We start from the raw sequence: 56,077 nt of genomic DNA, 5'->3' as shown, positions 1-56,077 counted from the left end.
GCGATACTTCGAATCCGACAGGCCGTCATGCAGCACCTGCATGATCGACAGGCAGGTGTCGAGGCCGATGAAATCGGCCAGCTGCAGCGGTCCCATCGGATGGTTGGCGCCAAGCCGCATGGCGGTGTCGATGGCGTCGACCGAGCCGACACCCTCATAGAGCGTGTAGATCGCCTCGTTGATCATCGGCAGCAGGATGCGGTTGACGATGAAGGCCGGGAAATCCTCCGAGACCGTGATCGTCTTGTCGAGCTGCTTCACATAGGTCTTGGCCGCCTCGAAGGTCTGGTCCTCGGTGGCGATGCCGCGCACCAGCTCGACCAGCTTCATCAGCGGCACCGGGTTCATGAAATGTATGCCGATGAAGCGCTCGGGCCGGTCGGTCTGTGCGGCGAGCCGCGTGATCGAGATTGACGAGGTGTTGGTCGCCAGTATGGCTTCGGGATTGAGCTGCGGGCAGAGCTGCGCGTAGATCTTGCGCTTGACCGTCTCGTCCTCTGTCGCCGCCTCGATCACCAGATCGGCGCCGGCGAGATCGGCCATCGTCGGCGCGGAGGCAATGCGCGCCATCGCCTGGTTGCGCAGCTTCTCGTCGAGCTTGCCCGAGCCTACCTGGCGGGCCATGTTGCCGCTGATGGTGGCGATGCCCTTTTCAATGCGGTCGGGCGAAATATCGTAGATCAGCACCTTGTAGCCCGATAGCGCGGAGACATGGGCGATACCCCCACCCATCTGGCCTGCGCCGATGATGCCGATCGTCTCGATCTTGCTCATTACACCGATCCCGTCCAAAGGCTTTTGCAGCCTGCTTTTTGTGCGGTGCAAACTAAAAGGGCGGGGCGACTTCGTCTACCCCACCCCAAGCATTTAATACGCTTTGCCAGAGAGCGTCAAAGCGCCTTCTGCAACTCCGGCAGAATGACGAAGAGATCGCCGACGAGGCCGTAGTCGGCAACCTGGAAGATCGGGGCCTCCTCGTCCTTGTTGATGGCGACGATGACCTTGGAATCCTTCATGCCGGCGAGATGCTGGATGGCGCCGGAAATGCCGACGGCGATGTAGAGGTCCGGAGCGACCACCTTGCCGGTCTGGCCGACCTGCCAGTCGTTCGGCGCATAGCCGGCATCGACCGCGGCGCGCGAAGCGCCGACCGCCGCACCGAGCTTGTCGGCGACCGGCAGGATGACTTCCTGGAACTTCTCCGAGGAGCCGAGCGCGCGGCCGCCGGAGATGATGATCTTGGCCGAGGTCAGTTCCGGACGGTCGGTCTCCGACAGCTTGTTCTCGACGAAGGTGGACAGGCCGGGATTGGCCGCTGCCTTGACAGTCTCAACCGCGGCCGAGCCACCCTCGGGCGCCGCCTGGAAGGAGGCGGTGCGCACGGTGATGACCTTCTTGGCGTCGGTCGACTGCACGGTCTGGATGGCGTTGCCGGCATAGATCGGCCGCTTGAACGTATCCGGTGAGACCACTTCGATGATCTCTGACACCTGCGCGACATCGAGCAGGGCGGCGACGCGCGGCGCGACGTTCTTGCCCGACGAGGTCGCTGGCGCGATGATGGTGTCGTAACCGCCGGCGAGCGACACGACGAGGGCTGCCGTCGGTTCGGCGAGACGCTCGGCGAGTTCGTCGGCTTCGGCGAGCAGCACTTTGCTGACGCCCTTGAGCTTGGCCGCGGCGTCCGCAGCACCCTTGGCGCCCTTGCCGGCCACCAGCACATGCACGTCCGAGCCGATCTGCAGGGCCGCCGAAAGCGCCTTGGCGGTCTGGTCGGAGAGGCTGGCGTTGTCGTGTTCGGCGATGAGGAGAATTGCCATTTATCTGTTCCTTTCCCGATCGCTTACAAAACGCCGGCTTCGTTCTTGAGCTTGTCGACCAGTTCGGCGACGCTCTTGACCTTGACGCCCGCCTTGCGGCCGCCCGGCTCCTCGGTCTTGATGACCTTGAGGCGCGGCTTGACGTCGGCGCCGTAGTCGGCCGGGGTCCTTTCGTCGAGCTGCTTCTTCTTGGCCTTCATGATGTTGGGCAGCGAGGCATAGCGCGGCTGGTTGAGACGAAGGTCCGCGGTGACGATCGCCGGCATCTTCAGTTCCACCGTCTGCAGGCCGCCGTCGACTTCGCGCGTCACCTTGGCCTTGTCGCCGTCGAGCACCACCTTGGAAGCGAAGGTGCCTTGCGCCCAGCCGAGCAGGGCCGCCAGCATCTGGCCGGTCTGGTTCGAATCGTCGTCGATCGCCTGCTTGCCGAGGATGACGAGGCCGGGCTGTTCGGCATCGACCACACCCTTCAGCACCTTGGCGACGCCGAGCGGCTCGGTCTGCTCGTCGGTCTTGACCAGGATGGCGCGGTCGGCGCCCATGGCAAGCGCGGTGCGCAAGGTTTCCTGCGCCTGCTGCGGGCCGATAGAGACGACGATGATTTCTTCGGCCTTGCCGGCTTCCTTGAGCCGGATCGCCTCTTCCACCGCGATCTCGTCGAACGGGTTCATCGCCATCTTGACGTTGGCCAGTTCCACCGCCGAACCGTCGGCCTTCACGCGAACTTTGACGTTCGCATCCACAACCCGCTTCACGGGCACAAGGATCTTCATTGCCTGTCACCTCTTCACGCTAGTTGGGCGCGCTATAACAGCTTGCGCCCCTTCTGAGTTGTCGAAAGCCGACATTCCTGACTGAATTCCGGCCAGACGGAATTCTGGCCGGATGGAAATTCTGGTCTTTGCCCGTCCTGGACTGCTCCTTAACAGCCCTGGCGCTCGGACGGAGACGTTTCCGTAGTTGGGGCAACCCCTGCCGTCAATACGCTGAAAGCGGCTCAAATCGGTTCAGTTTGGGCCAGACGGGTTTCCCCGGCCCCAGCGCGTCGTGGTGGCCTGCGGTTCAGGCGCCGCTGGTTCGGCGGCAACCGGAGGCTGGTCTGATGTGGGAACCACGGCATCCTCATCTGCGCCGGCAAAAAGCGGCACGCCGCGGCTGCGCAGGACCAGAACAAGCACCGCGCCTGCAATGATGCCGCCGATATGACAGGCCCAGGAAATCTGGTCCTCGCCGCCGGTGGCGAACATGAAGACCTGGAACAGCACCCACAGGATAAGCGGGATGAAGGCCGGAATGCGCAGCGGGATGCGGGCAAAGGCCAGGACCCAGACCTTAACCCTGGGATAGAGGATCAGATAGGCGACGACCACGCCGGCGATGGCGCCTGAGGCACCGATCAGCGGCACTTGCGAATCCCAGGCGATAAGCCCCTGGAAGGCGGCGCCGGCGATGGCGCACAGGAGATAGAAGATCAGGTAGCGGATGTGGCCGAGCGCGTCCTCGACATTGTCGCCGAACACCCACAGGAACAGCATGTTGCCGCCAAGGTGGAAGATGTCGGCATGCAGGAAGGAATAGGTGAGGTAGCTCAGGCTTTCCGGAATGATGATGAACCGGGGATCAAGCTCGGCCGTGTTGTGGACAACGGACGGAATAAAGCCGAGGCCGAGCACGGCGGCATTGGTGAAGTTCTCGCCGCCGAGTGCCGTGGCGCAATAGACCAGCGCGTTGACCACGATCAGGCCGATCGTCACATATTGCAGGCGGATGTGGCGCAGCCTGTTGGTGTCGTAAAGCGGGATGAACATGCGTGCCTGGTCCCCTCCGCTTTTCGATCCGTTCAGCGGTTCTCGCCGGGAACCCATAGCACGTCGCCATTTCCATTGTCATTGACCGCCCGGGCGGCGACAAACAAGAAATCCGAGACGCGGTTGATGTATTTCAACCCGTCGCGGTTGACGTGCTCGCCCGGGTCTTGAGCCAGCGCCACCATAAGCCGTTCGGCTCGCCGCGCCACCGTGCGGGCCAGATGCAGCGCTGCCGCCGCCGGCGTGCCACCGTTGAGCACGAAGGATTTGAGTGGCTGCAGAGCCTTGTTGAGGAGGTCGATGTCCTTTTCGACGCGGTCGGTCTGCGCGGCAACGATACGCAGCGGCTCGTAGCCAAGCGGCTTGCCGTCATCGGGCACGGCGAGATCGGCGCCGAGGTCGAACAGATCGTTCTGGATGCGCGACAGCATGGCATCGATCGCCGGGTGGTTGGCTGCCGTGTGCACGCGGGCGATGCCGATGCAGGCATTGGCTTCGTCGACCGTGCCGTAGGCGTCCACCCGCAGATCGGATTTCAGCCGCCGCTCACCGGTGCCGAGACCCGTCGTGCCGTCATCGCCGGTGCGGGTGTAGATCTTGTTGAGCTTGACCACATCGCCTCCCGAACGGCCTCACTTGCGGGTGAAATACACGGCCAGCAGGATCAGCGCCAGCGCCACGGCCTGCAGCATGACGCGTGCCTGCATCAGCTTGTTGGAGGTGACGCCGGAACCGCCGCGCATCATGTTGATGAGGCCTCGGATCAGCACGATCGCCACGGCGGCCATGGCCAGAATGGCGAGGATATTGAAGACGGTTGCCATTGTTGCGTTTCCAGTTGTTTCGCGTTCAGGCGCGTTTGGCCATCAGGCGGTAGAGCATCAAAGCCGGCAGGATACGTTTGAGCGCCGCGCCGATTTTAGCCGGCACCGTTACCACATAGTGCGGACGCGGGCGCCGCGACAGAAGGGCATGACGCAGAACCTTGTGGACTACTTCCGGCCCGGGCTTCAACGCCGATTGGCTGCCGCCGGCGCGCAGCCGCTCCAGCTGCGCGGCATAGTCCGCGCGGTGCACGGAATTCTCGATGTCGATGTTCTTCAGGAACCAGGGGAGGCCGTTGCTGGCGATCTTCGATTTCACCGGCCCCGGTTCGATCAGCGAAACATGGACGCCGCTGCCGTCCAGTTCCTGACGCTGGCAGAGCATCAGCGCCTCGAGCGCATGTTTGGATGCCGAATAGGCGCCGCGAAAGCGCACCGGCACCAGACCGAGGATCGACGAGCAATGGACGAGACGGCCGTGACCCTGGCGGCGCATCACCGGCACGAGACGGCTGGTCAGATCATGCCAGCCGAAGAAATTGACCTCGAACTGCTGCTTGAGCGCGGCCACCGACAGATCCTCGACCGCGCCGGCCTGGGCGTATGCGCCGTTGTTGAACAGGGCATCGAGCCGGCCGCCGGTGCGCTCGAACACCGCCGTCACCAGGGCAGCAATGGAGCCCGGTTCGCTGTAGTCGAGGTAGAAAGCCTCGATGCCGTCACTTTCGAGCGCGGCGATGTCCTCGGGTTTTCGGGCTGTTGCAAAGACCCGCCAGCCTTGCGCCTTGAGTGCCCGGGCGCAATATGCACCTATGCCGGACGAGGCGCCGGTGACGATGATGGTGCGCAATTCCTGCGCCGTCGGACTCGTGGTTTCGCCAAGGGTTGCCATTTGCCGCATTCACTTCCCATATTCGCGGCGTCGAGACAATCGAAGGGAACGCGGGTTCTTGTTGCGGAATATTGTCGCCCTGCGCCGCGTGCTCTACGACGCGCTCGGCCATTTCAACACCGATGACGGCTGGGCGATGGCCAGCCATCTGGCGATCACCTCGCTGATGGCGCTGTTTCCTTTCCTGATCTTCGCCACGACGCTGGGCAGCTTCCTCGGCGCCCAGGCCTTTGCCGACACGGCCGTGCACCTGGTCTTCGACACCTGGCCGGATCAGATCGCCAAGCCGATCGCGCATGAGGTGCTGAACGTGCTGACCGTCCGGCGCACCGACCTGTTGACCTATGGCGTGCTGCTTGCCGCCTATTTCGCGTCGAACGGCATAGAGGCGCTGCGCACCTCGCTCAACCGCGCCTATCGTGTCACCGAGACGCGTGGCATCTTCTACCGCCGGGTGCAGAGCATCTTCTTCGTGCTGATCGCGACGGCCGGCTTCCTGGCGATCAGCGTGCTTCTGGTGTTCGCACCCCTGCTGGCGCGGCTGGCGGAAGCGCATTTCGAATGGATAAAGCCCTATACCGGCACGATCACGCTGTGGCGCTACGTCATCGCCTCGGCCGTCATCATCGGCGGGTTGTTTGCCGTGCACTACTGGCTGCCGGCCGGCAAGCGCCGCTTCGTCTCGCTGGTGCCGGGCATCGTCTTCACACTGGCCGCATGGCTCATCGGCTCGACGATGTTCGCCACATATCTCGACCATTTCTCGTCCTATGTTACGACTTACGCCGGGTTGGCCTCGATCATGATCGCGGTGGTCTTCCTCTACATCGTCTCGGCGATCTTCATCCTCGGCGGCGAGCTCAACGCCGCGATCAGCCGCTATCTCGAGGCGCGTGCCCGGGTCGGATGAGGCGGTGCCGAATTGAGGAAATGAAGAACTGGAGAATTGGGGAATTGGAGAAATGAAGAACTGAGGAAAAAGGCGGCCATATCTGGCGCCGTGTGCTTCTTCCTCAATTCCTCAATTCCTCAGTTCTTTTCAATCCCTCAATTCTTCCCTTGGTCTGCCGCGCCGTTGCCAGGCCGACGCCGAAGGTGGTGATTGCCATGCCGACGATCTGCAGCGCGTTGAGCTGTTCGTCGAACAGCGCCCAGGCGATGACGGCCGTTACCGCCGGCACCAGGTAGAACAGCGATGCGACTTTCGACATTTCGCCGTCGCGGATCATCACCATCAGCAGGAAGATGGCGCCGAGCGACAGCACCAGCACCAGCCAGGCCATGGCGAAGATCAGTTCGCCATTGATAATGACGGTGTGCGTTTCGAAGGCGAGCGCGGCCAGGATCATCAGCGAGGCGCCGCCGACATATTGCCACATGGTCGCCGCCACGAGGTCGCCGCCGGAAGCAAAACGCTTCTGCCAGATGGTGCCGGCGCTCATGCCGAGCACCGAGACCAGCGAGGCGGTGAGCGTCGCCGCGGTCACGCCGCCGCCGAGCGCGCCAAGCTTTGGCCACAGCACGATGACGATGCCGATCAGGCCGATGCCAAGGCCAAGCCAGTGGCGCGGCAGGATGGCCTCGCCCAGGAACTTGCCGGCAAGCACGGCGGTGATCAGCGGCTGCAGGCCGACGATCAGGGCCGAAAACCCGGCCGGCATGCCCCTGTGGATGGCCCAGAAGACGGCGCCGAGATAGACGCCGTGCATCAGCACGCCGGCGCCGGTGGCGTGCAGCGCCTCCTTGCGGGTAGCTCGCTTCGAACCCAGAACGGGCATCAGGGCTGCCAGCAGGATGGCCGCTATGACGAAACGGGCGGCGAGGAAGGTGAACGGCTCCGCCCATGGCATGGCATAGCGCGCGCCGATGAAGCCGGTCGCCCACAGGACGACGAAGGTGGCGGGGATGAACCGCTTGATGCTTTGCATTTTCCGGAGACCGCCACGCTGGTGAGAAACTGACCGTGGCGCTGCTCTAATCCCGTTCAACCCGGGGCGCAAAACGAAACGATTGATCCATGCATCACGGGAATTCAATCGGCAGTGCGTGCGGTGCGCTTTTGCCAGAGCTTTTTGCCACGCTCAGAGACCGGCCATCCGCCTGATATCGTCCGGCGATGCGCCGGCCTCCCGCAGCTTGGCAAGGCCGGTGTCGCCAAGGCTCTTCGACAGTTTTCGCCCGTCCCGCCCGAGGATGAGCCGATGGTGGAAATAGGCCGGTTGCGGCAGCCCGAGCAATTCCTGCAGCAGGCGCTGCACGCCGGTGGCGGAAAACAGGTCCTGCCCACGCACGACATGGCTGACCCCTTGCAGGGCGTCGTCGACAATGACGGCCAGGTGGTAGCTGGTCGGGATGTCGCGGCGCGCCACGATCACGTCGCCCCAGTCCTGCGGGCGGGCTTCGACCGAGCGCGTCGCCGATAGCGTCTCATCGCTGAATTCGGTCCATGCGAGGTCCCTGCCTACACGTGCAACAGCGGTATCGACATCAAGCCGCCAGGCGAAGGGTTCGTTTTCAGCGATACGCCGTTTGCGTTCTTTCAATGGCAGCGCCTTGTCGGCGGGGGGATAGAGCGGCACGCCATCGGGATCGCGCGGCAAGTCGCGCCCGCGCTTTTCGCTGTCGGCTATGAAGGCCCTGATCTCGCCACGGCTCATGAAGGCGGGGTAGACGAGGTTCTCGCGGATCAGCCGGTCGAGCACCGCCTGATACTCGGCGAAATGCTCGGACTGGCGGCGTACCGGCTCTTCCCAGCCAAGGCCCAGCCATTTCAGGTCGGCAAGCACGCCGGCCTCGAATTGCGGCGTGCAGCGCGTGGTGTCGATGTCCTCGATGCGCAGCAGCAGGCGGCCGTCGCGGGCCTCTGCGAGCGTCTGGTTGAGCAGCGCCGAATAGGCATGGCCGAGATGCAGTTCGCCGTTGGGGCTGGGCGCGAAGCGGAATGTCAGGAGCGTCATGTCTGAGGCGGCAATCGGGTTGTGCTGTGCTTTTGGCGGTTGCTACTTTGCTGCACATTGGTGGGCAAGGATACCATGCAACGAATCGCGACACTGAACGACATTGCCCGCGGGCTCGATGCGCTTTGCATTATCGACCCGCGCCTGGAAAGGGTGCGCGGCATGGCCGGCGAGGTGCCGCTCAGGCTTTCCGAGCCGGGATTCAGGAGCCTGGCGTCGATCATCGTCTCGCAGCAGGTGTCGCGGGCCAGCGCCGATGCGATCTTCGGGCGGCTGACGAAGCTGGTCGATCCGCTGACGCCGCAGGCGATCCTGGCCGCCGGCGAGGACATGTTTCGCGAGGCCGGCCTGTCGCGGCCCAAGCAGCGCGGCCTGATCGCGGTTGCCCAGGCCGTGGCGGACGGGCTCGACCTCCATCACCTCTGTTCGCTGGATGCTCAGGAGGCGATCGCGACGATGACGACGGTGCCTGGCATCGGCCCGTGGACGGCCGAAGTGTACCTTCTATTCGCCGCCGGGCACCCCGACATTTTCCCCGCGCGTGACGTTGCGCTGCAGAGCGCGGTCGGTCACGCGCTCGGCATCGACCCGCGTCCGCCGGAGAAAACACTGATCGCATTGGCCGAATCATGGAGCCCGTGGCGAGGTGTCGCATCGCGGCTTTTCTGGTCCTATTATCGCGAAACCAGGGGGCGGGACGCAGCGCCGCCGTCCTGAATTTACAAAAAAGCATAAAAATCGGGGTTTTTTGACGCCTTGGGCAAGCGACAATCCGCTTCACATCCCTGTCATGTCGGGCTTACAGTATCCGCGCCGTTCGGGTCTAGAACCAAGGAGGTAAACACGTGACGGTTGCCGTATCTCCGGATGGGCTTCCAGCACTGGTGCTGAATGCGGATTACCGTCCGCTCAGCTACTACCCCTTGTCGCTCTGGTCCTGGCAGGACGCCATCAAGGCGGTGTTCCTCGACCGGGTGAACATCGTCGCCGAATATGAGCATGCGGTGTCCTCGCCGACCTTCTCGATGAAGCTGCCGAGCGTGGTCAGCCTGAAGGCCTATGTGAAGCCGTCCAGGCACCCGGCCTTCACCCGCTTCAACGTCTTCCTGCGCGACCGCTTCCAGTGCCAGTATTGCGGCACGCCCGACGACCTCACCTTCGACCACGTCATCCCCCGCCATCGCGGCGGTGCGACGACCTGGGAGAATGTCGTCGCGGCCTGCTCGCCCTGCAATCTGAGGAAGGGCGGCATGATGCCGGCGCATGCCAAGATGTGGCCGCTGCAGAAGCCCTATCAGCCGACCGTGCATGATCTGCACAACAACGGCCGCCTGTTCCCGCCGAACCATCTGCACGAAAGCTGGATGGATTATCTCTACTGGGACGTCGAACTCGAACCTTGAGATCGTTCGAGAATTCGGGAGGCTGGCCGCCTGAAGCGATTGTCTGCGCTTCCGGTACTCACGTACTTTAGTACGCTCCGCTCCGGTTCTCGAAAATCACTTCATCCGACTCAGCCTGCCGAATTCTTGAACGATCTCGCGCCGCGCCAGATCAGTCCTTGGCAAACGCGCCACGGAAGGCGACGGCGGCCAGGATAAGGCTGGCGATGGCGTTCCAGCCGGCCAGGGACAGGCCCAGGATGCGCAGTGCCGCCTTGTCGCAGGAGGGCGGCACGAATTTGTCGAGCGCGTCGAGCACGCCCTTGCCGCCGGTGTCGACCGGGCCGGCGCCCGCCGTGCAATCGGTCGGGCCGGCCCACCACTGCCACTCGACGCCGGAGTGATAGACGCCGAGATAGAGGCCATAGAGCATCAGCAAGCCGCCAATGCCCAGCAGGCCGCGCGTCAGCCAGGCCGGCGCGCGCAGCATCGAGGCGATCACCGCCAGCACCATCAGCGGCGCGCCGATATAATAGGGGGTGCGCTGCTCCAGGCAGAGATGGCAAGGGATGTAGCCGCCAATGTACTGGAAGCCGAGCGCCGAGCCGACGGTCGCGGCCATGGCGACGGCGAGAAACAGGGCGGTCCGCGTCCGCTGGCGTCCGGTGTCGGCATTCATGGTCGCTGTCATGGGGTTTTTGTCCGTTGAGTTCGCCGGCCGTTCGCCTTTTTATCCATGTCGTTGTCCCAAAACCGCGGGGCACTTTTGGGCGACATGGACTAGAACGCGTATTTGACGACGATATAGAGCAAAATCAGGGCAGCGGCCGCGGCGCCAGCGATCAGCCCGAGGCGCTTTTCGATGAATTCGCGGATCGATTCGCCATAGCGGCGCAGCAGCCACGCCAAGAGCAGGAAGCGGGCGCCGCGAGCGACGATGGCCGAGATGATGAAGATCAACAAATTGACGTGCAGGGCGCCCGCAAGGATGGTGACGACCTTGATCGGCGGCAGGTGCGCGAGACCGGAGGTAACGAGCAGCACCAGCATCAGGCCGATGCCAGAATTCTGCCAGCGCTCGAAGGTCTCCAGGCCGCCGAAATGCTCCAGGATCGGACGGGCGATGGTGTCGTAGGCGAAATAGCCGATCATCCAGCCGGCGACGCCGCCCAGCACCGAGGCGACCGTGGCGGTCAGCGCATAGCGATAGGCGCGGTCGGGGCGTGCCAACGCCATCGGCAGATAGAGTACATCGGCCGGCACGAAGAAGAACGAGCTTTCAATGAAGGCGATGATGGCAAGCCACCATTCCGCGGATTTCCGGGCCGCCAGCGACAAGGTCCAGTCGTAAAGTCCACGAAGCATCGGCACTCCTATGCGTGTCGCCCAAACGGTGCGCAGCGGTTTCGGGGCAATGGCATGCACAAAACAAAGACCCAAAGCGCGCCATCCATCCGCTGGGACGCGCCTCGCTTGATGCGCCGCCTGTCTAGAAAGATTTTCCGCGCCGCACAATGGCAGCGCGGTCACGAAATCAAAAGGCGAAGATTGGTCGCATCCCGATGATCTCGAGATTTGGCCAGTTGACGAACAGGCCTCCGACCGTATAGTCCGCGCCCATCCAGGCCACCCGGCCTGAGCCCCTATGGCGGAATTGGTAGACGCGCTCGACTCAAAATCGAGTTCCGCAAGGAGTGCTGGTTCGATCCCGGCTAGGGGCACCACTTCTCATCCGAGATGTCTTGAAAGCCAAGGATTGCAAGGCCCCCAGCCTTCCCCAAGGTGCACTTATAGGTACACGAGGGGTACAAATCGCATGCGCTCTCGCTTCAGCATCCAACTCAGCGCATTTTCGGTGCAAATCCTTTGGTGATAGTTGATGCGGACTGCCGGGCCGGCACGGCCAAGGCTTTGGCCAATGCAGGGAATGCTGGGTGCATCATCCGAGGCGAAATCCGGTCCCGCAGCGCCCGAGAACACGCCATCTGCCGCCCAGCCCCTCTCTACGGCTGATTTTCCTGCGCTCACCAAATCGGTCCACGCCTTTCTACTAATCGGAAGGATCCGTACCCCTCCCACGCAAGTTCCCATATTAAAGGGGCACCCTGTCTAAGCTGCGCCCGAATAACTGTGGCAGGTCAGCTTCGTCGACGCTAAGATCTGAGAAGCCTCAAGGGGGTCCCGTGACGCTAGATGAATTTGAGCGAGAGTTGGTGACTTTGATCGGCAGCCCCACCGAGATGAGGCCATTTGTTTGTGAGGGTTCGCCGCTGGCCTGCGAAGTATTCCTGATCGGCTTCAATCCTGCCACAACAATGACTGCGGATTTCTGGGAGTTTTGGCGATCGGGATACGGTTATGATAAAGCGGCATGGTTTAAGCGGTATCTTGAGGAGCGGGCAGCAAAACCGCTGAAGCCGGGAAAAACCCGGCGGCAGAAAATCAGTGCTACCCGTCGGAACATAGAGTGCTTTGTCGAAGGCGCGACGGGTGTTCGGGTGCTTGAGACGAACATCTACGCCAGAGCCAGCGACGATATGAAAAGCCTGGACCTTTCTAGCCGTGAAATGGCGCCATTCAAGTTCCTACTGGACACTATCAACCCCAAGGTGATCGTGGTCCATGGCAAGCCCGCATTGCAGGCTATTAGGAAGTTCGGGACATCCGCGAAAGTGATTGAGACCGATCACCATTTTTCTCGCCAAACCTCTAAGGCCACTGCCCGTGAATACGGGGCGACGGCTGCTAAAGAAAGCAGGGAGGCCGGCTAAGGAACTGTGTAGTCACCTTCGCGCCACAGCTTGGGTCGACCCTGTGCAACTGTCTGATACGCAATGGGGCAAAGACCGCTTCTGGCCCAAACTTCTCAAAACTTGACCGCATCTTGCCGATCGGCTTCCGATACAGTTCGGACTTCCACGGGGTGTGAAATGGGTGATGATATCTGGAATCGGGCCTTCTACGACGATGGCGAGTGGGTTTCTTGGTCCGACGTAGAAGAACAGCTCCAATACCAGGAGTGGAGAGCAAAATATCCTAATGCGATAAGATCTTTGATTCCTTATTTTGAGAAGTCTCTTGTCTCTAGCAGAAAGCTACCACCTTGACACAGGTCGTCATCTCAATGTGTACGGAGACATTGGGGAACTCTTCGGCGCCATCACCTATGGAATAAAGCTGAACAAAAACTATGCGCAGGGCTCTGATGGTAGGCTTGGCAACGATCACGTTGAGATCAAAACCATCACCCCGTTCAAATCCAAGGACGAGGTTTTTGTGAAGTTAGCAGGTAACTTCAGCAAGCTGCTCGTCGTGAAGATCAATGCGGATTTTGAAGTCTCATCCCGGATGGTCGTTCGCTCGAAGCTTCCCAAAACGGCGAAGCCTTTCCTCAAGATAAGGTGGGTGGATCTGTTCTCAGCCGAATGACGGCTTCGTTCGCATCGCAGTCGTTCGTGCTGGTCGCAGTGGGCGACTGTACACCACCCGACCACGACGTAGAAAACCCAAGGGATATACAATCGAGGCCAATGCGGCGGCCAACAGCGGTCGACAAGGGCAAGCCCGATAAGCCCACGAACGGGTTAAGCTGTGCCGGACGCAGCCGAGGATTTAGGGCGCAGGCGGCTATAGTGCCAGCCTGCGCCCCAGCCAATCCAATCAGAGCGAGTGCTTGTAGCCGATCCCGATGTTCCATTTGTCGCCGGCGAGATCGTTGTAGGGCGCCGAGGTCGTATCGGTCTTCTTCCAGGAATAGCCGACGCTGGCATAGACCGCGTTGGTGGAGTCGATGTTGTAGGTCACGCCGGTGGCCAGTTTGGGCGTTTCCCAGGTGGTGCTGAAGGCGTTGCGGTAGCGGAAGTTGAAGACGTTCCAGGTCCATTGCTTGGACAGCTTCCAATCGCCCGCGAGATAGAGGGCATAGTAGGGAACATTCGCGTTGGCATCGGCATCCTTGATGATGCCAGTATCGTGCCAGGTGTAGCCGAGCCCCAGGCTGGGGGTCAGGGTGAAGGCATCCGTGATCTTGATTTTGTAGCCGAGGCTCGCTTCGGCATAGTACTGCGACTTTCCGCCGGTCTTGAAGGTTGGCTGGATGAAGATCCCGCCGACCAAATTATTGTCGAAATTGTGCGAGACGCTGAGCTTGAAATAGGTGTCGGCAAGCGACCGGGCGGTGTTGCTGCCATTGTCGATGGCGTAGAATTCCGGGTCCCCCTCGATTGCGATCGTCCAGGTCGGCGCTGCCGGTGGTGGGGCTTCGATCAGGTCGGCGGCAAAGGCCGATGTGGCCATGGACAAGCAGACGCCCAATGGGGCGATGATGGTGCGCAAAAGCATGGTCTTTCCTCGAGATGTGGCGGCGCATCGGGGATGGAGCGGCGCGTTGGGATGTGGCGAGGATTAGCTAGGCGCGTGCCATTACAGTTATGTGACGATGTGCCATTCGTGTGGGGCGGCTTTGCCCAGACGGCCATCGGCTGGAAATCGGCGGTGCAGTTTGGCCACACCCGCGAGGCGGGGGGCAACAAATCTTCGATGAGAACGTTTTTCTTGCCTTGGACGAAGCAGGTGCACCAGACGGCTCTGTCGCGCGTCTGCGCGGTCGAGATGGCTATCGCATATTGCCGGTATGGCCCTGCGAATATCTGCCGGGCTGCGGCCAGACCGTCAGGCCATGAGGCTCGACGCCGACCCGGATTTTCGTCACGGCGCCCGAGGTGGTGTCGATCATGTAGACCTCGCTGTCGAAGCGGCCGGACAACCACAATTGCCTGCCGTCGGCGCTGACATTGCCCATGTCGGGGCTGCCACCACCGGGTATGGGCCATTGCGCGACCACCGAACGGGAAGCAAAGTCGATGACCGTCACGCTGCCCGGCCCCTTTGCGCGGCCTTGCTCCATCTTGTGCGAGCCGCGATTTGAAACGTAGAGTTTTGTCCCGTCGCGGCTCACGACAAAGCCGTGCGTTCCGATGCCGGTGGCGATGAAGCCGATCTCGGAAAAGCTGTCTCCGTCGATCAGGAACACGCCGTCGTTCATCATGTCGGCGACATAGAAGACCTTGCCGTCGGGCGAAAGCCGGATGTCCTGCGGCATGCCCATCTTCGACAGAGCGAGGTGGCCGAGCACCTTCTGGTTTTTCAGGTCCACCTTCAACAGTCCGCCATCGCCATATTCGCAGGTGAATATGGCGTAGGCATTGTCGGCGGAAAAATCGGCATGGTTGATGCCGGGGCAGGTCGGCGTCGGTATCGTCGATTTCAGCGCCATGGTCTGCGGATCGCGCAGATCAAGCCGCTGAAAGGCCTCATCGACGACGACGGCCGAACTTCCATCCGGCATGAAGTACATGTTGTAGGGGTCATCGACCGGGATTTCGTGACCCGGCCTGGCGGTCTTGGGATCGATCGGCGTCACGCTGCCCTTGCTGGTGCCGCTGGCGTTGTTGGCGACCCAGAGCGTGCTCAGATCCCAGGACGGAACGACGTGCTGCGGCTTGCGCCCGACAGGGAACCTGTCGACCTCCTTGAGCGTCGCGGGATCGATGACCGATACGCTGTTGGACGAGCGGTTCGGAACATAGACGCGCGGCAGCGCGCCTATCGTGGCCGGGCTCAAATGATCAGAGGTTGTCTGGTCGTAGATATTGACCGGAGAGCCGGCACGCGGCGGCACGCTGCAATCCTCAGGGCATGAACCAGCTGAAGCCGATGCCGGCGACAGGGCAAGCAGCAAAACGAGCAGGGCGCGGGAGCTCGTGAACCGTGGAAATGGCTTGATCATCTGGGCTGCTGTCTTGCGAATTCGCGGATCGCCTCGGTCGTTCCGCTGACGATCAGGTCGACGCCGAGTTGACCGAACTCGGCCGACGATCGTGCGGGGTCGCCGCCATAGACGCCGTCGCCGGCATCGAGCTTCGGAGCCGCCGCGAGGCGGTCCTTGCGCACCATGGAAGGGTCGATGGCGAGCATCAGCGATGTGTCGGCCAATCCAGCATGCGTTCCGATCTCGGACTGCCTCGCGCCGGCCGACAGGAGCTTGTCGACATAGGCGCCCTGGGTGATCTGATAGTATTGCAGCGCCGCAAAGACCCGGACCGGGCTTTTGCTCCATTCGGCATTCAGGCGATCGGCCACATGGCGCTCGTCGGCTTGATAGCCGCCATGGTCGCCGATCAGCACGATGGTCTTGAACCCGTGCAGCTTGAAGCTGCGCGCCGCGGATTCGAGCAATTGCTCGAAAATCTTGTTGCTGATGGTAATCGTTCCGGGAAACCGCATATGGGCGCTCGGCGGGTCGATGGTCCCTTCCGGGACATAGGAGATCACGGGGGCGACCAAGGCGTTGCCGAGTTGACCGGCAATCTTCTCGGCCAGGAACTTGACCCGCACATTGTGCTTGCCCAAGGCCATGGCCGGACCGCTTTGTTCGGTGCCGCCTATCGGGACGATGATTGTCGTCGTCCCAGCGCTGATCCGATCGCGCAGCTCGGTCCAAGTCTGGTCTTCGAGGAAGACCGACGCATTGGCAGCGTTGGCCGCCGAGGCAAGACCCGACAGAGACCAAAGGCCGACGACGATGCCCGCGAGCGTGAAACCGTGCCGTGCGATCAGCCTCTGGGCGATGCTTTGCACCGGACCGGATGTCCGCCGATTTCCTGCAATTAGTCCGGGGGCGGAAGTCTCGGCATGACGCCGGCGGCCGCGAAGATTCGGGATCATGGGCTACCGCCGTCTCAACAGGCTCTTCATGCGGTTGCGCAGCAGGCGGGCCATGTTGCGGGTCTCGCGGTAGAGATGCAGCTGCGAGGCGGCTTGCCGCGCCAGGCGGTCGGCGTCCGGCGTCAGCCCGATCACCAGCGTGCCGATCGGCTTGCGCTCGGCCCACAGCCGGCTCATCACCGGATGATCCGGCACCGCGCAGGAATCGGTCATCATGATGTTGGGATCGTCGAGATGCTGCCTTGTGACCTCGATCATCAGCAGCGTGCCGGGCGAAAAGGCGGCCAGCGTCTCGTCATAGGCCGTCTTCCAGGTATAGGCGACGCCGGCCTCGACGAAGACGATCAGGCAAGCGATGGAGCGGCCGTCGAGCGTCAGCGAATGGATGCGGCACATGTCCTGTTCGGCCAGCCGGTGCACCGCCTCGCGGGCAAAGGCGGCGCGGAAGCGGTCGATCGCCATGGCGGTGCGCTCGCGGCCCTTCCACCCGGAGGCTTCCAGCGTCAGGAAGCCCTCGATGGCGTGGCGGATCTCCTCGGGGCCGCGCGCCACCACATGCTCCAGCCTGCCGAGGTCGGCAAGGCGCCGTTTCAGGCGGCGGAACTCGCGATAATGGTGCGGGCGCAGCGAAGCCTTCAGATAGTCGTCGCCGTCGAGCTCGCTCTCCAGCACGGGGCGCGGGGTCTGGCCGGTCGTGACCAGCGTCAGGCCGCGCGTCTCGGCCACGGTGTCGAGCAGGCTCGCCACGGGACCATCCAGCCTGATGTCGGGCAGCACGAAGACTTTCGGCAGCTTGAGGTGTGGGCGCGACAGCATCGAGAAGAAATCCTCGACGACGCCGACCGGATCGTCGCGGTCGATCAGCGGCGTGCCGAGCGGACCGAACGGGCTCGACCAGGTGCGCATCACCGGCACGCCGAGCGGCACCACCGGGCGTTCCACCGAGATCGGCACCAGCAGGCGCAGCCGGTTGCGGTATTCGTCGCCGTCGCGGATCACCGCCAGGCGCACCTCGCGATCCTCCAGCCGGGGCATGGCCGGCGCCAGGAAGCGCGGGTTGAAGAAGACGTTCGGCTCGATCGTGCGGGCGCACAAATAATCCAGTTCCTCGACCAGGTCGAAGCCGGCGGACGCCGGGTAGATGGCGAGCTTGCGCTCCGGCCGGTTGTTGGCGAGGATTTCGATATGTGCGGGATCGGGATCGCGCGCCAGCCCGGCAAGGCCGGATACCATGGCGCCGGCGGTGCCGCCGCTGGTTTCCTCGAGCAACGGGATGGCGACCATCAGGCGGCTCCTTTGGCAGGCACGAAGATGGCCATGACGATGCCAAGCTTGCGCCAGACCGTGAAAGACAGCGCGCTGGCCTCGAAGATCATGGCGAAGGCGGTGGCCATGGCCGCGCCCCACAGGCCGAAATGCGGGATCAGCACCACGTTGAGGCCGATGTTGAAGGCCAGGGTCATGGCATAGACGGCGGCGCAGATGTTCTGGTTGCCGCTCATGGTGAGCAGGCTTTCGCAAGGACCGACGGCGGCGCGCGCCACGACGCCGAAGACGAGCAGGAACAGCAGCGGATAGCCCGACGTGAATTCGGGGCCGAACAGCACCAGCATGGGTTTGCCCAGCGCCAGCACCAGCAGCGCCATCAGCAGCGAAGGCCAGAAGGTCCAGGACACCGTCTCGCGGGCAAAGGCGGCAAGCCTCGCCGGCTCGCCATGGGTGAACTGCGCATAGCGCTGGGCGACACCGGCCTTGACGGCGAAATAGACGAAATGCACCAGCGCCAGCGTCTTGACCGTGGCGAAATAGACGGCGACGTCGTTGGGATCCATATAGGCGCCGACCATCAGCACGTCGGCATTGGTGAGCAGGAAGAAGAAGCTTTCGACCAGGAAGATCGGCAGCGAGACGATGAACCATTGCGCGAAATGCACCTTCATCGGTCCGGCCGGGATCTGCCTTTCCATGCGGTGCGTGACGCCGATCAACTGGGCGAGGGTGGTGACATAGGTGGCGGCGATCGAGGCGAAGATCGCCGTCCTGGCATCGGCGGCGTAGCCGGCAAGAAGCATCAGCGCCATGAATAGCAGGATCAGCACCGGCCGTATCAGATAGGTCGGCGACAGGGCGAAAAGCGCCCAGCTGTTCGCCCTGGCCTGGCCCTGCAACAGGTCCGACAGCGCGATCATCGGCAGGCAGATGACGCCTAGGATGAACGGGATCACGTAATAGTTTTCGATCCACGGCGCCGACAGCCAGACACCGAGCGCGCCAAGCCCGGCGATGATGGTGGAGGCGATCAGCACGAACAGCCGGCTGGCCACGACAATGCCGCGCAGTTCATCCATCAGGCCGCGCTCGCGGTATTCGGGGATGAAGCGGATGACCGAGGTGTGGAAGCCGAGGCAGGCGAGGTTGCCGACGATGACCATCGTCACCCAGACCAGCACGAAGATGCCGTATTCGAACGAGCCCATCCAGCGCGCCATCAGCACCTGGCTGATGAAGGCGATGACGGCGCTGACGATGCGGATGGAGAAGGCGATGACCGACATGCGGCCGGCCTCGCCACGCTCATCGGCGGTGAACAGCACGGCGTCGATGCGGCCAAGCAACGGCCCGACACGCAGCGCCAAACGCTGCGGCAAGAACCGCCCGGCAGTCGTGGCCGCGGAAAAGCGCACCCCGATCTCTCTCCGTTTTCCGCCTCTTTTTCAGGCGTTGGTGTAGCGGAGACACATTAAGAAACGGTTGGGTGAGCTTCCTTCGCCCCGTTCACGGGGAGAAGGAAAGAGCGCGTCCTTAAGCAAAGGCCCCGTGGCAGTGCTTGTATTTCTTGCCGGAGCCGCAGGGGCAGGCTTCGTTGCGGCCGACCTTGCCCCAGGTCGCCTGATTGTTCGGGTCGCGGTCTTCGGGGGCGACGAGGGCGCTCTGCTCCTGGCGCACCAGGAGGGCTGTCTCGCCGCCTTCGAAATCGTTCTCGCCGGTGGTGCCGTCAATATGCGTGCCGAACATGTCGGGCGCTTCCGGGGGCGGGGCTTCGGCGGCCTGGCGGACCAGTTCGACGCGCATCAGCTGCGCGGTGACGGCCTGGCGCAGATTGCCCAGCATCGCCTGGAACAGTTCGAAGGCCTCGCCCTTGTACTCCTGCAGCGGGTCGCGCTGCGCGTAGCCGCGGAAGCCGACGACCGAGCGCAGATGGTCGAGATTGACGATGTGCTCGCGCCACAGATGGTCGAGCGTCTGCAGCACCACTGAGCGCTCGACATAGTTCATCACTTCGGGGCCGAAGCGCTCGGCGCGCTCCTTGGCGGCGGCATCGGCGGCGGCAGTGATGCGCTCGCGGATGTCGTCCTCGGCGATGCCTTCTTCCTTGGCCCAGTCCTCAACCGGCAGGTCGAGATTGAGGAATTCGGCGACCTCGGCCTTGAGGCCGGCGACATCCCACTGCTCCGCATAGGCGTTTTCGGGGATGGCCTTGGCGACGATCTCGTCGATGACGCCCTCGCGCATCTCGGCAATGGTTTCCGACAGGCCTTCGCCGTCCATCAGCTCGATGCGTTGTTCGAACACCACCTTGCGCTGGTCGTTGGAGACGTCGTCATATTTCAACAGGTTCTTGCGGATGTCGAAGTTGCGCGCCTCGACCTTCTTCTGCGCCTTCTCCAGCGCCTTGTTGATCCAGGGATGGATGATCGCCTCGTCTTCCTTGAGGCCGAGCTTCTGCAGCATGCCGTCCATGCGCTCGGAGCCGAAGATGCGCATCAAATCGTCCTGCAGCGACAGGAAGAATTTCGAACGACCGGGGTCGCCCTGGCGGCCGGAACGGCCGCGCAACTGGTTGTCGATGCGGCGCGATTTATGGCGCTCGGTGGCGAGCACGTAGAGGCCGCCGGCGGCCAGCGCCTTTTCCTTCAGGCGCTCGACGTCGGCGTTGATTTCCTTTTCGCGCGCCTCGCGCTCCGGGCCCTCAGGCATGTCGCCCAGTTCGTCGGCAATGCGCATTTCGGCGTTGCCGCCGAGTTTGATGTCGGTGCCGCGGCCGGCCATGTTGGTGGCGATGGTGATGGCGCCGGGCTTGCCGGCCTGGGCGACGATCGCCGCCTCGCGCTCGTGGTGGCGGGCGTTCAGCACCTCGAAATCCTTGAAACCTTCCTTGCGCAGGCGGTCCGCCAGCTGCTCGGACTTCTCGATCGAGGTGGTGCCGACCAGCGTCGGCTGGCCCTTGGCGCTGGCTTCGCGGATCTCCTTGACGATCGCCTTGTACTTCTCCTCGACCGTCCGGTAGACCTCGTCGTCCTCGTCCTTGCGGATGACCGGCAGATTGGTCGGGATTTCGGTGACTTCGAGCCCGTAGATGTTGCCGAATTCCTCGGCCTCGGTCAGCGCCGTGCCGGTCATGCCGGACAGCTTCTTGTAGAGGCGGAAATAGTTCTGGAAGGTGACGGAGGCGAGCGTCTGGTTCTCCGGCTGGATCGCCACATGCTCCTTGGCTTCCAGCGCCTGGTGCAGGCCTTCCGAATAGCGGCGGCCGGGCATCATGCGGCCGGTGAACTCGTCGATGATGACGATCTCGCCGTTGCGCACGATGTAGTCCTTGTCGCGCTGGAACAGCCGGTGCGCCTTCAGCGCGTTGTTGACATGATGGACGATGGCGACGTTCTCGACGTCATAGAGCGACTCGCCCTTCAGCAGGCCGGCATCGCGCAGCAGGTTCTCCAGCTTCTCGGTGCCTTCCTCGGTGAAGATCGAGGTCTTCTGCTTCTCGTCGATTTCATAATCCTGCGGCTGCAGCTGGATGATGAAGGTGTCGATGGTGTTGTACATTTCCGAGCGGTCCTCGAGCGGACCGGAAATGATCAGCGGCGTGCGCGCCTCGTCGACCAGGATGGAATCGACTTCGTCGACGATCGCGTAATTGTGGCCGCGCTGCACCATCTGGGCGCGCTCGTACTTCATGTTGTCGCGCAGATAGTCGAAGCCGAGCTCGTTGTTGGTGGCGTAGGTGACGTCGGACGCGTAGGCGACGCGGCGCTCCTCGTCGGACAGGCCATGGACGATGACGCCGACCGATAGGCCGAGGAATTTGTAGACGCGGCCCATCCATTCGGAGTCGCGGGTGGCGAGATAGTCGTTGACGGTGACGACATGGACGCCGTTGCCGGCGAGCGCGTTGAGGTAGACCGGCAGTGTCGCGACCAGGGTCTTGCCCTCGCCGGTGCGCATCTCGGCGATGCCGCCATTGTGCAGCACCATGCCGCCGATCAGCTGGACGTCGAAGGGGCGCATGCCGAGCACGCGGCGTGCCGCCTCGCGCGCGGTGGCGAAGGCCGGGACCAGAAGGTCGTCAAGGCTGGCGCCATTGGCGATGTCCTGGCGGAATTTTTGCGTACGCCCCGCGAGTTCGGCGTCGGAGAGCGCTCGCATCTCGTTTTCCATGGCGTTGATCGCCTCGACACGGGGCCGGGTCGATTTGACCCGACGGTCGTTGGAGGAACCGAAAACCTTACGGGCGAGACCGCCGAGACTGACCATCCAATGGTCCTTTCGATAGAATTCTCAATCTTGAGACGGGCGCCGGCCGGCCCCATCAAATCCGCGTGATCGCACCGCCTGAATACGGGCAAACACAAAAAGCGCCCGGAAAACGGTTCTGGACGCAAAGTCGTTGGACAGATAAGAGGGGGCTCAACTGATGTCAACGCCGCGCTGGCCCTGCCGGTCGTGCCAAATTCCGCCACAATCTGGCTGATCTGGAAGCCACCCCTCCTTACAATCCTTCACCGGAGTCATCCTTATGCCCTTGTTGTTCCGCCGTGCGTCGCTCGCCAGCCTTGGCTTGGCCTTCGGCCTGTCGGCTCTTTGCCTGTCGCCCGTCATGGCGCAGGAGGCCGCTCCTGCTGCCCCGGCCGCACCCGCTGCGGCGCCGGTCGACCCGAATGCCGTTGTCGCAACGGTCAACGGCCAGCCCCTGACCGAAGCCGACCTAGTGCTTGCCGAAGGCGAGCTGTCGCAGCAATTCGCGCAGTTGCCGCCCGAACAGCGCCGCGCGGCTGCCCTTTCGGCCGCCATCGAGATCCGCGTCATGGCCGCCAAGGCCGTTACCGACGGCCTCGACAAGGATCCCGACTTCCAGCGCCGCATGGCCTTCCTGCAGCAGCGCGCGCTGCATGGCGAGATGGTCGAGAAAGGCGTCGTCGACAAGGTCACCGACGCCGAGATCCGCGCCCGCTACGACCAGGAAATCGCCAACACGCCGCCGGTCAACGAGGTGCATGCCCGTCACATCCTCGTGAAGACCAAGGAAGAGGCCGAGGCGATCATCAAGCAGCTCGACGGCGGCGGCGATTTCCAGAAGCTCGCCAACGAGCACACCAGCGATCCCTCGGGCAAGTCCAATGGCGGCGATCTCGGCTGGTTCGGGCCTGGCCAGATGGTGCCGGAGTTCGACAAGGCGGCCTTCGCGCTCGATGTCGGCAAATACACCAAGGAGCCGGTGCAGACGCAGTTCGGCTGGCATGTCATCAAGCTCGAGGACAAGCGCGCCAAGCAGCCGCCGGCCTTCGACGACGTCAAAGACCAGGCCAAGCAGGCGGTCATCCGCGACAAGTATTTCGCGCTGGTCAAGTCGCTGCGCGCCGGCGCCAAGGTCGAGATCCCCGACGCCAAGCTGAAGCAGGCCGTCGATACGATGGAAGCCGGCAAGTAAGCCTGAACGATTTCTTCAAAGGGGCGCGGCAGCCAAGGGTTGCCGCGCCCCTTTTTGTTGGCCGCCGCTATCTGCCTGATGCCGCTATGCCTTGCAGGAGATAGCGGATCATCTTGCGTATCGTCGCCTCGGGCTCGTCGAGCCGGTTGGTCAGGAGATGCCGCCAGGCGTAGGAAGCGATGAGATCGGCAACGACACCCGCATCGATATCGCCGGCGATCTCGCCCCGCGCCTTGGCGCGTTCGATGATCTGGCCGGTATGGGTGCGGCGCGCTCCGGCATAGCCGGCCAGGGCCGTCGCCGCGGTTTCATCCGACTGCGCCTCGGCGATCAGCGACTTGAAAACACTGCCCGACGATGTCTCGAGCCAGTGCGTGAATAGATTGATCAGGAAGCCGACGAGATCCTCCTCCAGGCTTCCCGTATCAGGAATGTCGACGCGCTTCTGGCGCTGGTAGACCTCGAGCAGCAGTGCCGCCTTGCTCGGCCACCAGCGATAGATGGTCGGCTTGCCGGCACGGGCGCGCCGCGCCACCGCCTCGATCGAGAAGCCGGCATAGCCGGCCTCGATCAGCACGGCTTCGGCGGCCTCCAGAATGGCTTCGGCGCTGTCGGGATTGCGCCTGGCACCAATCGATTTGCGTGCCGGATCGGCGATTTCGCCCATGAGCCGTTCCTCCTGAAGCGGTTGCGTGCCGGCCGAAACGACAACCCGCCGGCAACTGTTGCCTCGCCCCGTATTTTTGCCAGCCGGATGCCTGCCATCCGGAGCAAAGCCTTCGTTTTCCTTGCAGCGTTCGTGCGGACGCCAAATGAAGCCATTTGGCCGCAAAATACGCTGATGCCAAGAGATGCTCATACATCATCGCTTGACGAAACGGAACGGTTCGTTCTATTCAACGAAACGTTTCGTTCCGATGGACATCGCCCATGACGACCATTATCGCATCCGGCACCGCACCCGCCGAGACGACAATTTCGAGTTGGATGACCTTCTTGCTGGCTGCCGCCTGCGGGCTGATTGTCGCCAATATCTACTACGCGCAGCCATTGATTGGCCCGATCGGCGCTGAACTTGGCCTGCCGCCGCATGCGGCGGGCCTGATCGTTACGATGGCGCAGATCGGCTACGGGGTGGGCCTGCTGTTCATCGTGCCGCTTGGCGACCTCGTCGAGAACCGCAAGCTCGTGCTTGGCATACTCGTCGTTGCGACGCTTGCCTTGCTGGGTGCGGCGATATCAACGCAGCCGGCGGCTTTTCTGGCCGCAATGCTGTTTGTCGGTCTTGGCTCGGTCGCTGTGCAGACCCTTATCCCCTATGCGGCGCACCTCGCGCCGGAAGCCAGGCGTGGCCGCGTGGTCGGCAATGTCTCAGTGGGGTTGTTGCTGGGTATAATGCTGTCACGGCCGTTTTCCTCCTTCATCACCGCGCTGTCGTCCTGGCATGTGGTTTACTTCACCTCTTGCATTGTCATGATCGTGCTGACCGTGGTGCTGCGGTTCGCGCTGCCCAGACGCATGCCGACGGCGCGTCTGAGCTACGGTGCGCTTTTGGCGTCCATGGTGCATATTGCGCGCTCGACGCCGGTGCTGCGGCGGCGGGCTCTCTATCAGGCCTTCCTGTTCGCAGCCTTCAGCCTGTTCTGGACGACGACGCCGCTGCTGCTGGCCGGACCCGATTTCGGCTTGACGCAGCGCGGCATCGGCCTGTTCGCTTTGGCCGGCGTCGCCGGTGCAATCGCCGCGCCGCTCGCCGGAAGGGTCGCCGACCGCGGCTGGAGCCGCCCGGCGACAGCCTTTGCCATGCTGTGCGTCGCCGTTGCGTTTCTTGTAACCCATATCGCTCCCAGCGGCTCGACACTTTCGTTGGCGCTGCTGGTCGCCGCCGCTATCGTGCTCGACTTCGGCGTGCAGACCAACCTTGTGCTCGGCTATCGGGATCTGTTCGCGCTCGGCGCCGCGCATCGCAGCCGCCTGAACGGGCTCTACATGGCGACGTTCTTTATCGCCGGCGCAGTCGGCTCGGGCGTCGGCGGTTGGGCGTATGCCCAAGGCGGCTGGCCACTGGTGTCCTGGATCGGCCTGGTGCTGCCGGTTGCGGCACTGCTCTGTTTCGCCACCGAATTCATGTCGCGCCAAAGGGCGTGAATTCGCGCCCGGTTAGCGCGTCATTGCATCGCCTGCGAGGTTTCGGATTCGATGCGCCATCCCTCTTCGGCCTTGACCAGCCCGAGCGTAACGCGCGCCTTGCCGGTCAGCCGTGCCGCCGACTTGTCCTTCGGCACATAGTCGTAGTGCATGGCAAAGGTGGCCTCAGTGCGGTCCTCGCCATGCGGCGTGATCTCCAGGCTGCCTGGTTCCAGCCCGAGCGACCACGAAGTCCATTGCGCGAACCAGTCGGTCTTCACCTTGACGATGGCATCGGCGTCGTAGCGTGTGCCGAAAATGGTGGCCGACGCGCCGTAGATCCGCTTGACCGTTTCGGCCATCGTCCTGGTGTCCGGTGTCAGATAGTTCCGGCGCAGGAATTGTTCGATCGAAGCCTTGTCGTCGCCCACGGAACGCTCCAGCGCCGCGACCTGAGGGGCCGGGGCCGGTGCCGGCTCCGCCGCCGGCTTCGGGGCAGGCCCTTCACCCGGGACGAATTCGAAGCGTTCGAGCAGCGAGCCCTGCTCCCAGGGGCGCTGGCCTTCGCGAGTTTGCGAAACGACGTCGCGGCGCACCGCGATCATCATGTCGTTGATGCTCTGGCCGGGCTCGCCAATGTGCCGCATAAGGGCTGATGCAAAGGGCGAGTTGCGCCCGGTGCCGTCCATGGCGACGGCGCCCGGCGCCGTCGAGAAGGCAATGAAGGAGCCGCGCGTCGAATCGAACTGCGCCAAGCCGGCGAGCGCCGTCGCCGAGCGCGTGGTGGCGGTGCGGCTGAGGCTGCGGGCGAACGGGTTGTTACGGCAGGCATCGAGAAACACCAGGCTGACCTTGGTCTGCTGTTCCATGATGTCGAGGACTTCGTCGATCGGCACGGCTTCGAGCTGCAGTTTCACCGGCATGTCGAGCCTGGCATCGACCGGCACGATGTAGTTGCGCCCGTCGACCTGCAGGCCGTGGCCGGCATAGTAGAAGAGCCCGACGCCCGCACCTTCGAGCGCATCGGAGAATTCGCCGATGCTGCGTTCGAGCTCGCGCTTGCCGAGGTCGTTGCCTTCGATGACCTCGAAACCGATGGAGCGCAGCTTGTCGGCGATGTCGAGGGCGTCGTTGACCGGATTGGCCAGCGTGCCGGCCTCGGCATAGGTGCCGTTGCCGATGACAAGCGCTACGCGCCGCGCCGGCTCAGCGTCGGCGCTCAGCAGCAATAGTCCCAGAAATGCCCATGCCAGGATCGCAAGCCTGCCCATGGGCGCAATCATAGCGCCACAGGCCCCGGCGACGCCAACAGATTTGAAATGCAGGCTTAATCCAGCGTGGTCCGCCGCCCCGGCAGGCGCGGCGAAAACGCCCTTGCGCCCGCGCGCCGTATCGGGCAAACCGGCCTTCCCTTGCGATTTTCCCGCCCGAGGTCCCCATGTCCACGACGATTTCGCCGCTCGCGCCGAAGAAGTACCCCAAGATGCCTGTCATTGAAGGGGTGCGCATCGCCACCGCCGAAGCGGGGATAAAGTACAAGAACCGAACCGACCTGCTGGCCATGGTGTTCGATGCCGGCACCGCGGTCGCCGGCGTGTTCACCAGGTCGAAATGCCCCTCGGCGCCGGTCGATTTCTGCCGTCAGAACCTTGCCGCCGGCAAGGCGCGGGTGCTGGTCGTCAATTCCGGCAATGCCAACGCCTTCACCGGCAAGAAGGGCCGCGAATCCACCGCGCTGACCGGCGAGGCGGCGGCCAAGGCTGCCGGCTGCACGGCAGGCGAGGTCTTCCTGGCCTCGACCGGCGTCATCGGCGAGCCGCTCGACACGACCAAGTTCAGCCATCTGCTCGCCGGGCTGGTCAGCGATGGCAAGCCCGACCTGTGGACCGAGGCGGCGAAGGCCATCATGACCACGGACACCTATCCGAAAGTGGCGACGCAGACGGTCAAGCTTGGCGATACCGATGTCACCATCAACGGCATCTCCAAGGGCGCCGGCATGATCGCCCCCGACATGGCGACGATGCTGTCCTTCATCGCCACCGATGCGCCGATCGCGGCCCCCGTGCTGCAGGATCTGCTGTCGCGCGGCACGGCCAAGACCTTCAACGCGGTGACCGTCGACAGCGACACCTCGACCAGCGACACGCTGCTGATCTTCGCCACCGGCAAGGCCGCCAAGCGCGGCGCGCCCGAGATCACCGACCCCAGAGATGCCCGGCTCGGCCAGTTCCGCCGGGCGCTCGGCAAGGTGCTGAAGTCGCTGGCGCTGCAGGTGGTGCGCGACGGCGAGGGCGCCCGCAAGCAGGTCGAAGTCACCGTCACCGGCGCGAAATCGGCCCGCTCGGCCAAGCGCATCGCGCTGTCGATCGCCAATTCGCCGCTGGTCAAGACGGCGGTCGCCGGCGAGGACGCCAATTGGGGCCGTGTGGTCATGGCCGTCGGCAAGGCCGGCGAACCCGCCGACCGCGACCGGCTGTCGATCTGGTTCGGCGACAACCGGCTGGCGCATGAAGGCGAGCGCGATCCGGCCTATTCGGAAGAAAAGACCTCGGCCTACATGAAGCGTGACGATATCCGCATCCGCGCCGATATCGGCATCGGCCGCGGCAAGGCGACGGTGTGGACCTGCGACCTCACCAAGGAATATGTCACCATCAACGGCGATTATCGGAGCTGACGGTTTTGGCTTCCAGGCATCCGGCAAGCATGCTTGCGATCGTGCGCCGCTACGAGGCGGCCGGCTTTCGCGCCTGGCCGGCGGCCGCCGTCCACTATGACGGCACCTGGGTGGTGCGGCTCACCGCCGGCCATCCGGCCAAGCGGCTGAATTCGGTCAACCCGCTCGATCCCGGCGACATCCAGCACATAGCCGACCGCATCGGCCGCGCCAGCCGCCGTTTCGACGCCTATGGAAGGCCGCTGACGTTCCGCATGTCGCCGCTGTCGGGTCCCGATCTTGCCGGCCATCTCGACAAGGAGGGCTGGAGCCAATTCGACGAATCGCTGGTCATGCGGCTGCCGCTGGCCGACGCCCAGCTCGATGCCGCCATGGACCAGATTCCGCTCAAGGACATCAGCCGCTTCATCGGCGCGTCGCTCAAGGTCAGCGGATCGGATGTTTCGCTGCGGCCCGGCCTGTCGGAGATCATCGGCGCCATCCAGCCAGAGGCCGGGCTGTTCGCACTGGAAGATGGGGCAGAGGCGCTGGCGACCCTGATTTGCGTGCATGACGGCGATCTCGCCGGCCTGTTCGAAGTCGCCACCGACAAGGCGGCGCGCAACAAGGGCCATGGCCGCAACCTGATCCGGTCGGCGCTGAAATGGGCGCGGCTGCGCGGCGCGCGGGAGGCCTGGCTGCAGGTCGAGGCCGGCAATGTGCCGGCGCTGGCGCTCTATCGGTCGCTCGGCTTCGAGGAAGTCTATCGCTACCATTATCGCCGGCCGCCCGGGCATGAGTGACGTCGGGCATGAATGATCCGGCCAATACCGGCAAGCGCCTGCTCCTGGTCGCGGCCTGCGCGCTGGTCGATACCGACGGCCGCGTGCTGCTTGCGCAGCGGCCCGAGGGCAAGCAGCTTGCTGGCCTGTGGGAATTTCCCGGCGGCAAGGTCGAGCCCGGCGAGACGCCGGAACAATGCATCATCCGCGAATTGCATGAGGAGATCGGCATCGAGACCGAAATCCCGTGCCTGGCGCCGCTTACCTTCGCCAGCCATTCCTATGACGACTTCCATCTGTTGATGCCGCTGTTTGTCTGCCGCCGCTTCCGTGGCATCGCCCAGCCCCGGGAAGGGCAGGCGCTGAAATGGGTGCGGCCAAGAGAGATGCGTGACTATCCGATGCCGCCGGCCGACGCGCCGCTGATTCCGTTCCTGATCGATCTGCTCTGAGGATTTGTTTTGACGCAATTCCCAAGGGAAAGCGCTCCGCGTCCCGGGAAAGCCGCTTCACATTTTTCCTGGAATTGCTCTGAGGAGCGGCCACGGCCCATATCAGCCAGCGTTAATAGAAGATTTATCTCATCATGAAAAATTGATGCATGGCCGTGTCGTCGCGGCCGCGTCGCGGATTGGCTGGGGAGCGATAGGATGAGCCTGGACAGGGATTGGGATTCGATCCGGCCCGACCGCGGCTTTCGTGCCGCAGATGCGGGCATGGGCATCCTGCGCGTGACACTGCTGTTCGGCTCGGCCGCGGTGGCGCTGGCGCTGATCGCGACCCCTTTCCTCGACAGCCAGACGCGCTCGCAATCGGCGCGCGATGATTTTCCCGGTGGTCTCGACATGACGGCCACCGGCTCGATCAGCCATCGAACCACCTATACGGTGCGCCGCAGCGTGTTGCAGGCGCAGCCCGGTTCGGTCTGCATCATCGGCTCCGATGGCAGAACCAGCGGCGACTGCTGACATGGTTGGAATTTGCAAGAGGGTGGCGGTTTCACCGCCTGTTAAGGCTTTGCCGTTAACCTTTCTTAACAGGTCGGCGGTAAGGTCCTTGGCGAGGGGATCGAGGTGATGAAACCAGTGCTGCTGCATTTTCTGAAAGACGAAACCGGCGCCACGGCGGTCGAATATGGCTTGATCATAGCTGTGTTGTCGCTGACCATCGTCGCCGGCATCAGTCAGGTGTTCAACTCGATCACCTGGCTGTTCAGCGACAATAGCAGCCGGCTCGCGAACGCGTTCGCACCCTGATCGGGCTGTCCGCGGCTGACCCGGTCATTGCCCGTCGGGAGCCTCCAGTATCGTCTTCAGCGAGACTTTGGCTGAACCCGGCTTCAGCGGTTTCTGCTGCGATGCATCGGGCGCCCAGCCGGACATCCAGACCATCGAGAAACTTGCCCGGATCCGGCCGTCGGCGTCGGAAAACCGCTCGGCATAGATTTCCGCGGCACGCGCAAACAGTCTGCGTGTGCCCGGCCGCCGGCTGCGATCGGTGAGGGCGCTGGTTTCGCCCATGGCGCGCAGATCGGCCATCAAGGCAAACAGATTGGCATAGCGCACCGTCACGGTCTCGACATCGGCGACCGGCAGGGCAAGACCGGCGCGCTGCAGCAGCGCACCGGCGTCGCGCACGTCGGTGAAGGGGATGACGCGGGGGCTGGCGCCGCCGTAAAGCTCGGTCTCGGCCGCAAGCAGGCTCTCACGCAGCTCGCCGAGCGTGCCGGCGCCGGCGAAGGCGCCGAGAAAGAGCCCGTCCGGCCGAAGCGCGCGGCGGATCTGGATCAGCATGCCGGGAATGTCGTTCATCGCCTGCAGCGACAGAAGCGACACCGCCAGATCGAGGCTTGCCGGTTCGAAGGGCACGGTTTCCAGTGGTGCGACCATGCCGGCGGCACCCGTCAGGAAAACCGTGTCCGTCTCGACGCGGACGATATCCGCCACCTTGCCGCTCGCGGCGAGCACATCGGCTGCGGCCGACGTCTGGCAGAACAGCACCGCCGCCTTGCCGAACCGGCGCTCGACGGCGCCCAGCCGGTCGGCAAGGTCCTCGGCGGCGCGGTTCATCAGGAAATCGGCACCGTCGACCGGATGGCTTAGCGCGCGCCGCTTGTGCGCCAGCCACAAAGAGGTATCCATAATAGGCTGCAACGGGTGGATCCTTGTTTGTCCACGCCCTGATATACTTGGTACACTCGGTGCGGAGAACCAACCACGTGGCCGATCCGACGCCAGAGATCAAGTCCATCGGGATCAGGAACCTCGCCCGATCGGCCTTCGGCTGGCCGGCGCGCATCCTGTTTCCGCCGGTCTGTGCCGGCTGCCGCCGGCATGTCTCGCAGCCGGGCGTGCTGTGCGGCGCCTGCTGGCCGAAGCTGCGGCTCTTGGAACGGCCCTGGTGCCCGGTTATGGGCACGCCGTTCACCCACCATATGGGCGAGGGTTTTCTGTCGGCCGAGGCGATCGCCGATCCGCCGCCCTTCGAGCGGGCGCGGGCAGCCGTCGCCTATTCCGGCGTCGCCCGCCAGATGGTGCAAGGGCTGAAATACCAGGATCGCACCGATCTGGCACCTTGGATGGCGCGCTGGATGGTGCGCGCCGGCGCCGATCTCATCGCGGAAGCCGATGTGGTGGTGCCGGTGCCGCTGCACTGGCGGCGTTTCTTCCGGCGGCGCTTCAACCAGTCGGCGGAACTGGCGCGCGCGGTCTGCGAGCTCAGCGGCCTGTCTTTTGCGCCTTCCGCCATGCGGCGGGTGAAACTCACTCGCCAGCAGGTCGGGCTCGAGCGGCAGGAGCGCGAGGAGAATGTGCGGGCCGCTTTCCGCGTGCCGGCCGAGGCGGAGATCCAGATCGCCGGCCGCAGGGTGCTTCTGATCGATGACGTCTACACCACGGGCGCCACCGTGCGCGCGGCCACCAAGGCGCTGAAAAGGGGCGGTGCCGCCACCGTTGACGTGCTGACCTTCGCGCGCGTGTTGCCGGGGGACTTCCGGGCGGACGAGTCCGTGACTATATAAGTCGGCAACGAAAGCGGAATTCATCATGGTCGATGTCACGATCTATACGCGTATGATGTGCGGCTACTGCACGGCGGCCAAGCGGCTGCTGGAGCGCAAGGGCGTCGCCTATACCGAGCATGACGCTTCGTTTTCGCCGGAATTGCGCCAGGAGATGATCTCGCGCGCGCACGGCCGCACGACCTTTCCGCAGATTTTCATCGGCAACACGCATGTCGGCGGCTGCGACGACCTCCACGAGCTGGAGGCCGAAGGCCGGCTGGACAGGCTGCTCGCCAACGGCGCGACGATTTGAGGGTATGATGATGGGTGTTTTCAAGGCTGCGGCGGTCCAGATGCGTTCCGGCGAAAGCCCCGAGCGCAATGCGGTCGATCTCGAACGGCTGGTGCGTGAAGCGGTCGGGCAGGGCGCGACCTATATCCAGACGCCGGAAATGACCGGGGCGCTGATCCGCGACAAGGAGGCGCGTGCCGCCTCCTTCACCTCCGAAGACAGGGACATCATCGTTGCGACCGCACGTGGATTGGCGCGCGAACTCGGCGTCTTCCTGCATATCGGCTCCACCGCCATCCTGCGCCCCGACGGCAAGCTCGCCAACCGGGCGCTGTTGTTTGGTCCGGACGGCGCGACGCTCGCCACCTATGACAAGATCCACATGTTCGACGTCGATCTCGACAATGGCGAAAGCTGGCGCGAATCCGCCGCCTACGAACCCGGCACCGAAGCCGTAGTGACCGAGGTTGCGGGCGCCAAGCTTGGTTTTGCGGTCTGCTACGACCTGCGTTTCCCGCAGCTGTTCCGCACGGAGGCGCTGGCCGGCGCCGATGTTTTGACCGTGCCCGCCGCCTTCACCCGACAGACCGGCGAGGCGCACTGGCATGTGCTGCTCAGGGCCCGTGCCATCGAGAACGGCGCCTTTGTCGTCGCCGCCGCACAAGGCGGCCTGCATGAGGACGGCCGCGAAACCTATGGCCATTCGCTGATCGTCGACCCGTGGGGCCGCATCATCGCCGAAGCCGCGCATGACGAGCCTGCGGTGATCGTCGCCGAGATCGACCCGGCGCAGTCGCTTGCGGCGCGCAAGAAGATCCCCAATTTGAAGAATGCGCGGGATTTCACCATCAATGCCGGCGCGGTGGACGCGCCGCGTCTCAGGGGTGCTGCCTCTTGATCCGCTTTTCCCTGATCTGCGAAAACGAGCACGAGTTCGAGGGCTGGTTCCGCAGCAATGACGATTTCGACACCCAGAAGAAGCGCGGCTTTGTCGATTGCCCGAGCTGCGGCTCGCACAAGGTAGAGAAGGCCCTGATGGCGCCCGCCGTTTCCACGGCCCGCAAGCAGGAGACCATAGCGCTCGCCATGGGCGAGGCGCAGAAGCAGGCCCTGGCGCAACTCAAGGCGATGGCCGAGAAGGTGCGCGAGAATGCCGACTATGTCGGCGACAAGTTCGCCGAGGAAGCGCGAAAAATCCATTTCGGCGAGACCGACCCGCGCGGCATCTATGGCGAGGCGACGTTGGAAGAGGCCAAGGGGCTGGCCGAGGATGGCGTCGATTTCATGCCGATCCCGGTGTTTCCCGACGACCGCAACTGAACGTTCAGCTCACGCTGCCTATCAATTTCTCAAGCAGGTGCGAGAGCGTTTCCCGTTCCGCCGGCGTCAGGCCCGCAAGAATCTCGTGCTCGTTGGCGACATGAGCGGTCAGGGCCTCGTCGATCAAGGCGAGACCCTTCTCGGTAAGCTGCACGACGATGCCGCGCCGGTCGTTGGGGTGCGGGCCGCGCAGGATCAATCCGGCTTTTTCCAACCGGTCGAGCCTATTGGTCATGGCCCCGGATGTCACCATGGTCGCTTCATAGAGATCTGTCGGCGTCAGTGCGTAAGGTGAGCCTGAGCGGCGCAGCGTTGCCAGCACGTCGAACTCGCCGGCTTGCAACCCGAAACGGGCAAACAGCGGCGCCAGGCGATCACGCGCGATCAACGACGAGGCTTCGTTCAATCGCCCGAGCACGCCCATCGGCGAGACATCAAGGTCCGGCCGCTCCCGTTTCCACTGTTCGATCGCCTTTGCCGCGCGATCCATCTGCCTCACCGTTAAATATCTTGATGTTAAGAATCTTTGTGTTATCTTATCTCAAGGTACAGCACCGGCCAAGCGCCGCAAGTGCCAAATTTCACGATTGAGTGACGGGACCATCCGATGAAATTTCTCTGGGATTCGGCGCTCGGCCTGCTGGTCGTCACCGGCGGCCTGCTCGGCCTGACACTGCCCTTCGGCAAGCTCGCCACGGCGGCCGGCGTGCCGGCCATGGTCTGGGCCTTCGTCATCTCGCTCGGCGCCGGCGGCGTGCTTTTGTGCGTGCTTTTGCTGCGCGGCCAGCGTATCCGGCTCACCGCGCACAAACTGCGCTATTTCTTCGTCACGGCGGCAGTGTCCTATGCCCTCCCCAATCTCTTGATGTTCTCGGCCATACCGCATCTGGGCGCCGGCTATACCGGCATCATGTTCACGTTGTCGCCCGTCGTCACGCTGGTGTTCTCGATCCTGCTGCGCGTTCGGCGCCCGAACATGCTGGGCATATCAGGCATCGCCGTCGGTTTCGTCGGCGCCGTGATGGTCGCGGCGACGCGCGGCGAGGCCGGCCAGCCGGCCGATATGTTCTGGGTGGTGGTGGGGCTGCTGATCCCGGTCAGCCTTGCAGCCGGCAATATCTACCGCACCGTCGACTGGCCGGAAGGCACCGGCCCGATCGAGCTTGCCGTCGGCAGCCATCTGGCGGCGGCGACGCTGCTGCTCGCCGGCATTCTCGCTCTGTTCGGCATCAAGGCCTTCGCGCCGCTCGGCGGCGTTCCGCTGGTCGTCATCGCGCAGGTTGCGTCGGCGTCAGCGATGTTTGCCTTCTTCTTCCGGCTGCAGGCGGTCGGCGGCCCGGTCTATCTCAGCCAGATCGGCTATGTGGCGGCCGCGGTTGGGCTGCTTGCCGGCACGATCTTCCTTGGCGAGCACTATCAGCTGCTGACCTGGGCCGGCGCCGCCATCATCACCGCCGGCGTCTTCATCACCACGAAGGCGCAGAGCCAGGCCGTCGCGAAGCCGCAGCCTGCGTAAACGTCGTCAAAGTTTTCCGCCGCCGTCGGCGTCGCCGCCGGGCTCCGGCCTTGGATGCCGGCGGCGGTGCGTGGCGGCGGCCCGCGCCGCCTGTTCGTAGATGCCGGTCATCAGCTCGAGCGTACGCGCGACGTCTTCGAGCTTGTCGGCCATTTCGGGAATGCGCGTCACGGCGTCGATAAGCAGGACGGAGCGGATGTCGGCATAGCGCTCGGTCACGCGATGCCCGAGCGGCGTCACTTCGTAGGTGACGCCTGACCTGCCGCTGCCGGTGCGGGTGATCAAACCGCCCTTCAGCAGTTTGCGCAGGCTGTACTGGATGTTGGGGATGTCGTCGCGGTTGGTCATCTGGGCAAGATCGCGCACGCTTTTCGGGCGGTCGTTCATGCGGATGATGTGGAGCAGTGCGTTCTCGGGTCCGCTGGCGGAAAACTCGATCACCGTGGCGAGGCATTCAGCCTGCCAATGGCCGAATGCCTCGTAGGAGCGCATCAGCGCGTATTCGACTTCGGTGACGTCGATCTCCAGCGGCGTGCGCGCCAGATGCCAGCCGCGATCCAGCAACTCGGCCTGTGTTTCCAAAGATTTGCGCCGTTCGTTCATCTGCCTGTCCCCTGCCATCAGCATGCGCTGATCCCGGTGATTGCGTCCACATGAATTTATGATAGACTTTCTATTATAAATTATAAGCAAAAAATGAGGAGAACACCGCCAATGAGCATGCTCGACAAGACCGCGCCTCACGCGCAGCCCTTCTTTCTCGGCACTTTCGCGTCCAATTGTTCCGGCGGCATGACCGTCACCAAGGTTCCCGAGCGCTGGGCCAGTTCCTGGGACAACAATCTGCGGCTGGCGCATCTGCTCGACGAGGCCGGCATCGACTTCATGCTGCCGATCGCACGCTGGATCGGTTATGGCGGCGAGACCAATTTCCACGGCAACGTGCTGGAGACGATCACCTGGGCGGCTGGGCTTCTGGCGCTCACCCGCAACATCACGGTTTTCGCCACCACCCATACCGCGGCCAACCATCCCGTGGTCGTTGCCAAGCAACTGGCGACCATCGACCAGATCAGCCGCGGCCGCATCGGACTCAACATCGTCGCCGGCTGGAACAAGCCGGAATATGAGGCACTTGGGCTGACGCTGCCCGATGACCATGTCACGCGCTACGGCTATGCCCAGGAATGGTTCGATATTGTCCAGGCGCTGTGGGAGCGCACGGAAGCCTTCGACTGGGACGGCACCTGGTTCAAACTCAAGAATGTGCTTGGGGACCCGCGTCCGTCGTCACGGCCGCCGATCCTCAATGCCGCCGGGTCGGAGGAGGGCCGCAAATTCGCGGTCCGCAACGCCGATTTCCTGTTTACGCCGGCGATCGACCTGGCGCGCTCCAAGGACGAGATCATTGCGCTGAAGGAGCAGGCGAGGGCCGCCGGCAGCGATGTCGACGTGCTGACCTTTGCCCATGTCGTCTGCCGCCCGACCGAAAAGGAGGCCACGGACTATCTCGAACATTTCGGCCGCGCCAATGCCGACTGGGCGGCGGTCGACAATCTGGTCCGGCTGCAATTCGCCCATGCGCAGTCGTTCCCGCATGATCTCCTGGCGCTCATTCGCGACCGCATGGCGGCCGGCCATGGCGGCTTCCCGCTCACCGGGACGCCCGAGCAGGTCGCCGACGGGATCACCGCCTTGCATGCGGCAGGCTTTCGCGGCTCGACATTGTCCTTCGTCGATTATGTCGAGGAATTCCCCTATTTTCGCGACACCGTGCTACCCATTCTCGAAGAGAGAGGCATTCGCATCGCACCGGCCGCGATGCGGTCGGCGGCTTAGCAAAGAGGCGACGAGGCAATGTCCGTGACAGAAGCTCCGGTCAGCGTCGCCGACTTCCGCGCCGCCATGCGGCTCATCGTCGGCAATGTCAGCGTCATCACCGCCGGTGCCGGCGACGACCGGTCCGGCCTTGTCGTCATTTCGGTGGTCTCGCTGTCGGCCGAACCGCCCAAGGTGATCGCTTGCGTCAACCGATCGTCATCGACCTGGCCGGTTATCGAGCGCTACCGGCATTTCGGCGTCAATTCGCTGGGGCCTCAGCATCAAGCCGTGGCGGAGCGTTTCTCCGGCTTTGGCGGCATCAAGGGCAAGGACCGCTATGACGGCGCCGAATGGGTGACGCTTAAGACCGGAGCCGCGCTGCTTTATGACGCCGTGGCCGCCTTCGACTGCAGCCTCGACGAGATGATCGACCGCGGCACGCATTCCATCGTGATCGGCTCGGTCGAGGCGGTGCGCACCCGCGATGCCGGCCAGGCGCTGATCTATTGGCGGGGCGGCTACCGACCCCTCAGCACTGAATAGCGTAAGAGCGGATCAGACGGATCCCTTCTCCGCCAGCACCATGTAGTTGACGTCCATGTCCTTCGATCGCGCCCAGCGGTCGGCAAGCGGATTGTAGGTGACGCCGGTGCGGTCGATGATCGTCAGGCCGGCGCCGCCGAGCGCCTTCTCCAGTTCTTCCGGGCGCACCAGCTTGCCGAACTGGTGGGTGCCGCGCGGCAGCCAGCGCAGCACATATTCAGCACCGATGATGGCGAGACCCAGCGCCTTCAGCGTGCGGTTGATGGTGGCCACGAACATGATGCCGCCGGGCCGGACCATCTGCCCGCATTTGGCGACGAACAGATCGATGTCGGCGACGTGCTCGACCACTTCCATGTTGAGGATGACGTCGAATGTCTCGCCGGCGTCGGCAAGATCCTCGGCCGTCGTGGCTCGGTAGTCGACGATCACATTGCCTTCGGCTGCGTGCAGTTTCGCCACTTCGATGTTTGTCTCGGAGGCGTCCGCTCCCACGACCTCGGCGCCAAGCCGCGCCATCGGCTCGCACAAAAGACCGCCGCCGCAGCCGATATCGAGGATGCGCAGCCCCTCGAACGGCCGCGCGGCACGCGGGTCACGGCCGAAGCGCGTCGCTATCTGGTCGCGGATATAGGAAAGCCGGACCGGATTGAATTTGTGCAGCGGACGAAACTTGCCGTTCGGGTTCCACCATTCGGCCGCAAGGGCGGAAAAGCGTTCCACTTCTCCGGCATCGATCGTCGATCGTCGGGGTTCTGGCATTGGTTGGTCTCCTCGAACGCTAGGAAGTCGGGCGTGGAGGCGGGAAAGTCAAGGCAACAATTTTCCTCTGCCGACAGGGCGGAGCATCCTGTCAGGGCATGTCAGCTGTCGCGTACGGCGGTGAAACACAATTGGCCCGGCGGGCGAATGAAGGGCACCGTTTGGATTCGAAGGAGTGCGCGATGAAGGTCATGACGGCTTCGATCCTTTGGCGCAGGCTGGATGTGGAAGGCCACGACGCCTGCCTGCTGTCGCAAGGCGATGGCGGGCACAGCCTCCAGGGACAAGCCATCTTCGTCCAGGACGGCAAGCCATGCTGCCTTGCCTATGAGGTGATTTGCGACGCCGGCTGGCGCACGCGGTCGGCGCGGGTCGCCGGTTTTCTCGGCATTCGCAAGCTGCACTGTGCCATTGAACGACGTGCCGACGGCGAGTGGACGCTGAACGGCGAGCCACAGCGGGACGTCACCGGCCTTGTCGATGTCGACCTCGGCTTCACGCCGGCATCGAACCTGTTGGCGATCCGGCGGTTCGACCTCGGTGTCGGCGAGACGACGCCCGCTCCAGCCGCCTATCTGAGCTTTCCAACATTCGAGATGGTGCTTCTCGAGCAAAGCTATCGGCGTCTCGACGAGACCCGCTACGCCTACACCGCGCCCATGTTCGGTTATGAAGAGATCCTTGGTGTCTCGCCGCACGGCTTCGTCTTCGACTATCCCGGCCTGTGGGCAAACGTGGCTGCCTCAGGCTGAAGGAAGTCCCGGCGCGGCCTATTTCGCGTCCAGCACGTCGCGCAGCTTGGCTTCGAGTTGCTCGATGGTGAACGGCTTGGCCAGGAAGTGCACGTCATGGTCGAGCACGCCGTTATGGACGACGGCATTCCTGGTGAAACCGGTGGTGAAGATGACCTTCAGGCCGGGTTGGCGTGCGACCGCCTCCTCGGCGAGCTTGCGGCCGTTCATCGCAGGCATGACGATATCCGTGAAAAGCAGGGCGATGCCCGATGTCGCCGCCAGCTTCTGAAGGGCCTCCTGGCCACTCCCAACGTGGATGACCGTGTAGCCGAGTTCGCGCATGGCGTCTGTCGTGGCGGCCCGCACGCGAGCGTCGTCCTCGACGACGAGGATCGTCTCGGTGACCTTGACGGTGCTCTTGCCGCGCCCGGCGGGTGCCGCCGGCTCCTCCGGTCCGAAAAACCGGGGCAGATAGATCCTTATCGTCGTGCCTTGGCCCGGTTCGGAGTAGATCTTGACGTGGCCGCCCGACTGCTTGACGAAGCCGAACACCTGGCTCAGCCCAAGTCCCGTGCCCTTGTTGACCGGCTTGGTCGTGAAGAAGGGTTCGAAGGCCTTGGCGATGACCTCGGGCGACATGCCGGTGCCGGTGTCGGTGACCGCGATCATCACATATTGGCCTGGCGTGACTTCGGCATGTGTCGCGGCATAGGCGTCGTCGAGGTGGCTGTTGGCGGTCTCGATGGTCAACTTGCCTTCATTGTCCATGGCGTCACGGGCGTTGACGGCAAGGTTGAGGATGGCGTTCTCGATCTGGCTGGGGTCGGCGTGGGTTTTCCACAGGCCGGCCGCCAGCACGGTTTCGACGCGTATGCCCTCGCCCAGCGCACGGTGGAGAAGGTCGGACATGCCGGTCACCAGCCGGTTGGTATCGACCACCTGCGGCGCAAGCGGCTGCAAGCGCGAGAAGGCAAGCAGCCGGGAGGTCAAATTGGCGGCACGGCCGGCTGCATCCGTCGCAGCCTCGACGAATTTCTCGATGTCATTCTCGCCACGCTTCAGCTTGCGCTGGGCAAGGTTCATGGCGCTGAGGATGACCGCCAGCAGGTTGTTGAAATCGTGGGCGATGCCGCCTGTCAGTTGGCCGACCGCCTCCATCTTCTGCATCTGGCGGATCTGGGATTCGGCCTTCTCGCGCGTGTTGATCTCGTTGCCGAGCTCGATGTTCTTGCGCATCAGCTCTTCCTGGGCGGTGGCGACCTCGCGGAAGCGGCGGCGGGATTGGCGGATCGTGTAGGCACCGAGCAGGAAGATCGCGACGAGGGCCGCAAGCGAACCGACACGCAGCCAGGCCTCGACCTGGTCCGTGTGCTCGTCGCGCGCTGCGATGTCGGCGGCGCCGATGCGCCGGATGGTGTCCATGCTGGCGCGGATCTCGTCCATGGCGGCCTTGCCCTGGCCGCCGCGGACGAGTTCCAGCGCCTTCGACGCATCGCCCTTGTCGTAGAGGGCGATCGTCTCGGACAGTTCAGCCTGTTTTTGCGCCAGCGCGTCCTTGATGTGGCTGATCTGCGGGGCGAGCTGATCGTTGGATGATGTCATGGCATCGATGCGGGCAAGTTGCCCCGGGATTGCATCGACAGCCTTCTGGTACGGTTCGAGATAGGATTTCTCGCCGGTCAGCAGATAGCCGCGCTGGCCGGCCTCGGCATCCTGCGCCAATGAAAGCAGCCCTGAAAGCTGCTGCTGGTATTCGATTGTCTCGCGCGCAGCGGCACGATTGGCCCTTTGTCCCTCGACCAGCAGGGCACGGGTGCCGACGATCAATGCCAGCACGGCGAAGCCGGCGACAAGCGGCAGCGATTGCAACCGCATGGCGCGCCGAAGACGAGCAATCATCTGTTATGCCGAACCAAAAGGAATTCCCCGCAGGCAGCATTTGGTAAGCGGCGCGGACCCGGATGGCAATATGGCGTCTTGTTGAAGCCGGCATTCCGCTGCCAGCCTTGCGAAACCCAAAGCATTTGGCTAAGGAGGCCGCGCATTCAGCGGCCGGCGCCAGCCGGGCGCTTTCCTTCGTTTTCGGCTCCAGGCCGGCTTCAGTCAAAGGCATTTCGCTTCCATGGCGCGTATCGTGATGAAATTCGGCGGAACCTCCGTCGCCGACATCGCCCGCATCCGCAATGTGGCGCGTCACGTCAAACGCGAGGTCGACGCCGGCCATGAGGTGGCGGTGGTCGTCTCGGCAATGGCCGGCAAGACCAATGAACTGGTCGGCTGGACGCGCGAGGCCTCGCCGATGCACGACGCACGCGAATATGACGCGGTCGTCGCTTCCGGCGAGCAGGTCACCGCCGGTCTGCTGGCCATCACCTTGCAGAACATGGGCGTGCACGCCCGTTCCTGGCAGGGCTGGCAGATCCCGATCAAGACCGACAACGCGCATGGCGCGGCGCGCATCCTCGACATTGACGGCGCCTTCCTGATCAAGCGCTTCGGCGAGGGCCAGGTGGCCGTCATCGCCGGCTTCCAGGGCATCGGGCCGGACAACCGCATCGCGACCCTCGGCCGTGGCGGTTCCGACACCAGCGCGGTCGCCATCGCCGCTGCGGTCAAGGCCGACCGCTGCGACATCTACACCGATGTCGACGGGGTCTACACCACCGACCCGCGCATCGAGCCCAAGGCGCGGCGGCTGGCCAAGATCTCGTTCGAGGAAATGCTTGAAATGGCCTCGCTCGGCGCCAAGGTTCTGCAGGTGCGTTCGGTCGAGCTTGCCATGGTGCACAGGGTGCGTACCTTCGTGCGGTCGTCCTTCGACGATCCCGATGCGCCCGGAATGGGGGATTTGCTCAATCCTCCGGGAACGCTCATTTGCGACGAGGAAGAGATCGTGGAACAGCAGGTCGTCACCGGAATTGCCTACGCCAAGGACGAGGCCCAGATTTCGCTGCGCCGCGTCGGCGACCGCCCTGGCGTCGCCGCCGGCATTTTCGGGCCACTGGCCGAGGCCAACATCAATGTCGACATGATCGTCCAGAACATTTCCGAGGACGGCAAGTTCACCGACATGACCTTCACCGTGCCTTCGGGTGACGTCGACAAGGCGCTGGCCGTGCTCGACCGGCTGAAGGCCGAGGTCGGCTACGATGTCGTGCAGTCGGAAGCCGGCATGTCGAAGGTTTCGGTCATCGGCATCGGCATGAGGAGCCACGCCGGTGTCGCCGCCACCGCTTTCAAGGCGTTGGCCGAGAAGGCGATCAATATCCGCGCCATCACCACCTCCGAGATCAAGATTTCGATACTGATCGACGGTCCGTACACCGAACTTGCGGTTCGCACTTTGCATTCCGTCTACGGTCTGGATAAGCAGTAGCAAGACTGAATCAGTTGTTGCGCGCATGCCGGCAGCGGCGGAAACTGCGCCGGCAAGTGTTTCATTGGAGAAAAAGCCGCGATGCGTGACCAGGCCAGTGGCCCGCGCGTTTTGCTGAAACGGCTCCGCGAGCTCATGCAAGAGCCGCTGGAGCCGCAGGAGCGGCTTGACCGGATCGTGCGCGACATCGCTTCCAACATGGTCGCGGAAGTCTGCTCGCTCTATGTGCTGCGCGCCGATTCGGTGCTTGAGCTCTACGCCACCGAGGGTCTGAACCCGAACGCCGTCCACCTGGCGCAGTTGCGGCTCGGGCAAGGCCTTGTCGGCACCATCGCCGCCAGTGCGCGGCCGCTCAATCTTTCCAATGCGCAGGAGCATCCGGCCTTCGCCTACCTGCCGGAGACCGGTGAAGAGATCTACAATTCCTTCCTCGGCGTGCCGGTGCTCAGGGCAGGGCGCACGTTGGGCGTCCTGGTCGTGCAGAACAAGACCATGCGCCACTATCGCGACGACGAGGTCGAGGCGCTGGAAACCACCGCCATGGTCATCGCCGAGATGATCGCCACCGGCGATCTGGCGCGGCTGACGCGGCCGGGCCTCGAACTCGATCTGCGCCGGCCGGTCAGTTTCACCGGCCTGTCCTTCAACGACGGCGTCGGGCTTGGCCATGTCGTGCTGCACGAGCCGCGCATCGTCGTCACCAATCTGTTCAACGAGGACAGCGAGGAAGAGGTCCGGCGGCTGGAAAGCTCGCTCGGCTCGCTGCGGCTCTCCATCGACGACATGCTGGAGCGCCGCGACGTCGCCTTCGAGGGCGAGCATCGCCAGGTGCTGGAAGCCTACCGCATGTTCGCCAATGACCGTGGCTGGGTGCGCCGGCTGGAAGAGGCCATCCGCAACGGCCTGACGGCCGAAGCGGCCGTGGAAAAGGTGCAGAGCGACATGCGCGCCCGCATGCTGCACATGACCGATCCCTATCTGCGCGAGCGGATGAGCGATTTCGACGACCTCGCCAACCGGCTCTTGCGCCAGCTAATGGGCCGCGGACCGGAAGACGTCGCGGCCTCGCTGCCGAAGGACGCCATCATCGTCGCCCGCTCGATGGGCGCGGCCGAGCTGCTGGACTATCCCAGGGAAAAAATGCGCGGGCTGGTGCTCGAGGATGGTGCCGCCACCAGCCATGTCGTCATCGTCGCGCGCGCCATGGGCATCCCGGTCGCCGGCCAGATGAAGGGTGCCGTTTCCATGGCGGAAAACGGCGATGCCATCATCGTCGACGGCGAGGAAGGCACGATCCATCTGCGGCCGCAGTCCGATCTCGAAGCCGCCTATGCCGAAAAGGTGCGGTTTCGCGCGCGCCGGCAAGAGGTCTATCGCGAACTGCGCAAGAAGCCGTCGACGACCAGGGACGGCGTGCAGGTCGACCTCCTGATGAATGCCGGGCTTGCCGTCGACCTGCCGCAACTGGCCGAGTCGGGCGCTGCCGGCATTGGCCTGTTCCGCACCGAACTGCAATTCATGGTCGCCTCGACCTTTCCGCGCGCCGAGGCGCAGGAGAAGCTCTATCGCGACGTGCTCGAGGCCGCGCGCGGCAAACCTGTCACCTTCCGCACCATCGACATCGGCGGCGATAAGGTGCTGCCGTACTTCAAGGGCGCCATCCAGGAAGAAAACCCGGCGCTCGGCTGGCGGGCGATCCGGCTAACGCTCGACCGGCCCGGGTTGCTGCGCACCCAGATCCGCGCCCTGCTGAAGGCCAGCGGCGGGCGCGAGCTCAAGCTGATGCTGCCGATGGTGACCGAGCTTGGCGAGATCGCCCAGGCGCGCGAGATCATCGACCGCGAGGTGCGGCATCTGTCGCGTTTCGCCCATCATCTGCCGACCAGCCTCAAGCTGGGCGCGATGCTGGAAGTGCCGTCGCTGCTGTTCCAGCTCGACGAATTGATGAAGGCGGTCGATTTCGTCTCGGTCGGCTCGAACGATCTGTTCCAGTTCGTCATGGCGGTCGACCGCGGCAACACGCAACTGGCCAACCGCTTCGACACGCTGTCGGCGCCGTTCCTGCGCGTGCTCAAGCAGATCGCCGATGCCGGCATCCGCAACCACACGCCGGTGACGCTGTGCGGCGAACTCGCCGGCAAGCCGATCTCGGCGATGGCGCTGATCGGTCTGGGCTTCCGTTCGATCTCGATGTCGCCGGCCTCGATCGGCCCGGTCAAGGCGATGCTGACGGAACTGCCGCTGGATGAGCTGACGGCGTTCTTCGACGACAATCTGATGGCGCCGGCGCAGGGGTTGCCGATGCGGGCGCTGCTGCAGGCCTTCGCCGACGACCGCTCGATTCCGTTGTAGCGCCCCATCATGGTCAATCTGCCCCGCGATCGTATGGATCAAGTCGTCAAGCGTTTCGAGATGCTCGAAGCGCAGATGTCGGCCGGCCCGGCGCCGGACGCCTATGTGAAGATGGCATCGGAATATGCCGAGCTGCAGGACATGGTGGCCAAGGTCAGGCAATTGCGCTCGGCCGAGCATGAGCAGGCCGACCTTGAGGCAATGCTTGCCGACAAGGGCACCGACGCCGAGATGCGGGCGCTCGCCGAGGCGGACCTGCCCGGCGTGGAGGAGCGTATCGAAACGCTGCAGAAGGATATCCAGATCCTGCTTCTGCCCAAGGACGCCGCCGACGACAAGAATGCCATCCTCGAAATCCGTGCCGGTACCGGCGGTGACGAGGCTGCGCTCTTCGCCGGCGACCTGTTTCGCATGTATGAGCGCTATGCCGCCGAACGCGGCTGGCGGTTCGAGACGGTGTCTGCCAGCGACGGCGATGCAGGCGGGTTCAAGGAAATCATCGCCACCGTTTCGGGCAAGGGCGTGTTTGCCCATCTGAAATTCGAATCCGGCGTGCATCGCGTGCAACGCGTGCCGGCGACCGAGGCAAGTGGGCGCATTCACACCTCGGCGGCGACCGTCGCCGTGCTGCCGGAAGCGGAAGAGGTCGACATCGAAATCCGCGCCGAAGATATCCGCATCGATACGATGCGCGCTTCGGGCTCCGGTGGCCAGCATGTCAACACCACCGATTCGGCGGTGCGCATCACCCATTTGCCGACGGGCATCATGGTGGTGCAGGCGGAGAAATCGCAGCATCAGAACCGGGCAAAGGCCATGCAGATCCTGCGTGCCCGGCTCTATGATCTGGAGCGCAGCAAGGCGGACGAGGAACGCTCGGAATCGCGTAAATCGCAGGTCGGCTCCGGTGACCGTTCGGAGCGCATCCGCACCTATAATTTCCCGCAGGGCCGCGTCACCGACCATCGCATCAACCTGACGCTCTACAAGCTCGACCGGGTGATGATGGGCGAGCTCGACGAAATCGTCGACGCGCTGATCGCCGATTACCAGTCGAAGCTGCTGGCCGATATCGGCCTCGATGGCTGACCCTCTGCCCGAGGCGCTGGGGCCGCTGCTGCGGGAAGCGCGGGCCAGACTTGCCATGGCCGGGGTCGATGATCCGGCGCTCGATGCGCGGCTGATCGTCGAACATTTTTCCGGCACGACGCGCACGCAGGCCATTGCCGACCCTGAACGCTCGATGGACGGCAATGCCATCGCCGCGATCGAAGCCGCCTTAAGGCGCCGGGCTGGTGGTGAACCGGTGCATCGCATCCTCGGCTACCGCGAATTCTACGGTTTGCGGCTGTCGCTGTCGCCGGAAACGCTCGAGCCGAGGCCGGATACAGAAACGCTGGTCGAGGCGGTGCTGCCTTTTGTCGAGGCGACGGCCGCGCGCGAAGGGACCTGCCGCATCCTTGATCTCGGTACCGGGACGGGAGCCATCGCGCTGGCGCTGCTGAGTGCCGTGCCGGCCGCGACCGCCACCGGTGTCGACATTTCCGCCGGCGCGCTGGCGACGGCAGCCCGCAACGCCGGGGAACTCGGGCTTGGCCGCCGGTTCACGACGGTGCAGTCGGACTGGTTCGAAAAAGTTTCCGGCCGATACCATGTAATTGCCGCAAACCCTCCCTATATACCTCTACGAGACATTGGAAATCTGCAGGACGAGGTCCGCGATTTCGACCCACACCTAGCCTTGGATGGCGGCGTGGATGGGCTGAACCCCTACAGGATCATCGCCGCCGAGGCGGCCCGGTTTCTAGAAGCCGAAAGCAGGATTGCGGTCGAGATCGGCCATAGGCAACGCAACGAGGTTACGGATATATTCAAGGCGGCTGGTTATGCATCGGCTGCTGCCTTACGTGATCTCGGCGGAAACGACAGGGTTCTTGTCTTTCAATGGGGATAAGCCTTGATGCAGCGCGAAAAAACCGCTTGGCAATACCGGGGAATGCGGCTAGGGTCGCCTCAACCGGATGAGACGAAGCAGGCAGTGCTCTTAGCGATTCGGTCCTCCTTGGAAATAGCTGCCTTCTTGCGCAAACGACGCCCAAGCTTCGTGCGGGAATCGTCCGGCAAGTGATGTAACCGGAACAGGATGGCACGTGGCGCCAACGCAATTGATGCGGGCGAACGCCGGTGAAGAAACGAAACGGCTGGCTGCATGAGCGCCTCCGTTCGTAACGAGTTTTCGAAAATTTCAAGATGAAGAGAGTCGAATGAGGCCACAACAGCAGAACAGGCGCATGCGCGGTCGCAACAACAATGGCGGCGGCGGTGGCAACAACAATAACAACAACAACCGCAAGGGCCCTAATCCCCTGACGCGCAACTACGAGAGCAACGGCCCGGATGTGAAGATCCGTGGATCGGCTCAGCAGATCGCCGAGAAATACGCTACCCTGGCCCGTGACGCGCAAAGCTCCGGCGACCGGGTCATGGCGGAGAACTATCTCCAGCACGCCGAACACTACAATCGCATCATTGCCGCCGCGCAGGCGCAGATGCCGATCCAGAACGTCCAGCAGAACCGCGACGATTTCGACGATGACGGCGATGAAGATCGCGACGATTTCGACAATGCCGGCAACAATGGCGCCGGCAATGGCGGCAACACAGTTTCCGATCCGCAAATTCCTGTCATCAACCATGGCGCCGGTCCCCAGCCAGTGATCGAGGGCATGCCGGCCGAGGTCGCATTGAACCGTGACGGCCGCGACAATCGTGACAATAGCGGGCGCGATAATAACGGGCGCAACAATGGCGGCCGCGACAACAATGGTGGGCGTCACCGCGATCGCCGCCCCAATGGCGGCTATGGCCAGAATGGCCAGCGCGATTATGCCTCGTCGACCGAGCAAGGCGGCCAGCAGCAGCGCAACGAGGCGCCGGCACAGGCGGAGGTGCAGGTTGAGCCCGGTTCGCCGGTCGAGGCCGTTGCGGCTGTCGAGCAGGCTCCGCTGTTCGAGAGTTTTTCGCCGGCGGCTCTTGCCGCCCAGGCCGAGCTCAACGAGGCTGCCGCCGAGAGCGGTGCCGCCCGTCGCCCGCGCCGTCCGCGCCGCCCGCGCACCAATGCCGAGCAGGTCGACAGCGGTGGCGACAATGCGGATGCCGGCGAGGCGGCCGCGGCCCCGGCCGATAGCGGCAATGCCGAGCCGGTGATCGTCGACATCGACAACTGATCGAACGGCATTTCAAGGCGTTGAACGGCGGAGAGAAATCTCCGCCGTTTTCGTTTCGGCTGACGTGGAATATTATGCATTGACCGACATCAAGGCGTCTTGAGACGGCATGGCCTATGCACCATATCTCGGCTGAACGGGATCCGGCTCGAATGGGCGGGTCCGTCACCGAAATCTGATCCGGTGCCGCAAAGCGGGCCGGTGATGGAAGGAGACAGATATGAACCTTGAGAAGTACTCCGAGCGCGTGCGCGGCTTCATCCAGTCCGCGCAGACCATGGCGCTCTCCCGCAATCACCAGCAATTCACCCCCGAACACATTTTGAAGGTGCTCGTCGACGATGACGAGGGCCTGGCCGCGTCGCTGATCGAGCGCGCCGGCGGCAATGTCCGCGATGTCAAGCTCGGCGTCGAGACGGCGCTTGAGGCGATGCCGAAGGTCGAAGGCGGCAACGGCCAGCTCTATCTGGCGCAGCCGCTGGCCAAGGTGTTCTCGACGGCGGAAGAACTGGCCAAGAAGGCCGGCGACAGCTTCGTCACGGTCGAGCGGCTGCTGCAGGCGCTCACCATGGAAAAGTCGTCCAAGACCGCCGACATACTGGCAAAGGCCGGCGTCACCGCGCAGGCGCTTAACCAGGTCATCAACGATGTCCGCAAGGGCCGCACCGCCGATTCGGCGAGTGCAGAGCAAGGCTATGACGCGCTGAAGAAATACGCGCGCGACCTGACGGCGGATGCCCGCGCGGGCAAGCTCGACCCAGTGATTGGCCGTGACGACGAGATTCGCCGCACCATCCAGGTGCTGTCGCGCCGCACCAAGAACAATCCTGTGCTGATCGGCGAGCCGGGCGTCGGCAAGACGGCGATCGCCGAAGGCTTGGCGCTGCGCATCGTCAATGGCGATGTGCCGGAATCGCTGAAGGACAAGCAGCTGATGGCGCTCGACATGGGCGCACTCATCGCCGGCGCCAAATATCGCGGCGAGTTCGAGGAGCGGCTGAAGGCCGTGCTTTCCGAAGTCACCTCTGCCGCAGGCGGGATCATCCTGTTCATCGACGAGATGCATACGCTGGTCGGTGCCGGCAAGGCGGATGGCGCGATGGATGCGTCGAACCTGTTGAAGCCGGCGCTGGCGCGCGGTGAGCTGCACTGCGTCGGCGCGACCACGCTCGATGAATACAGAAAACATGTCGAGAAGGATCCCGCCCTCGCCCGCCGTTTCCAGCCGGTCTTTGTCGACGAGCCGACGGTGGAGGATACCGTCTCGATCCTGCGTGGCCTGAAGGAAAAATACGAGCAGCACCATAAGGTGCGTATCTCGGACTCGGCGCTGGTGGCGGCGGCGACGCTGTCCAACCGCTATATCGCCGACCGCTTCCTGCCGGACAAGGCGATCGACCTGGTCGACGAAGCCGCTTCGCGGCTGAGGATGCAGGTCGATTCCAAGCCCGAGGCGCTGGACGAGATCGACCGCCGCATCATGCAGCTCAAGATCGAGCGCGAGGCGCTGAAGGTCGAGACGGACGATGCCTCGAAGGACCGGCTTGCCCGCCTGGAGAAGGAGCTTGTCGGCCTCGAGGAGGAATTGACCGAGATCACAACCAAGTGGCAGGCCGAGAAACAGAAACTCGGGCTTGCGGCCGACTTGAAGAAGCAGCTCGACGAGGCACGCAACGAGCTTGCCATTGCCCAGCGCAAGGGCGAGTTCCAGCGCGCCGGCGAGCTAGCCTATGGCAAGATCCCGGAACTCGAGAAGAAGCTGAAGGAAGCCGAAGCCCAGGACGGCAAGGCCGGCATGGTCGAGGAAGTGGTCACCCCCGACCACGTCGCCCATATCGTCTCGCGCTGGACCGGCATTCCGGTCGACAAGATGCTGCAGGGCGAACGTGACAAGCTGCTGCGCATGGAAGACGAGATCGGCAAGCGGGTCGTCGGCCAGGGCGAGGCGGTGCAAGCCGTTTCCAAGGCGGTGCGGCGCGCCCGTGCCGGGCTGCAAGATCCGAACCGGCCGATCGGCTCGTTCATCTTCCTGGGACCGACGGGCGTCGGCAAGACCGAACTGACCAAGGCGCTGGCAAGCTTCCTGTTCGATGACGACAGCGCCATGGTGCGCATCGACATGTCGGAGTTCATGGAGAAGCACTCGGTCGCCCGGCTGATCGGCGCACCTCCCGGCTATGTCGGCTATGAGGAAGGCGGCGCGCTGACCGAAGCGGTGCGGCGCCGGCCCTATCAGGTCGTGCTGTTCGACGAGATCGAGAAGGCGCATCCCGATGTGTTCAACGTGCTCTTGCAGGTGCTCGACGACGGCCGGCTCACCGACGGGCAGGGCCGCACGGTCGATTTCCGCAACACGCTGATCATCATGACGTCGAACCTCGGCGCCGAATACCTGGTCAATCTCGGCGAGGACCAGGATGTCGACGCCGTGCGCGACGAGGTGATGGGCGTGGTCAGGGCATCGTTCCGGCCGGAATTCCTCAACCGCGTCGACGAGGTGATCCTGTTCCACCGGCTGCGCCGCAAGGACATGGACCGCATCGTCGAGATCCAGCTCAAGCGGCTGGAAAGCCTGCTCGTCGATCGCAAGATCACGCTGTCGCTGGATCACGAGGCGATCGAGTGGCTGGCGGCCAAGGGCTACGATCCGGCCTATGGCGCGCGGCCGCTGAAGCGGGTGATGCAGAAGGAACTCCAGGATCCGCTGGCGGAGAAGATCCTGCTCGGCGAGATTCTCGACGGTTCGACCGTCAAGGTCACGTCCGGTTCCGACCGCCTGAACTTCCGCTCGAAGCCGACGGTCGTCGCGACCGAAGCGGCGGCCTGATTTCAACGCCGCGCGTCCACCCTGGACGCGCGGCGTTTTCATATTGAGGGTGGGGGCGGATGACGCTGGACGACTACAACGGCTTCTGCGCCTCATTGCCCGCGGCAAACCACGTCATCCAGTGGGGCGGCGCCCATGTCTGGAAGGTCGGGGCCAAGGTGTTTGCGATCGGCGGCTGGGATCAAGGCCAGCAGCTCTTCGTCACCTTCAAATGCTCCGACATCGCCTATGATGTGCTGAAGGAGCAGCCGGGCTTGCGGCCCGCGCCCTACCTTGCCTCGCGCGGCATGAAGTGGATCCAGCGTCGGACAAGCCAGAGCATGGATGATGCCGCGCTGAAGGACTATTTGCGCGAGAGCCATCGCCTTGTCGCCCTGAAGCTGACCAAGCAGGCGCGCAAGGAATTGGGGCTCGCGAGCTAGCGAGTATTCGTCGGTACGCCGAAAAACCGCCATCTTCATGCCCGGTTCATATTGGAACCATAGGGTGGGGTAACTGGTTTGCTGGCGAAGGGGTTCGCCCAGTGAACAATGCCAGGCGGCGGCAATTACGGACCGGAGAGTTGGCCACGATGTTCCGCACGATCTTTGCCCTTTCGGCGCTCGCCACCGGGCTTGTGACTTTCGGTGCGCTCGCCGCGCCGACGCAGGACAGTGCACCAAGGGTTGCCCGCGCCGCCAATGATGGCGGCATTCTTGTGGCCCAGGACGGAAATCTGGACATCTACTACGACGCGCGTGGCAACCGCGTCATCGTCGATGCCGACACCGGCAAGGTCATCGCCATCCAGCCGCCGCAGACACGGCTTGACCGGCGCGCGCTGCGCCGCGAGACAAGGCTGCGCGAATTGGGCCGTGCCCCTGCCGATGATGATCGCTACTATCTCGATGATCCCGAGGACATGGCCCGCTTCCGCCGCAAGCAGTTGGAAGAGGAAGGCCGGGTCATCCCGCCGCCGGCGGATGAATACGACCCCAATGGCGACAATTCGGTCGAAGCCTATCCGCCGGCGCCGCAGGACGACGGCAATTACGACAACAGCTATCCCGATGCACCGGCAAGGCCGGGCACCATCAAGCGCCAGCCGCTGAACGAGGCCGCGATAGACCCTGCGCAGCCCGACGTAGAGCAGGTCAATCCGGATACGCAGGCTTCCCTGCCGCCGGATACTGGCGGCAAGGCCGCCGTCGATCCGTCGCTGTCGCTCGGCGTGCGCCAGGACGTGGCGGCGCTGCAGGTGCTGCTCGACCGCGGTGGCGCTTCGCCGGGCGTGATCGACGGGCGTTTCGGCTCGAATGTCGATAAGGCCCTGGCCGCCTATAACCAGATCACCGGCAGCAATCTGAAATCGACGGACACGGTCGGCATCCAGGCGGCGCTCGCGCAATCGGGCGGCGATGCTTTCGCCAGCTACACCATCACAGCGGAAGATGCTGCTGGCCCCTATGTCGCCTCGATCCCGGAAGATTACGGCCAGAAGGCGCAGCTCAACTGCATGTGCTACACCTCCGTCACGGAGGCGCTGGCGGAGCGCTTCCACATGGACGAGAACTATCTCAAGTCGATCAACAAGGGTCTCGACTTCAATCGCCCCGGCACGATCATCAAGGTCGCCAATTTCGGCAAGTTGGTGTCAACGCCAGTGGCGCGCATCGTCGCCGACAAGACCAAGAAGGAAGTGTACGCCTATGATGCCGGCGGCAAGCTGGTCGCTGCCTATCCCGCGACCATCGGCTCTGCCGACACGCCGTCGCCCACCGGCATCCACGCCGTGTCGCGCATCGCGCTCGACCCGAACTACACCTACAATCCGAACATCAACTTCAAGCAGGGCCAGAACGACAAGATCCTGACCATTCCGCCAGGCCCCAACGGCCCCGTCGGCTCCGTGTGGATCGCCCTGGACAAGCCGACTTACGGCATCCACGGAACGCCCGAGCCGTCGAAGATCGGCAAGACCGAAAGCCATGGCTGCGTTCGCCTGACCAACTGGGACGCGCGCGAACTCGCCAAGCTGGTGTCGCCAGGCGTCACCGTGGAGTTTGTCGGCGGACCTTCAGCCGATGACTTTGCGCAGCAATGAGCCGCGCAGCGCGGTGGCATAGATCAGCTGCACCACCAGGATGAAGCCGACGCTGAGCAATGGCGTGACCAGGCAGAGTAGCGCACCGATCGCCCACAGGATCTGTGCCTTGACGATGCGCAGATAGACCGTGCGCTTCGTTTCGGCATCGACGTCTTCGGCGACAAAGCCGTTCTTTTCCGCGTAGCGCCAGCTGGCGAACAGCGTGACGCCGAGCATCAGCAGGTTGAGCCAGTAGACCAGCACCGCGGTCCTGAATTCGAGGAAGTCCGCCAGAAGGTCGGTCGAGAACGGCAAGAGCGCAATGAAGGCGAGAAAGCAGAGATTCAGCGTGGCAAGCCGCCTGTCGGATTTGGCTATCAGCCCGTGCTGAGCCTGCTGGCCGAACCAGAAGATGGTCAGCGTCAGGAAGCTCAAGGCATAAGTCAGGAAGCGCGGTGCCAGTGCGGCAATGGCGACCAGCAGATCGTGCTCGGAATGCACGGTCTCATGCGCCGGCACCCTGATCTCGAGCACGATGAGCGTGAGCGCGATGGCAAAGACGCCGTCGGTGATGCCGACAATGCGGCCGCGTCCCTCCGCCGACGCTTCAAGTGGTCGTTTCATCAATTTTCCCCGGCTGCCGTCTTCCGGAAAACTTAGCATGACTCCCGCCGTTTGCATCGATACAGGACGCATCCTGGCCAATTGGCTGGTTTCAAGGACTGCAAGCTGCTGGCCGGTTGTTGCCGGTGCGCTCGGGGTCTAAGCAAGGTGCCATGCATTCGCCAAATAAAGCTGCCGCCGCCCCGCTGACCAGCCCGGTCACAAACGGAACCTTTTGTCCGCAATCACAACGGCGATTCGTCTTGATCGCGGCGATCCTGGCCTCCGCGCTTGGCTTCATCGACGGCTCTATCCTAGCCATCGCCATGCCGGCGATCCGTGTCAACCTCGGCGCCAGCCTTGCCGAGGCGCAGTGGATCTCCAATGCCTATGCATTGACGCTTTCGGCGCTGATCCTTGCCGGCGGCGCCGCCGGCGACCGGTTCGGGCTGCGCCGTGCCTTCGTGGCCGGCATCGCGCTGTTCATCGTTGCCTCGCTCGCCTGTGCGCTGGCGCCGAATGCCGTCGTGCTGATCGCGTTTCGCGCTGTCCAGGGTATTGGTGCTGCGATCATGGTGCCGGGGAGCCTCGCCATCATCGCCAAGGCCTATCCGAAAAAGGAGCGGGGCCGTGCAATCGGCATCTGGGCGGCCGCCTCGGCGCTGACCACAGCCCTTGGGCCGGTGCTCGGCGGCCTTGTGCTGTCGGCTTTCGGCGACGGCATCTGGCGGGCGATCTTCGCCGTCAACCTGCCGCTCGGCCTGATCTCGATCTACCTGCTGCTCGTCAAGATTCCGGCCGATGCGGCGACGGAAAAACGCAGCCTCGACCTCGGCGGTGGCGCGCTCGCGACATTGGCGTTCGGCGCACTCGCCTATGGGCTGACCTCGATGAGTTCGAGCGGCGAGGGCCATATGGCGGGGCCGAGCATTGCCGCCGGCGCGGTGCTGCTTGTCGTCTTCATCCTGTTCGAACTACGCCAGCGCGAGCCGATGATAGACCTCAGCCTGTTTCGCATCGGCGCTTTTGCCGGTGCCAATGTGGCGACCTTTTTCCTCTATTTCGCACTGTCGGCCAATCTTTTCTATCTGCCGATGCTGCTGATCGCCGGCTGGGGACTGAGCACGGCCGAGGTCGGCTTCATCTTCCTGCCGTTGTCGGCATCGATCGCCCTTCTGTCGGGACCCGTCGGCCAGTTGTCGGACCGGATCGGACCGCGTTTCCCGATCGCCTGCGGCAGCCTGATCGTGGCTCTCGCCTTCGCCGGACTTGCCTTGCTCAGCCGTGCCGGCATCCACCATTTCTGGACCGGAATATTTCCGCTGATGGCGCTGATGGGCCTCGGCATGGCGCTGGTCGTCTCACCACTGTCCACCGCGATCATGACGGCGGTGGAAGACAAGGATACGGGGGCTGCCTCCGGCATCAACAATGCCGTCTCGCGCATTGGCGGCCTGATCGCGGTGGCGGCAATGGGCTCGCTTGCCACCTGGGTCTATTCAACGATGCTCGACACCAGGGTCAGGCCGGGCATTCCAGGTTTTGGCGAACCGGTATCGACAGGCTTGCCGCCCGAACTTGAAGCAACACGCCTTGCTGCCAGCGACATGGCCTTTTCAGCCATATCCTTGACGACGGCCGTACTCTGCCTGCTTGCCGCGATCATCGCCTGGATGACCGTTTCGGGTCAGGCGCTGCCCTGGCCGCGCCGCGCCGATGAATCGTCAACTGATTCGTCGCGAAACTGATTCGCCGATGCCGGATTGGCCAAGGTTCAGAGCAATTCCTGGAAAAGTGTGAGCGGTTTTTCCCGGGTAAGCGCGTAGCGCTTTTCCTCGGGATTGCGTCAAAACAAAGAGTTAGAGAGGTTCGCCGTTTCCGGGAAGCGGTGAAATCGCTCTAGCCGTCGATCTTGGCGCTCGCGACCTTCAGCGAATTGCCTTCTTCCTGCTTCAGCAGGTCATCGATGCGCTCGCGCTCGCGCTTGAAGGCGACGAGGTCGTCGCCCTTCAGCACCTTGCCGACCGGCAGCCGAACACGCATCGAATCGACTTTGGTGCCGTTGACGATCAGCTCGTAGTGGAGATGCGGACCGGTGGAAAGACCGGTCTGGCCGAGATAGCCAATGACCTGGCCCTGGCGAACCCGAACGCCCGGCGCGATGCCTTTTGCAAAGGCGCTCTGGTGATTGTAGGAGGTCTCGTAGCCATTGGCATGGCGCAGGATGATCTGCTTGCCATAGCCGCCAGCCCAACCGGCCTTCTCGACGACGCCATTGCCGGCGGCGATGATCGGCGATCCGATCGGGGCGGCCCAGTCGGTGCCCGTGTGCATACGGACATACCCGAGGATAGGATGCTTGCGCGCACCAAAGCCCGAGGTGAATCTTCCGTTGGGCAGCGGGTTGCGCAGCAGGAACTGCTGGGCGCTCGATCCATCCTCGTCGAAATAGTCGCTGCTGCCGTCTTGCATCTGGAAGCGATAGAAGTTGCGCGTTGTGCCGCCGAAGGTCGCCGAGACATAGAGGAGCTCCGAATCGTCGGAGGTCTGGTCATCCCCGTCCGGCTGCGAGAACAGCACTTCGAGGCGATCGGACGGATTGAGTCGCGACTGGAAGTCGACGCCAGATGCCAGCAGCTTGATCAGCCGCTGGGTCATTTTCTTCGACATGCCGTAGGAATAGGCGGTGCGGTAGATACCGTCGTAGACAGTGGGCAGGTTGCCGCGCACCACCACCGGCGCCGACGAATCGTCAAATGCCGTCAACAATTCGGGATTGGGATCCGGCTCCTGCGCCGGCACATACTGGCCGCGGTCATCGAGTGCGATGGTAACGATATGGGTGGTCCTGTCGTAGACGCTGGTGCGCACGACCTTGGCGGCGTCGCCATGGACTTCGAGACCGACGCGCAGCACGGTTCCGGCTTTCAGCGTCGGCGCGTTCAACAGCTT

At 63.6% G+C, this 56,077-nt stretch carries 55 protein-coding genes and 1 tRNA gene (2 of these 56 running past the window's edge); 30 read left to right on the top strand and 26 right to left on the bottom strand.

What is annotated here, in order from left to right:
* The 7 genes from ACLGL5_RS02095 to ACLGL5_RS02065 form a co-directional block, all read right to left on the bottom strand.
* Positions 1-774, bottom strand: the 5' portion of a protein-coding gene (locus tag ACLGL5_RS02095) for a 3-hydroxybutyryl-CoA dehydrogenase (RefSeq protein WP_015315562.1). Its footprint begins 105 nt before the window's first position; 774 of the gene's 879 nt are visible here — the first part of the coding sequence; its start codon is at positions 772-774; its stop codon lies off the left edge, out of view.
* A gap of 116 nt (positions 775-890) precedes the next feature.
* Complete coding sequence (locus tag ACLGL5_RS02090; protein ID WP_032931838.1) at positions 891-1,820, bottom strand: electron transfer flavoprotein subunit alpha/FixB family protein; 930 nt, start codon at positions 1,818-1,820, stop codon at positions 891-893.
* Between the two features lie 23 nt (positions 1,821-1,843).
* Entirely contained in the window at positions 1,844-2,593 is a 750-nt protein-coding gene (locus ACLGL5_RS02085) for an electron transfer flavoprotein subunit beta/FixA family protein (protein WP_038649929.1), read from the bottom strand.
* 234 nt (positions 2,594-2,827) lie between these two features.
* Positions 2,828-3,628, bottom strand: coding sequence for a rhomboid family intramembrane serine protease (locus tag ACLGL5_RS02080; protein WP_019861384.1), 801 nt, complete (start codon positions 3,626-3,628; stop codon positions 2,828-2,830).
* Positions 3,629-3,660: 32 nt separating this feature from the next.
* A complete protein-coding gene (locus ACLGL5_RS02075; RefSeq protein ID WP_069090233.1) occupies positions 3,661-4,242 on the bottom strand; it encodes a cob(I)yrinic acid a,c-diamide adenosyltransferase in 582 nt (193 codons plus the stop codon).
* 18 nt (positions 4,243-4,260) lie between these two features.
* Positions 4,261-4,452 carry a twin transmembrane helix small protein gene (locus tag ACLGL5_RS02070; RefSeq protein WP_069090232.1) on the bottom strand — a complete coding sequence of 64 codons (192 nt, stop codon included), beginning with the start codon at positions 4,450-4,452 and terminating at the stop codon, positions 4,261-4,263.
* A 25-nt stretch (positions 4,453-4,477) separates the two neighbouring features.
* Positions 4,478-5,344 carry an SDR family oxidoreductase gene (locus tag ACLGL5_RS02065; protein ID WP_083246437.1) on the bottom strand — a complete coding sequence of 289 codons (867 nt, stop codon included), beginning with the start codon at positions 5,342-5,344 and terminating at the stop codon, positions 4,478-4,480.
* A 58-nt stretch (positions 5,345-5,402) separates the two neighbouring features.
* Here ACLGL5_RS02065 and ACLGL5_RS02060 point away from each other — a divergent pair, with 58 nt between their 5' ends.
* Entirely contained in the window at positions 5,403-6,254 is an 852-nt protein-coding gene (locus ACLGL5_RS02060; RefSeq protein WP_069090231.1) for a YihY/virulence factor BrkB family protein, read from the top strand.
* 103 nt (positions 6,255-6,357) lie between these two features.
* Here ACLGL5_RS02060 and ACLGL5_RS02055 read toward each other — a convergent pair whose 3' ends face one another.
* Positions 6,358-7,272, bottom strand: a complete 915-nt coding sequence (locus ACLGL5_RS02055) for a DMT family transporter (protein WP_069090230.1) — start codon at positions 7,270-7,272, stop codon at positions 6,358-6,360.
* Between the two features lie 153 nt (positions 7,273-7,425).
* Positions 7,426-8,301: a tRNA glutamyl-Q(34) synthetase GluQRS gene (gluQRS, locus tag ACLGL5_RS02050; protein WP_069090229.1), complete on the bottom strand. Its 876-nt coding sequence runs from the start codon at positions 8,299-8,301 to the stop codon at positions 7,426-7,428.
* Between the two features lie 75 nt (positions 8,302-8,376).
* Here gluQRS and ACLGL5_RS02045 point away from each other — a divergent pair, with 75 nt between their 5' ends.
* Complete coding sequence (locus ACLGL5_RS02045; RefSeq protein WP_069090228.1) at positions 8,377-9,018, top strand: DNA-3-methyladenine glycosylase family protein; 642 nt, start codon at positions 8,377-8,379, stop codon at positions 9,016-9,018.
* Positions 9,019-9,146: 128 nt separating this feature from the next.
* Positions 9,147-9,704, top strand: a complete 558-nt coding sequence (locus tag ACLGL5_RS02040) for an HNH endonuclease (protein ID WP_010911702.1) — start codon at positions 9,147-9,149, stop codon at positions 9,702-9,704.
* Between the two features lie 151 nt (positions 9,705-9,855).
* Here the strand turns inward: ACLGL5_RS02040 and ACLGL5_RS02035 are convergent, their stop codons facing one another.
* A complete protein-coding gene (locus ACLGL5_RS02035) occupies positions 9,856-10,374 on the bottom strand; it encodes a disulfide bond formation protein B (protein ID WP_064981001.1) in 519 nt (172 codons plus the stop codon).
* Positions 10,375-10,463: 89 nt separating this feature from the next.
* Positions 10,464-11,048, bottom strand: coding sequence for a YqaA family protein (locus ACLGL5_RS02030; protein WP_069090227.1), 585 nt, complete (start codon positions 11,046-11,048; stop codon positions 10,464-10,466).
* 274 nt (positions 11,049-11,322) lie between these two features.
* Here ACLGL5_RS02030 and ACLGL5_RS02025 point away from each other — a divergent pair.
* The 3 genes from ACLGL5_RS02025 to ACLGL5_RS02015 all read left to right on the top strand — a co-directional run bounded on the left by ACLGL5_RS02025 (position 11,323) and on the right by ACLGL5_RS02015 (position 13,112).
* Positions 11,323-11,407: transfer RNA gene (locus ACLGL5_RS02025), tRNA-Leu, on the top strand.
* A 459-nt stretch (positions 11,408-11,866) separates the two neighbouring features.
* Entirely contained in the window at positions 11,867-12,454 is a 588-nt protein-coding gene (locus tag ACLGL5_RS02020) for a hypothetical protein (RefSeq protein WP_083246436.1), read from the top strand.
* 307 nt (positions 12,455-12,761) lie between these two features.
* Positions 12,762-13,112 (top strand): hypothetical protein, encoded by a 351-nt coding sequence (locus ACLGL5_RS02015; protein WP_494372857.1) that lies wholly within the window; start codon positions 12,762-12,764, stop codon positions 13,110-13,112.
* 231 nt (positions 13,113-13,343) lie between these two features.
* Here ACLGL5_RS02015 and ACLGL5_RS02010 read toward each other — a convergent pair whose 3' ends face one another.
* From ACLGL5_RS02010 to secA, 6 genes are all read right to left on the bottom strand, one after another.
* Positions 13,344-14,024: a TonB-dependent receptor gene (locus tag ACLGL5_RS02010; RefSeq protein WP_069090225.1), complete on the bottom strand. Its 681-nt coding sequence runs from the start codon at positions 14,022-14,024 to the stop codon at positions 13,344-13,346.
* A gap of 274 nt (positions 14,025-14,298) precedes the next feature.
* Positions 14,299-15,363, bottom strand: coding sequence for a YncE family protein (locus tag ACLGL5_RS02005; RefSeq protein WP_245306975.1), 1,065 nt, complete (start codon positions 15,361-15,363; stop codon positions 14,299-14,301).
* Between the two features lie 104 nt (positions 15,364-15,467).
* The gene (locus ACLGL5_RS02000; RefSeq protein WP_245306973.1) at positions 15,468-16,322 is read right to left on the bottom strand and encodes a creatininase family protein; all 855 of its coding nucleotides are present in this window, start codon (positions 16,320-16,322) and stop codon (positions 15,468-15,470) included.
* 90 nt (positions 16,323-16,412) lie between these two features.
* Positions 16,413-17,693 (bottom strand): GNAT family N-acetyltransferase, encoded by a 1,281-nt coding sequence (locus ACLGL5_RS01995; RefSeq protein ID WP_069090223.1) that lies wholly within the window; start codon positions 17,691-17,693, stop codon positions 16,413-16,415.
* Complete coding sequence (locus ACLGL5_RS01990) at positions 17,693-19,093, bottom strand: lipopolysaccharide biosynthesis protein (RefSeq protein WP_038649916.1); 1,401 nt, start codon at positions 19,091-19,093, stop codon at positions 17,693-17,695. The genes ACLGL5_RS01995 and ACLGL5_RS01990 overlap by 1 nt, the downstream gene beginning before the upstream one ends.
* Positions 19,094-19,211: 118 nt before the next feature.
* Positions 19,212-21,944 carry a preprotein translocase subunit SecA gene (secA, locus tag ACLGL5_RS01985; RefSeq protein ID WP_494372856.1) on the bottom strand — a complete coding sequence of 911 codons (2,733 nt, stop codon included), beginning with the start codon at positions 21,942-21,944 and terminating at the stop codon, positions 19,212-19,214.
* Between the two features lie 262 nt (positions 21,945-22,206).
* Here secA and ACLGL5_RS01980 point away from each other — a divergent pair, with 262 nt between their 5' ends.
* Positions 22,207-23,118, top strand: a complete 912-nt coding sequence (locus tag ACLGL5_RS01980) for a peptidylprolyl isomerase (protein ID WP_019861368.1) — start codon at positions 22,207-22,209, stop codon at positions 23,116-23,118.
* 67 nt (positions 23,119-23,185) lie between these two features.
* Here ACLGL5_RS01980 and ACLGL5_RS01975 read toward each other — a convergent pair whose 3' ends face one another.
* Positions 23,186-23,785 carry a TetR/AcrR family transcriptional regulator gene (locus tag ACLGL5_RS01975; protein WP_027047427.1) on the bottom strand — a complete coding sequence of 200 codons (600 nt, stop codon included), beginning with the start codon at positions 23,783-23,785 and terminating at the stop codon, positions 23,186-23,188.
* 263 nt (positions 23,786-24,048) lie between these two features.
* Between ACLGL5_RS01975 and ACLGL5_RS01970 the strand changes: the two genes are divergently transcribed.
* Positions 24,049-25,266 carry an MFS transporter gene (locus ACLGL5_RS01970; protein ID WP_069090221.1) on the top strand — a complete coding sequence of 406 codons (1,218 nt, stop codon included), beginning with the start codon at positions 24,049-24,051 and terminating at the stop codon, positions 25,264-25,266.
* Positions 25,267-25,286: 20 nt separating this feature from the next.
* Here the strand turns inward: ACLGL5_RS01970 and ACLGL5_RS01965 are convergent, their stop codons facing one another.
* On the bottom strand, positions 25,287-26,516 hold the full coding sequence (locus tag ACLGL5_RS01965; protein ID WP_069093191.1) for a caspase family protein: 1,230 nt from the start codon (positions 26,514-26,516) through the stop codon (positions 25,287-25,289).
* Positions 26,517-26,683: 167 nt separating this feature from the next.
* Here ACLGL5_RS01965 and argJ point away from each other — a divergent pair, with 167 nt between their 5' ends.
* The 5 genes from argJ to ACLGL5_RS01940 all read left to right on the top strand — a co-directional run bounded on the left by argJ (position 26,684) and on the right by ACLGL5_RS01940 (position 29,942).
* Positions 26,684-27,925 carry a bifunctional glutamate N-acetyltransferase/amino-acid acetyltransferase ArgJ gene (gene argJ / locus ACLGL5_RS01960; RefSeq protein ID WP_019861364.1) on the top strand — a complete coding sequence of 414 codons (1,242 nt, stop codon included), beginning with the start codon at positions 26,684-26,686 and terminating at the stop codon, positions 27,923-27,925.
* 29 nt (positions 27,926-27,954) lie between these two features.
* Positions 27,955-28,707: a GNAT family N-acetyltransferase gene (locus ACLGL5_RS01955; RefSeq protein ID WP_494372855.1), complete on the top strand. Its 753-nt coding sequence runs from the start codon at positions 27,955-27,957 to the stop codon at positions 28,705-28,707.
* 8 nt (positions 28,708-28,715) lie between these two features.
* Positions 28,716-29,138: an 8-oxo-dGTP diphosphatase MutT gene (gene mutT / locus ACLGL5_RS01950; RefSeq protein WP_038649912.1), complete on the top strand. Its 423-nt coding sequence runs from the start codon at positions 28,716-28,718 to the stop codon at positions 29,136-29,138.
* A 198-nt stretch (positions 29,139-29,336) separates the two neighbouring features.
* The gene (locus ACLGL5_RS01945) at positions 29,337-29,654 is read left to right on the top strand and encodes a hypothetical protein (protein ID WP_038649910.1); all 318 of its coding nucleotides are present in this window, start codon (positions 29,337-29,339) and stop codon (positions 29,652-29,654) included.
* A gap of 108 nt (positions 29,655-29,762) precedes the next feature.
* On the top strand, positions 29,763-29,942 hold the full coding sequence (locus ACLGL5_RS01940) for a Flp family type IVb pilin (protein ID WP_069090220.1): 180 nt from the start codon (positions 29,763-29,765) through the stop codon (positions 29,940-29,942).
* Positions 29,943-29,966: 24 nt separating this feature from the next.
* Here ACLGL5_RS01940 and ACLGL5_RS01935 read toward each other — a convergent pair whose 3' ends face one another.
* A complete protein-coding gene (locus ACLGL5_RS01935) occupies positions 29,967-30,839 on the bottom strand; it encodes a methyltransferase domain-containing protein (RefSeq protein WP_069090219.1) in 873 nt (290 codons plus the stop codon).
* A 65-nt stretch (positions 30,840-30,904) separates the two neighbouring features.
* Here ACLGL5_RS01935 and ACLGL5_RS01930 point away from each other — a divergent pair, with 65 nt between their 5' ends.
* From ACLGL5_RS01930 to ACLGL5_RS01915, 4 genes are read left to right on the top strand one after another with little or no spacing between them, the layout of a single operon-like run.
* Positions 30,905-31,705: a ComF family protein gene (locus ACLGL5_RS01930; RefSeq protein ID WP_019861360.1), complete on the top strand. Its 801-nt coding sequence runs from the start codon at positions 30,905-30,907 to the stop codon at positions 31,703-31,705.
* A gap of 25 nt (positions 31,706-31,730) precedes the next feature.
* The gene (gene grxC, locus ACLGL5_RS01925; RefSeq protein WP_038649905.1) at positions 31,731-32,000 is read left to right on the top strand and encodes a glutaredoxin 3; all 270 of its coding nucleotides are present in this window, start codon (positions 31,731-31,733) and stop codon (positions 31,998-32,000) included.
* A gap of 10 nt (positions 32,001-32,010) precedes the next feature.
* A complete protein-coding gene (locus tag ACLGL5_RS01920) occupies positions 32,011-32,877 on the top strand; it encodes a carbon-nitrogen hydrolase family protein (protein ID WP_083246892.1) in 867 nt (288 codons plus the stop codon).
* Positions 32,874-33,299 carry a DUF1178 family protein gene (locus tag ACLGL5_RS01915; RefSeq protein WP_032931815.1) on the top strand — a complete coding sequence of 142 codons (426 nt, stop codon included), beginning with the start codon at positions 32,874-32,876 and terminating at the stop codon, positions 33,297-33,299. Before ACLGL5_RS01920 ends, ACLGL5_RS01915 begins: the two co-directional genes overlap by 4 nt.
* A 4-nt stretch (positions 33,300-33,303) precedes the next feature.
* Here ACLGL5_RS01915 and ACLGL5_RS01910 read toward each other — a convergent pair whose 3' ends face one another.
* Complete coding sequence (locus ACLGL5_RS01910; RefSeq protein ID WP_038649901.1) at positions 33,304-33,789, bottom strand: MarR family winged helix-turn-helix transcriptional regulator; 486 nt, start codon at positions 33,787-33,789, stop codon at positions 33,304-33,306.
* A 117-nt stretch (positions 33,790-33,906) separates the two neighbouring features.
* On the opposite strand from ACLGL5_RS01910, the gene ACLGL5_RS01905 reads away from it, so the two are divergent.
* A complete protein-coding gene (locus ACLGL5_RS01905) occupies positions 33,907-34,815 on the top strand; it encodes a DMT family transporter (RefSeq protein WP_069090217.1) in 909 nt (302 codons plus the stop codon).
* A 6-nt stretch (positions 34,816-34,821) separates the two neighbouring features.
* Here the strand turns inward: ACLGL5_RS01905 and ACLGL5_RS01900 are convergent, their stop codons facing one another.
* The gene (locus ACLGL5_RS01900) at positions 34,822-35,442 is read right to left on the bottom strand and encodes a winged helix DNA-binding protein (RefSeq protein WP_081295882.1); all 621 of its coding nucleotides are present in this window, start codon (positions 35,440-35,442) and stop codon (positions 34,822-34,824) included.
* 87 nt (positions 35,443-35,529) lie between these two features.
* On the opposite strand from ACLGL5_RS01900, the gene ACLGL5_RS01895 reads away from it, so the two are divergent.
* Positions 35,530-36,654: an LLM class flavin-dependent oxidoreductase gene (locus ACLGL5_RS01895; protein WP_069090216.1), complete on the top strand. Its 1,125-nt coding sequence runs from the start codon at positions 35,530-35,532 to the stop codon at positions 36,652-36,654.
* Between the two features lie 18 nt (positions 36,655-36,672).
* A complete protein-coding gene (locus tag ACLGL5_RS01890) occupies positions 36,673-37,179 on the top strand; it encodes a flavin reductase family protein (RefSeq protein ID WP_083246433.1) in 507 nt (168 codons plus the stop codon).
* A 12-nt stretch (positions 37,180-37,191) separates the two neighbouring features.
* Here the strand turns inward: ACLGL5_RS01890 and ubiG are convergent, their stop codons facing one another.
* Complete coding sequence (ubiG, locus tag ACLGL5_RS01885; RefSeq protein ID WP_038649897.1) at positions 37,192-37,941, bottom strand: bifunctional 2-polyprenyl-6-hydroxyphenol methylase/3-demethylubiquinol 3-O-methyltransferase UbiG; 750 nt, start codon at positions 37,939-37,941, stop codon at positions 37,192-37,194.
* 182 nt (positions 37,942-38,123) lie between these two features.
* Here ubiG and ACLGL5_RS01880 point away from each other — a divergent pair, with 182 nt between their 5' ends.
* Positions 38,124-38,693 carry a putative glycolipid-binding domain-containing protein gene (locus tag ACLGL5_RS01880; RefSeq protein WP_069090215.1) on the top strand — a complete coding sequence of 190 codons (570 nt, stop codon included), beginning with the start codon at positions 38,124-38,126 and terminating at the stop codon, positions 38,691-38,693.
* 18 nt (positions 38,694-38,711) lie between these two features.
* On the opposite strand, the gene ACLGL5_RS01875 is transcribed toward ACLGL5_RS01880, so the two are convergent.
* Positions 38,712-40,550, bottom strand: a complete 1,839-nt coding sequence (locus ACLGL5_RS01875; protein ID WP_083246431.1) for a CHASE3 domain-containing protein — start codon at positions 40,548-40,550, stop codon at positions 38,712-38,714.
* A gap of 247 nt (positions 40,551-40,797) precedes the next feature.
* Here ACLGL5_RS01875 and ACLGL5_RS01870 point away from each other — a divergent pair, with 247 nt between their 5' ends.
* From ACLGL5_RS01870 to ACLGL5_RS01835, 8 genes are all read left to right on the top strand, one after another.
* The gene (locus tag ACLGL5_RS01870) at positions 40,798-42,051 is read left to right on the top strand and encodes an aspartate kinase (protein ID WP_019861347.1); all 1,254 of its coding nucleotides are present in this window, start codon (positions 40,798-40,800) and stop codon (positions 42,049-42,051) included.
* A gap of 81 nt (positions 42,052-42,132) precedes the next feature.
* The gene (ptsP, locus tag ACLGL5_RS01865) at positions 42,133-44,403 is read left to right on the top strand and encodes a phosphoenolpyruvate--protein phosphotransferase (RefSeq protein ID WP_019861345.1); all 2,271 of its coding nucleotides are present in this window, start codon (positions 42,133-42,135) and stop codon (positions 44,401-44,403) included.
* A 9-nt stretch (positions 44,404-44,412) separates the two neighbouring features.
* Positions 44,413-45,492, top strand: a complete 1,080-nt coding sequence (gene prfA / locus ACLGL5_RS01860; RefSeq protein ID WP_019861344.1) for a peptide chain release factor 1 — start codon at positions 44,413-44,415, stop codon at positions 45,490-45,492.
* Positions 45,485-46,357 carry a peptide chain release factor N(5)-glutamine methyltransferase gene (prmC, locus tag ACLGL5_RS01855; protein ID WP_069090213.1) on the top strand — a complete coding sequence of 291 codons (873 nt, stop codon included), beginning with the start codon at positions 45,485-45,487 and terminating at the stop codon, positions 46,355-46,357. The genes prfA and prmC overlap by 8 nt, the downstream gene beginning before the upstream one ends.
* 310 nt (positions 46,358-46,667) lie before the next feature.
* Positions 46,668-47,630 carry a DUF4167 domain-containing protein gene (locus ACLGL5_RS01850; protein ID WP_069090212.1) on the top strand — a complete coding sequence of 321 codons (963 nt, stop codon included), beginning with the start codon at positions 46,668-46,670 and terminating at the stop codon, positions 47,628-47,630.
* A 220-nt stretch (positions 47,631-47,850) separates the two neighbouring features.
* Positions 47,851-50,457: an ATP-dependent chaperone ClpB gene (gene clpB, locus ACLGL5_RS01845; RefSeq protein WP_494372854.1), complete on the top strand. Its 2,607-nt coding sequence runs from the start codon at positions 47,851-47,853 to the stop codon at positions 50,455-50,457.
* Positions 50,458-50,516: 59 nt separating this feature from the next.
* Positions 50,517-50,879 (top strand): MmcQ/YjbR family DNA-binding protein, encoded by a 363-nt coding sequence (locus tag ACLGL5_RS01840; RefSeq protein WP_019861340.1) that lies wholly within the window; start codon positions 50,517-50,519, stop codon positions 50,877-50,879.
* Between the two features lie 149 nt (positions 50,880-51,028).
* Positions 51,029-52,540, top strand: a complete 1,512-nt coding sequence (locus tag ACLGL5_RS01835) for a L,D-transpeptidase family protein (RefSeq protein WP_069090211.1) — start codon at positions 51,029-51,031, stop codon at positions 52,538-52,540.
* Here ACLGL5_RS01835 and ACLGL5_RS01830 read toward each other — a convergent pair.
* Positions 52,514-53,146 (bottom strand): TMEM175 family protein, encoded by a 633-nt coding sequence (locus ACLGL5_RS01830; RefSeq protein WP_019861338.1) that lies wholly within the window; start codon positions 53,144-53,146, stop codon positions 52,514-52,516. The two genes, ACLGL5_RS01835 and ACLGL5_RS01830, sit on opposite strands and share 27 nt — an antisense overlap.
* 152 nt (positions 53,147-53,298) lie before the next feature.
* On the opposite strand from ACLGL5_RS01830, the gene ACLGL5_RS01825 reads away from it, so the two are divergent.
* Positions 53,299-54,873, top strand: coding sequence for an MFS transporter (locus ACLGL5_RS01825; RefSeq protein WP_069090210.1), 1,575 nt, complete (start codon positions 53,299-53,301; stop codon positions 54,871-54,873).
* Positions 54,874-55,024: 151 nt separating this feature from the next.
* Here ACLGL5_RS01825 and ACLGL5_RS01820 read toward each other — a convergent pair whose 3' ends face one another.
* Positions 55,025-56,077, bottom strand: partial view of a M23 family metallopeptidase gene (locus tag ACLGL5_RS01820; protein WP_494372853.1) — the 3' portion only. The gene runs 918 nt beyond the window's last position; only the last 1,053 of its 1,971 coding nucleotides appear in the window; the start codon falls outside the window, past its right edge — the gene reads right to left on this strand; the stop codon is at positions 55,025-55,027.

Source organism: Mesorhizobium sp. U510, from assembly GCF_059180695.1.
This window is presented reverse-complemented; position numbering and strand designations above follow the sequence as displayed.

Coding starts and splice junctions, on each gene's coding strand:
- ACLGL5_RS01920 (WP_083246892.1), top strand. CDS start 32,011: ATGGGTGTTTTCAAGGCTGCGGCGGTCCAGATGCGTTCCGGCGAAAGC.
- ACLGL5_RS01850 (WP_069090212.1), top strand. CDS start 46,668: ATGAGGCCACAACAGCAGAACAGGCGCATGCGCGGTCGCAACAACAAT.
- ACLGL5_RS01870 (WP_019861347.1), top strand. CDS start 40,798: ATGGCGCGTATCGTGATGAAATTCGGCGGAACCTCCGTCGCCGACATC.
- clpB (WP_494372854.1), top strand. CDS start 47,851: ATGAACCTTGAGAAGTACTCCGAGCGCGTGCGCGGCTTCATCCAGTCC.
- secA (WP_494372856.1), bottom strand. CDS start 21,944: ATGGTCAGTCTCGGCGGTCTCGCCCGTAAGGTTTTCGGTTCCTCCAAC.
- argJ (WP_019861364.1), top strand. CDS start 26,684: ATGTCCACGACGATTTCGCCGCTCGCGCCGAAGAAGTACCCCAAGATG.
- ptsP (WP_019861345.1), top strand. CDS start 42,133: ATGCGTGACCAGGCCAGTGGCCCGCGCGTTTTGCTGAAACGGCTCCGC.
- ACLGL5_RS01980 (WP_019861368.1), top strand. CDS start 22,207: ATGCCCTTGTTGTTCCGCCGTGCGTCGCTCGCCAGCCTTGGCTTGGCC.
- ACLGL5_RS02070 (WP_069090232.1), bottom strand. CDS start 4,452: ATGGCAACCGTCTTCAATATCCTCGCCATTCTGGCCATGGCCGCCGTG.
- prfA (WP_019861344.1), top strand. CDS start 44,413: ATGGTCAATCTGCCCCGCGATCGTATGGATCAAGTCGTCAAGCGTTTC.
- ubiG (WP_038649897.1), bottom strand. CDS start 37,941: ATGCCAGAACCCCGACGATCGACGATCGATGCCGGAGAAGTGGAACGC.
- gluQRS (WP_069090229.1), bottom strand. CDS start 8,301: ATGACGCTCCTGACATTCCGCTTCGCGCCCAGCCCCAACGGCGAACTG.
- grxC (WP_038649905.1), top strand. CDS start 31,731: ATGGTCGATGTCACGATCTATACGCGTATGATGTGCGGCTACTGCACG.
- ACLGL5_RS01835 (WP_069090211.1), top strand. CDS start 51,029: ATGTTCCGCACGATCTTTGCCCTTTCGGCGCTCGCCACCGGGCTTGTG.
- ACLGL5_RS01965 (WP_069093191.1), bottom strand. CDS start 26,516: ATGGGCAGGCTTGCGATCCTGGCATGGGCATTTCTGGGACTATTGCTG.
- ACLGL5_RS02030 (WP_069090227.1), bottom strand. CDS start 11,048: ATGCTTCGTGGACTTTACGACTGGACCTTGTCGCTGGCGGCCCGGAAA.
- ACLGL5_RS01840 (WP_019861340.1), top strand. CDS start 50,517: ATGACGCTGGACGACTACAACGGCTTCTGCGCCTCATTGCCCGCGGCA.
- ACLGL5_RS01900 (WP_081295882.1), bottom strand. CDS start 35,442: ATGCTGATGGCAGGGGACAGGCAGATGAACGAACGGCGCAAATCTTTG.
- ACLGL5_RS01995 (WP_069090223.1), bottom strand. CDS start 17,693: ATGGTCGCCATCCCGTTGCTCGAGGAAACCAGCGGCGGCACCGCCGGC.
- ACLGL5_RS02065 (WP_083246437.1), bottom strand. CDS start 5,344: ATGGCAACCCTTGGCGAAACCACGAGTCCGACGGCGCAGGAATTGCGC.
- ACLGL5_RS01890 (WP_083246433.1), top strand. CDS start 36,673: ATGTCCGTGACAGAAGCTCCGGTCAGCGTCGCCGACTTCCGCGCCGCC.
- mutT (WP_038649912.1), top strand. CDS start 28,716: ATGAATGATCCGGCCAATACCGGCAAGCGCCTGCTCCTGGTCGCGGCC.
- ACLGL5_RS02085 (WP_038649929.1), bottom strand. CDS start 2,593: ATGAAGATCCTTGTGCCCGTGAAGCGGGTTGTGGATGCGAACGTCAAA.
- ACLGL5_RS01880 (WP_069090215.1), top strand. CDS start 38,124: ATGAAGGTCATGACGGCTTCGATCCTTTGGCGCAGGCTGGATGTGGAA.
- ACLGL5_RS01825 (WP_069090210.1), top strand. CDS start 53,299: ATGCATTCGCCAAATAAAGCTGCCGCCGCCCCGCTGACCAGCCCGGTC.
- ACLGL5_RS01975 (WP_027047427.1), bottom strand. CDS start 23,785: ATGGGCGAAATCGCCGATCCGGCACGCAAATCGATTGGTGCCAGGCGC.
- ACLGL5_RS02090 (WP_032931838.1), bottom strand. CDS start 1,820: ATGGCAATTCTCCTCATCGCCGAACACGACAACGCCAGCCTCTCCGAC.
- ACLGL5_RS02010 (WP_069090225.1), bottom strand. CDS start 14,024: ATGCTTTTGCGCACCATCATCGCCCCATTGGGCGTCTGCTTGTCCATG.
- ACLGL5_RS01875 (WP_083246431.1), bottom strand. CDS start 40,550: ATGCGGTTGCAATCGCTGCCGCTTGTCGCCGGCTTCGCCGTGCTGGCA.
- ACLGL5_RS01905 (WP_069090217.1), top strand. CDS start 33,907: ATGAAATTTCTCTGGGATTCGGCGCTCGGCCTGCTGGTCGTCACCGGC.
- ACLGL5_RS02055 (WP_069090230.1), bottom strand. CDS start 7,272: ATGCAAAGCATCAAGCGGTTCATCCCCGCCACCTTCGTCGTCCTGTGG.
- ACLGL5_RS01895 (WP_069090216.1), top strand. CDS start 35,530: ATGAGCATGCTCGACAAGACCGCGCCTCACGCGCAGCCCTTCTTTCTC.
- ACLGL5_RS02045 (WP_069090228.1), top strand. CDS start 8,377: ATGCAACGAATCGCGACACTGAACGACATTGCCCGCGGGCTCGATGCG.
- ACLGL5_RS02080 (WP_019861384.1), bottom strand. CDS start 3,628: ATGTTCATCCCGCTTTACGACACCAACAGGCTGCGCCACATCCGCCTG.
- ACLGL5_RS02035 (WP_064981001.1), bottom strand. CDS start 10,374: ATGACAGCGACCATGAATGCCGACACCGGACGCCAGCGGACGCGGACC.
- prmC (WP_069090213.1), top strand. CDS start 45,485: ATGGCTGACCCTCTGCCCGAGGCGCTGGGGCCGCTGCTGCGGGAAGCG.
- ACLGL5_RS01910 (WP_038649901.1), bottom strand. CDS start 33,789: ATGGATCGCGCGGCAAAGGCGATCGAACAGTGGAAACGGGAGCGGCCG.
- ACLGL5_RS01945 (WP_038649910.1), top strand. CDS start 29,337: ATGAGCCTGGACAGGGATTGGGATTCGATCCGGCCCGACCGCGGCTTT.
- ACLGL5_RS01955 (WP_494372855.1), top strand. CDS start 27,955: ATGCTTGCGATCGTGCGCCGCTACGAGGCGGCCGGCTTTCGCGCCTGG.
- ACLGL5_RS01970 (WP_069090221.1), top strand. CDS start 24,049: ATGACGACCATTATCGCATCCGGCACCGCACCCGCCGAGACGACAATT.
- ACLGL5_RS01940 (WP_069090220.1), top strand. CDS start 29,763: ATGAAACCAGTGCTGCTGCATTTTCTGAAAGACGAAACCGGCGCCACG.
- ACLGL5_RS01830 (WP_019861338.1), bottom strand. CDS start 53,146: ATGAAACGACCACTTGAAGCGTCGGCGGAGGGACGCGGCCGCATTGTC.